Here is a 56,465-nt window from a genome sequence, read left to right as displayed (position 1 = left end):
CCGCGCCGGCGAGCGAGCAGGCCTACTCCACCCGGGAGAACCTGGCGCTCGCGCCGCAGACCCAGGTGCACCAGCGGCCGGCCGAGGAGGAGCAGCGGTACCAGATCACGACGCTGCACCCCACCACCTATCGCGAGGCGCGCACCATCGGCGAGCACTTCCGCGACGGCGTACCGGTCATCATCAATCTCACCGAGATGGACGAGAGTGACGCTCGCCGCCTGGTCGACTTCGCGGCCGGACTCGCCTTCGGCCTGCGCGGTACGATCGAGCGGGTGACCAACCGGGTATTCCTGCTCTCACCGGCCAACGTCCAGGTCACCGCTGAGGACAAGGCCAAGATCGCCGAGGGCGGTTTCTTCACCCAGGGCTGAGTGGTCCTGGGTGCCCCGAACGAGCAGAGTTGACCCCTAACGAGGGACCCGCCTGAAGTGCTGTCGATCGTGTTGCAGATCATCTATCTCTTGGTCTACGTCTTCTTCCTGACGCTGCTGGCCCGGTTCGTGCTGGGTGCGGTGCTGCAGTACGGGCGCCGCTGGCAGCCGGGACGCGGAGCCTCGGCGGCACTGGAGTCGGTGTGGAGCGTCACTGATCCACCCCTCAAGGCGTTGAGGCGTGTGATCCCACCGCTTCGAATTGGTACCGTGAGTTTGGACCTGGCGTCCCTGGTCCTGCTGGTTATCCTGTTCGTGCTTTTGAACTTCGTGTTAGCGCAGCTGATCAGGTCGGTCTCCTGACCGAGGACGACCCGATCGGCTCCGCCCCACGCGGCCGCAACTGACCCGAGGAGTTTCGATGCCGCTGACCCCGGCCGACGTGCACAACGTCGCCTTCAAGAAACCCCCCATCGGCAAGCGGGGGTATGACGAGGAGGAGGTCGACGCTTTCCTGGACGAGGTGGAGCGCGAGCTCGCCCGTCTGATCGAGGAGAACAACGAGCTGCGTGCCCAGGTGGAGCGTGGCGGACGGGGTGGCGCACCAGCCGGCCCGAGCGCCGACCCCCGCATGGCTGCCGAGCTCAACGACATGAAGTCGCAGCTCGACCGTGTCCAGCGCGACAAGTCCGCCGCCGAGCAGGCAGCCCGCCAGATGCAGGCTGAGCTCGAGCAGGTCCGCGCGCAGGGCCCGGCCGCAAGCGCCCCTTCCTCCACGGGCGGTGACGGCGAGCAGCAGGCACTGCGCGTCCTCATGATGGCCCAGCGCACCGCGGACGACCACGTCTCCGACGCGCGCCGCGAGGCCGACAAGCTTCTCTCCGACGCCCGTTCCAAGGCGGAAGAGGTCACCCGGGAGGCGCGGGCCAAGGCCGACGCCCTCGAGCGGGACGCGCGCCAGCGTCATCAGGAAGCCATGGGCGGCCTGGACGCGAAGCGCTCTGCCCTGCAGAAGCACATCGAGGAGCTCAAGCAGTTCGAGCGCGAGTACCGCACGCGCCTGAAGGCTTACCTCGAGAGCCAGCTGCGTGACCTCGACGGCCGTGGCCAGGGACTGGAGACCGAACTCTCCCGTGCCGACGCCCAGCGCGCCGTCGGTGGTTCAGGTGGCCTCGCCGCCGCGGGCCTCGCCGGCTCGTACGGCGGCAGCCGCGCCAACTCGATCGAGACGGGCCGCTGAGGCCCGGTATCACCCCTCTCGGCTGCGTTCACCTGTTCCTCCACTGCGGCGGGGATGAGTCATGATCTATGCGAGCCTCCTACTCATCCTCGTCGCCGTAACCCTGCTCGTCCTCGGCCTCACCGCCGGTTCGAGCAGCCTGCTGATCAGCTCGATCGTGGCCAGTCTCCTGGCCGCGGTCGCCCTGGTCATCGGCGCCCGCCAGAACACCGCGCGCGGCCGCCCGGCACCCGGCGAGCCCCTCCTCGCCGACCGCCACCCCGAGCCCGCCTACGCCGGCGCCACGGCCTCCACCCGGACCGAAACCTTCCGTGGCGGCCCCCCGGACTCAGCTTTTCCCGACCGCAACGAACCGGACCAGGCCATCGCCTACGCCGCGGGTCAGCGCGACGCCGAGACGAACCTGACCGGCACCACCCGGCCCCAGGAGGACCTCACCCAGCGGGTACACCCCGACGAGGCCCTCCACGACGAGCCCGCCACCTCCGAGTCCGGCTCCCGTGAGTCCGGCTCCCAGGAGTCCCGCTCTCGCGAGTCCGGCACCCTCGGGGCCGGCACACAGGGGGTCGGCACACAGGGGGCCGGCACTCACGGGTCAGGACTGCACGAGCCGGACCCGGTCCGCGACGAACCGCCGGCCGAGCCCGGTGCGGACGAGGAAGCCGACGCGGATCGCACCCCGTACTCGGGCACGGACGCGACCCGCGCCGGGCGCAGGGCCACGGACTCCCCGGACTACGACCAGGCGGCCTCGGTCATCGGCGGCGCCCGCACCCAGGACGACGACTCCTGGCGGCGCGACGATCCCGCAGACTCCCCACCGGCGGGCACGGCCTCATCCAGCACCTCCTCATCCAGCACCTCGAAACCGGCTCACGGGTCCGCGCTGGACGAGGAGGGCTCGGCTTTCACTTCGAGCTCGACCTCGGGTTCTTCGACCTCGGGCTCGGCTTCTGCTGCAACCTCGGGCTTGGGTTCTTCGACCTCGACCGCGGGCTTGGGTTCCTCGGGCTCGGGCTCGGGGGATGCGGCTGCGGCCGGCTCGGCTGCTGGCGGCTCGGTTGCGGGTGGCTCGGTTGCGGGTGGGGAGGCTGCTCCAGCGGAGGGCTCGACCACGTCCGCGGCGGCTGAGGCCGGCGAGGCGGGTGCGTCTCCGGCGGGAGCTGAGGGCGTGCGGGAGCCGGGTGCGGTGGCGTCGGGTGAGTTCGGCGACCCGGATCCGGAGGACCCGGACGACGAGCCGCTGCCCCAGGCCGTACGCCCCGCAGACGCGGTGCGGGTGGCCCGGCTCGATGCGGAGGTGCTGGTCGTCGACGGGCGCCCCCGCTACCACCTGGCCGACTGCCCGTTCGTGACCGGCAAGGCCACTGAGGCACTGCCGGTCGGCGAAGCGGTCGAACTCGGCTTCAGCCCGTGCGGCATCTGCCGTCCGGTGGACCACCTGGTCGCTGCCGCCGCCCGCCCCTGATGCACCCGGTGTCACCAGCTGTCCGGTGACGGTTACTGAGTGTCGGGGCATCTTCCTGACGCTGTGTTCGCGGGGCCGATAACCCACCGTTGTGGGTCGGCCCCGCTGCGCCGTGAAATCGAAGATCGGGACAATGGGTCATGGCCAAGAGGCGCCCCTCCCGCCCCGAGACCCCCGACTCCCCTCCCTCCACCGGCGATTCCCTCGGTAGTTCCACCCGCAATCCCGCCGGCAGTCCATCCCGCACTGAACCAGCCCGCCAGGCTCGATCCGCCGGTCGGTCCCGGTCCGCTGAGCAGGCACCGCGTCACCCGGCCCTCGATCGTGCTGGTCGGGGAGACGAAACGCGGCTGAGCCGGTCCGGGGTTTCGGTCGCTGTGCGGGTGCGGCCGGGCTCGGGGCGTACTCATGTGGGTGGGCTTTATGAAGGGCCGCACGGGCCCGCCCTGATCGTGGCGGTCGGGGCTCCCGCGGTCGATGGGAAGGCCACCGAAGCCGTGCGGCGGGCATTGGCCGACGCGCTGGGGGTGAAGGCCGCCGCGGTGACGCTGAAGATCGGTGCGACCAGCCGGGACAAGGTTTTCACGGTGACCGGGGACGTCGACCGGGTGGTTGCCGGGCTGCGAGACGGCTCCTCGTGAGCGGTGGGCTCGACCTCGCCCTGCTGCTCGGCGCGGGCGTGCTGCTGGTCGCCGTCGGTGCGGTGCGGCTGTCCACCCGGCTCGGGTTGCCCAGTCTGCTCGTCTACCTGCTGATCGGCATGGTGATCGGGGAGTCCGGGCTCGGTATCCGGTTCGACGATGCCGAGCTCACGCGTACCCTCGGCTTCTGCGCCCTGATCATGATCATCGCCGAGGGTGGGCTGACCGCCCGCTGGACCACCCTGCGGCCGGTGCTGGGACTTTCCGCGACCCTGTCGACGCTCGGGGTGGCGGTCAGCGTCGCTGTTGTCGGCGCCGTCGTGCATTTCCTGCTCGGGCTCGACTGGCGGCTCGCCCTGCTCTACGGCGCGGTGCTCTCCTCGACCGACGCCGCTGCCGTCTTCGCGACGCTGCGCCGCCTGCGGCTGCCACCCAGGCTGGTCGCGACGCTCGAGGCCGAGTCCGGCATGAACGACGCCCCGGTGGTCCTGCTGGTCGTCCTGCTGTCGGCCACCACCACGACCGGTCACCCTTGGTGGTACGAGCTGCTCATCGTCTCGTACGAGCTGAGCGCCGGCGCCGCGATAGGCCTCGCCGTCGGTGCAGCAGGACGCTGGCTGCTGAAGCACGCGGCGTTACCGTCCGCGGGGCTGTACCCGATCGCCGCCGTCGGGCTGACAGTCCTCGCCTACGCCGTGGGCGCTGTCCTGCACGCCTCCGGATTCCTCGCCGTCTACGCGGCGGGCGTGGTCCTGGGCAACGGCCGCCTCCCGCACCGCCGGGCGATCCTCGGCTTCGCGGACGGCCTCGCCTGGGTCGCGCAGATCGGCCTGTTCGTGCTGCTCGGCCTGCTGGTGTCCCCGGGCGAACTGGCGTCCGCGGTCGGCCCCGCCCTGATCGTCGGCGTCGTCCTGGTGCTGCTGGCCCGCCCCCTCTCGGTCTGGATCTCCGCCCTCGCCGTACGCGCCGACCGCGGCCTCGGCTGGCGCGGGCAGGCGTTCCTGTCATGGGCCGGGCTGCGGGGTGCCGTACCGATCGTGCTGGCCACCATCCCCCTCTCCAGCGCCACCCCCGGGGCCAGCGGCCTGTTCAACGCCGTCTTCGTTCTCGTGATCATCTTCACCCTGGTCCAGGCGGGCACGCTGGCCCCGGTCGCCCGCCGGCTGGGCATCACCGCCCCCGCCGAGGCCGCCGAGGTGCACGTCGAGGCCGCCCCGCTCGAACGCATGCACGCCGACCTGCTGCAGATCGACGTCGCACCGGGGTCACGGCTGGCCGGCGTCCACATCGACGAGTTGCGTCTGCCGGTCGGCGCCTCGGTCACCCTGGTCGTGCGGGACGGCGCGGGCTTCGTGCCAGGTCCGGACACGCGGCTTCGTACGGGCGACAGCATCCTGATCGTCGCCACCAACGACGTCCGGGACATCGCCGAACGCAGGCTGCGCGCCGTCAGCCGGCGCGGCCGCCTCGCCCGCTGGTTCGGCGAGGACGGCGCCGACCACAGCTGACCGTACTCAGGCCACCTTGATGATGACCTTGCCCGGAGCGTGACCGTTCTCGACGGTGGCGAGGGCGGCCGGAGCGTCGGAGAGCGGATGGACCGCGGTGATCACGGGGGTGAGGACTCCGTCGAGGGCCAGCCAGGCGGCCCGTTCCAGGTTCTCGCGGTCCAGCCGGCGCTCGACGAACCGCCCACCGATCTCGGGCACGGACATGTCACCCACGGCGATGACGTTGCGGGGATCCTTGGCCAGCGGGGCGACCGCCCGCAGGGAGGTGCCGCCGACCAGATCGACGATCCCGTCGAAGCCGTCCGGAACCAGCTCGCGTGCCGCGGCGACGACGTCCCCGGCGGTGTAGTCGATGAACCGCACCCCGACGGTCTCGGCGGGCTCGCGCTTGGCGGCACTCCCGGTGCCGATCACCCGCAGCTCACGCTCCGCGGCCAGCCGGGCGACCAGGAGGCCGACCCCGCCCCCGACCCCGTTGACCAGGACCGTGGCCCCGGCCGGCAGGCCGAGCTGGTCGAGCGCGTCCACCGCGGTGGTCCCGGCCACCGGCAGCGTTGCCGCCACGGTCGCGGACAGGCCCACCGGGATGCGAGCGGTGTGCGCCGCGGACAGCACCGTCGTCCCGGCATAGGTGCCACCACCGGTGAGCGCGAAGCCGAAGACCGCGTCACCCACCTCGAGCCCGTCGACGCCCTCGCCCAGGGCGATAACGGTCCCCGCCGCCTCCATGCCCAGCACCAGGGGAAACGGCCGCCCGCCGTCGAGCCCTGGAACCAGACCCGAGCGCACCATGTAGTCGAGGGGATTCACGCCGGCCACGTCGACGCGGATCAGCACCTCCCCACGACCGGGGATCGGATCGGGGCGATCGAAGAACTCCTGCACCTCAGGCCCGCCGTACCTGCCGAAACCCCATGCCTGCGCCATCTCTTGCCGCCTTCCGGGTGACCGGCCCGGTCGTTCCGGGCACTGCGGCCATCCTCATTGCTGACACCGATGTAAAGGGCAACCGGCTGAGGCGCGGCTCACAGCATCAGGCCGACGGCACCGGGGCCTTCGCCAGCTCCGCCCAGTGCCGGCGATTGATCCCGATCAGCACGTTGAGCGCCTCCCGGGTCTCGACCAGGTGGGCTATGTCGGCGTCGATCCGGTCGCGCTCACGCGTCATCGTCACGAACGCCGACTCGGTCACGCCGGGGTCGCTCGGGGTCTCCACACACGGGAGCACCGACGCGATCACCCGGCTGGACATGCCGGCGTCGAACAGCTGCCGGATCAGGGTCACGCGCTCGATCTCGGCTTCGGAGTAGTGCCGCTGGCCGGCTTCGGAGCGTGAACTGCCCAGCAGGCCCTGCTCCTCGTAGTACCGCAACGAGCGGGGACTCACGCCCGTGCGTCTGGACAGCTCGCCGATCCGCATCCCGAAAAGCCTACGCCCGCGTGCTCAGGGGGTTCAGGTCGCGGTTTTCCTGGACGTCCTACTCAGCCGCGGCGTTGAGACCGCGCCTGCGCCGGCTGAGCGGCGCTTTAGGTTGTGTGCAATTAAGTTGTGCACAACTTAATTGCACACAACCTAAGTGCAGGCGGCCTGGGTGGCGAGGGTGAGTGGCCGGGCAGGGCGATGGCCGGGTGGGATGGGTGGCGGGGTGCGGCCGGGTTGATTAGCGGCTGGTCGGGCCGGAGTGGGTGCCGGTCGGAGTGGCTGGTCGGGGTGAGTGGCTGGTCGGGGTGAGTGGCTGGTCGGGGTGAGTGGCTGGTCGGGGTGGGCGACCGGTCGGGGTGGGCGACCGGCCGGGGCCGAGTGATCGGTCAGGGCGAGTCGTTGGGTGGGGCGGGTCGGGAATTTGACGGTGGGGTGGGGGGATTTGTTGGGGTTGGGTGCGGCGGTGGGCGGTGTGCCGTGTTGTCGGTGGTCTTCACGTTCCGTATCCTTGCCAGCCTCTGGAGTGCGCGGCGGACGATCGCTGCGCCGTTTGTGCACGTGGGGTGTGCGCGGATCGCGTGGGGGCGCGGCCGGACAGCTTGCGGGGGCGGTGGGGACCGCGACCACGTAGCCGCAGGAGACAGACCTCAAGACCGCCGAGTTTGCCGCGCCCCGGCGCGGCCCAGGGGAGTGACCAATGGCCAAGGCACCCGGGAAGGCTGCACCCGAACGGTCCCGCAGCGCGGAGGAGACCGAGCAGATCCGGCAGGCGCTGACCGAGCGCCGGGACGAGTTGCAGGCGGAGTACGACCAGTCGCTGACCGAGCTCACCGTGATGCAGCGGGAGCGGCTCGAGGACTCCGCGGGTGACGATCAGGCGGATACCGGTACCAAGACGCTCGAGCGTGAGCAGGAGATCACTCTGGCGAACAATCTGCTGGAGCGGGTCACACAGGTGGAACGCGCCATCGAGCGGCTCGGTGAGGGCAACTACGGTTGGTGCGAGCGGTGCGGTAACGCCATCCCTGTTGAGCGGCTGGCGGCTTTCCCCGTCGCGACCCGCTGTGTGTCCTGTAAGCAGTTGGAGGAACGACGCTGAACGCCGACGAGGCTCCCGTGCGCGAAGAAGCCGCGGGGGAGGAGAAGACCCGGCCCCTGTTCTCGGGCCGGGCCGTTGCTGTTCTCGGCATCACCGCGCTGGTCGCCGTCCTGGTCGACCAGCTCGTCAAGCACCTGTCCACGGAGGGGCTGACCGAGGGCGAGCCGGTCCGGATCCTCGGCGGCCTCGTGTATCTGTCGCTGCTGCGTAACAGTGGTGCGGCGTTCAGCCTGGGCAGTGGGTACACCTGGGTGTTCCCGCTGGTTACGTTGCTCGTCATCGGCTGGATCGGCTGGATGGGCACCCGGCTGCGCTCGGTGCCGTGGGCGCTCGCGCTCGGGCTCGTGCTCGGCGGCGCGCTCGGTAACCTCGGCGACCGGTTGTTCCGGGCTCCCGGGGTGTTCCAGGGTCACGTGGTCGACATGATCAGCCTCTTCGGGCCGTACGCGAAATATTTTGCCGTTTTCAACATCGCCGACGCGTGTCTGAGTGTCGGGGTTGTGCTCGCCGTGTTGCTGGAGCTCACCGGGCGCCAGCGTGACGGGTCCCGGCCCGCCCCCAAGAACAAGAAGCAGGAATCAGAATCATGAGTGCGCGTTCGCTGCCCGTACCGGACGGTTTGGACGGCATGCGTCTCGACCAGGCCGTGTCGCGGCTGTTCGGCCTGTCCCGCACCGCGGCCGCGTCCCTGGTCGAGGCCGGCGACGCGCTGGTCGACGGCTACCCGCGGCCCAAGTCCGACAAGGTCTCGGCGGGAGCGTGGCTCGAGGTCACGCTCCCGGCGCCGGTCACCGCGGTGGTGGTGAAGCCCGAGCCCGTGCACGGTATGAAGATCATTTACAGCGACGACGACATCGTGGTGGTCGACAAGCCCGTCGGCGTCGCCGCGCACCCCAGCCCGGGGTGGACCGGGCCGACCGTGATCGGTGGCCTGGCAGCGATGGGGCAGAACGTCGCCACCAGCGGCGCGGACGACCGGCAGGGCGTCGTGCACCGTCTCGACGTCGGCACCACCGGGCTGATGGTTGTTGCCAAGAGCGAAATGGCATACAGCGCCCTGAAGCGGGCATTCAAGGAGCGTGAGGTCGACAAGCGCTACCACGCGATCGTTCAGGGGCATCTCGACCCGCTGCGCGGGACGATCGACGCGCCTATCGACCGGCACCCGACCGCCGACTACAAGTTCGCGGTCATGTCGGACGGAAAGCCCAGCGTGACGCACTACGACACGCTCGAGGCGTTCCGGTCGGCGAGCCTGATCGACGTGAAGCTGGAGACCGGGCGTACCCATCAGATCCGGGTTCATTTTTCCGCCATGCGGCACCCGTGCGTGGGCGATCTCACGTATGGTGCGGACCCGACGCTCGCCGCCCGGCTGCACCTCGGCCGGCAGTGGCTGCACGCCAAGGAGCTGGCGTTCCTGCACCCGCGGACGCAGGACGAGGTGCGGTTCGTCAGCGACTACCCTGACGACCTGAAGTACGCGCTCGACGTGCTCAGCGACGCGAGCTGACGACGCAGCCGGCGTCCAGCCGCCGCTGACGCGGCTCGCTGAATCCGGCGAGGAAGCTGAGGGGGAAGCTCCATGTGGCCCGGGGACCGCATGATGCCACCACCGCTGGCACGCGGCCGTGCCGGTGCCGGGCCGCTGCGGCTGCGCCTGATGACCGGGCTTGCCCTCGCCGCGTCGGCCGCGCTCCTGGTCACCGTCGTCATGATCACCGACCGCGGGCCCGAGATGGAGAGCCCCGTCGGTGACGTGGTCCGGGTCGGGGTCGTCGACGGTCAGTCCGTCTCCGGCTACCTGCGGTCGAGCCGCGGCGAGCTCGGTGCGATGTTCCCGTCGGCCGGCCCGCCGTCCGCCGGGGACACCTGGGCGCTGGTGAGCCTCACCGGCTATCTGGGGCCCGACAAGCTGCTCGGTGTGCTCGGCGACTCCGCGGTGGCGCAGGTGTACGCGCGGGCGCCGCTGCCCGGGGTGCGTACCCAGGTCGTGAAGATCCCCGTCTACCGGATGCCGCAGGACGTGGTCGCCGGGATGCTCAACGCCGCGCTCGCCCGTGACCAGGAGCAGGCCGACTATCGCAAGCTCAGCGGCGAGCTCGAGGGCGACGGTGCGAACGAGCTACGGGTGCGGCAGGCGTACGACAATGCCGCTCAGATCGCCGCCGCCGAGGCCGCGGCGTTCCGCGCGCACTGTGCCTGTGTCTTCGCCGCCGTGGTGCGTGCCGGGCCCGCGGTGCTGGACCGCATCGCCGGCCGGGCCGAGGTCCGGGTCGTCGACCCGGCGCCCGAGGTCAGGCAGCTCGACCGGACGGAATTCCGGCCGGTCCTGCCCGAACAGACAACGACGGTGCCCGATGACGACGAGCCATCCGGACCGGTAGCTTCACGCTCAACGGCTGTTGCCCCGCGAAGCCCGGCGCCACTACCCTCATCGACCGGGGCACGTGTGACATCGCCCTCACCGGACGGTCCCGGCACGGGGGCCGACCCTTCTGCCGCGGCACCGGAGGAGAGCGCTGCCGTTACCTCCGCGTCGCCCGCCGGCCCCGCCCCTGACCAGCAGTCCGCGAGTTCAGGAGCATCCCGGGGAGCCTCCGGGCGTTAGGACTTCCGTCGGCACACCGCTGTGCCGGCGACCGAGCCTTTGCGACGGGCTGATGCACGTGCGGGCGCGTTGTGCCGACAGGTGATCAACAGCGCGCGTAATTGCCGTCCGTAGGTGTGGCCCGAATAGGGTTGACGTCCGTAGCCTGTTGCAGGGCGACGGGGACCCGCTGAACGAGACAAGATCGACAAGCGTCGAACTGGGGTTGGGGAGGTCGAGCCGTGGACGGGACCGAGACCGGCTGGGGCCGGCCTGCGGAACCAGCCCCGCGTTGGCGGGCGCTGCTCGACCGGGCTCGCCATGGCGCGCGAACCGACCAGGAAACCCGCGAGGAAGAGCAGGAGCAGGAGGCCGAGGCACGCCGTCAGGCCGCCCAGCCCCTGCCCAACCGCCCCGGACGGCCGTTCAACCCGCTGGACCCCCGGGTCCGCGAGCAGCCTCAGCAGTACAGCCCGCCGCCGCTTCCGCCGGTCAATCCACTGGATCGCCGGCCCGGCCGCGCGAGTCTCGGGGAGCGGCTGGGGGCTTCCGAGTCGCTGGGTCAGAGCCCGGGTCAGCCGATGGGCCAGGGGCTTTCTCCGGAACGTCGCGGCGACAGGCAGCCGCTGCCTCCCCTGATGCCGGACCGTGGCGGTCTGGCCGACCACGGCGCGCTGCCCGAGCGTGGTGGCTTGCCCGAGCGGGGTGGGCTGCCCGAGCGGGGTGGCTTGCCCGAGCGCGGCGCTTTGTCGGATCGTGGCGTTTTGTCTGAGCGGACCGCTATGCCTGAGCGGGGCACTATGCCCGACAGGGGCGGTTTGCCTGAGCGCGGGCAGGAGTGGGGCGAGGCGCGTCCGTCGGCCAATCCGCTCGACGCGCGCAGGCAGTCGCGGATCGGTGAGGGGTTCCAGGCGCGGCCGGAGATCGAGCCGCACAGCTTTTTCAACCCGGCGACCCGCTCGGTGCCACCGCCGCCGATGGGCCGTCCCGATGAGGTGACCCCGCCGCGGGGTGCCGCTTCGGTCGGCTCGGCCTCGGTCATGCAGCCCCCGTCGTTGCAGCCCCCGTCATCGCAGGCCCCGTCGTTGCAGGGCCCATCGTCTTCGCAGGCATCGTCGTCGTTGCAGGGCCAGGGGCCGCAAGGGTTTGCGGCGTTGCCGCCGCTGCAGGCGCAGCCGTTACTGGCTCCGCCTCCGCAGCCGTTGCTGAGCCCGCCCGGCCAGCCGTTGCAGAGCCCGTCCGGTCAGCCGTTGCTGAGCCCGCCGGGCCAGTCGCCGGTGGCCCCGGCGCAGCGGCCTCAGCCCCCGATGCCGGCCCCGCAGATGCCCCAGCAGGCACCGGCCGCGCCGAACCCGACCTCGCCGGCTCCGGCGCGCATCGAGTGGCGGCAGACCCGGTCGGACCCGCAGGACCGGGCGGTGTCCGTGCTGCGGCGCAAGCTCGGCAAGCCGCGCGTGCTGGCGTTCGCGAATCCCAAGGGCGGCGTGCACAAGACCACCGCGACCGTGCTCGCCGCGGCGACCATCGGCAGTGTCCGGGGGCGGGGTGTGCTCGCCTGGGACGACAACGAGCTGCGGGGGACCCTCGGGTTGCGCGCCGGCAGTGCGCGGCATGCGCGGACGATCCGGCATCTGGTCGGTGACCTGATCGAGATCGAGAACATGCACGGCAACGACCTGATGCAGTTCTTCGACGGCTATCTGCGGCACGCCTCGGACGGGTCCTACGACGTGCTGGCGGGCGAGGAGAATCCCCGGTTCGCGCAGCGCCTGGATCAGAGCACGGTGCGGCGGGTGATGGACCTGCTGCGGCGTACACATGACGTGATCTGTGTCGACACCGGTAACAACGTCGAGAGCGTCAACTGGCAGACCGTGATGCAGAGCGCCGACCAGCTCGTGGTGACGACGGTGCCCCGCGAGGATGCCGCGTTCACCGCCGACTGGATGCTCGACGTGCTGAACGAGACCGGGATGGAGGAGCTCGTCGCCAACGCGGTGACGCTGATCTCCTGCCCGTCTCCCGGGAAGCTGCCGTTGCTGGACGATCTGGCGAAGCACTTCGCTACACGTACGCGTGCCGTGGCGGTCGTGCCCTATGACCCGGCGCTCGAAGTCGGGTCATCGATCGAATACGGAGTGCTCCAGCCGGAGACAAAACAGGCATGGCTGCGCGCCGCATCTGTGATGATCGAGCCATTCGCCGAATAGGCGGGTGTCAGCGGTGCCACCCGTGGCCCTCCCGGACTAGGCTGCCGAAGTTGGTTTAGCCGCGGGAGTAAGGGGGGCCCTGGGTGTCTGACTCGTTCGTGCACCTGCACGTGCACACCGAGTATTCGATGCTCGACGGAGCCGCCAGGATCAAGGAGGTGCTGGCCGAAGCGAAACGACTCGGCATGCCCGCCGCGGCGATCACCGACCACGGCAACATGCACGGTGCGTTCGACTTCTACCAGCAGGCCAAGGACGCCGGGGTGACCCCGGTGATCGGGGTCGAGGCCTATCTGGCGCCCGAGTCGCGGCTGCACAAGAAGCGCGTCAAGTGGGGCCGGCCGGAGCAGAAGAGCGACGACGTCTCCGGTAGCGGTGCCTACACCCACATGACCATGTGGGCGCGCAACGCGGTGGGTCTCAAGAACCTGTTCCGGCTCAACTCGCGGGCGTCGATCGAGGGCCAGCTCGGCAAGTACCCGCGGATGGACTTCGACATCATCGCGGAGCACGCCGAGGGCATCATGGGCACGACCGGCTGTCCGTCCGGCGCCGTGCAGACCCGGCTGCGGCTGGGCCAGTTCGACGAGGCGCTCGCGTCGGCCGCGAAATACCAGGAAGCTCTCGGCAAGGAGAACTACTTCCTCGAGATCATGGACCACGGCCTGTCGATCGAGAAGCGGGTCCGCGACGACCTGCTCAAGATCGGCAAGATGCTCGACATCCCGCCGCTGGTGACCAACGACTCGCACTACACCCACGAGGCCCAGGCCGCGGCGCACGACGTGCTGCTCTGTGTGCAGACCGGCAGCAACGTCGCCGACCCCAACCGGTTCCGCTTCGACGGCGCCGGTTACTTCGTGAAGTCCGCCGACCAGATGCGCTCGGTCGACTCGTCGGACGCGTGGCTCGAGGGTTGCCGCAACACGCTGCTGGTGGCGGAGCGGGTCGACATCGAGGGCATGTTCACGTTCAAGAACCTGATGCCCCGGTTCCCCATCCCGGACGGTTACTCCGAAGAGGAGTATTTCCGCCACGTGGCCTACGAGGGGCTGCACCGGCGCTACCCGGACGGCATCCCGGAGCTGCACATCAAGCAGGCCGAGTACGAGCTCGGGATCATCGTCTCGATGGGGTTCCCGTCGTACTTCCTCGTGGTCGCCGACTTCATCCAGTGGTCGAAGCGCAACGGCATCGCGGTGGGACCGGGTCGCGGTTCGGCGGCGGGTTCGCTCATCGCGTACGCCATGGGCATCACCGACCTTGATCCTCTGCCGCACGGCCTGATCTTCGAGCGGTTCCTCAACCCCGAGCGCATCTCGATGCCCGACGTCGACATCGACTTCGACGAGCGCCGGCGCGGCGAGGTCATCCGCTACGTCACCGACCGGTGGGGTGAGGACAAGGTCGCGCAGATCGCGACGTTCGGCACGATCAAGGCGAAGGCCGCGATCAAGGACTCGGCCCGGGTCCTCGGCTTCCCCTACGCCGTGGGCGACCAGATCACCAAGGCCATGCCCCCGGACGTCATGGGCAAGGGCATCACGCTCGGCGGCATCTTCAACAAGGACGACAAGCGCTACGGCGAGGCCGGCGAGGTCCGGACCCTCTACGAGCAGAACCCCGACGTCAAGAAGGTCATCGACACCGCGCGCGGCATCGAGGGCCTGATCCGCCAGACGGGTGTGCACGCGGCCGGCGTCATCATGAGCGCCGAGCCGATCATCGATCACATCCCGCTCTCGCGCCGCGACGCCGACGGGGCGATCATCACGCAGTTCGACTACCCGACCTGCGAGGGCCTGGGCCTGCTCAAGATGGACTTCCTGGGCCTGCGAAACCTGACGATCATCGATGACGCGGTCAAGAACATCAAGCTCAACCACGGCCTCGACCTGGATCTGCTCGGGCTGCCGCTGAGCGATCAGAAGGCGTACGACCTGTTGGCCCGTGGCGACACCCTGGGCGTGTTCCAGCTCGACGGTGGCCCGATGCGCTCGCTGCTGCGCCTGATGAAGCCTGACAACTTCGAGGACATCTCTGCGGTCCTGGCGCTGTACCGGCCGGGTCCGATGGGCGTCGACTCGCACACCAACTACGCGCTGCGCAAGAACGGTCTCCAGGAGATCAGCCCGATCCACCCGGAGCTCGAGAAACCCCTCGAGGAGATCCTCGCCCCGACGTACGGCCTGATCGTCTATCAGGAGCAGGTGCAGCGTGCCGCGCAGATCCTCGCGGGCTACTCGCTGGGCCAGGCCGACCTGCTGCGCCGGGCCATGGGTAAGAAGAAGAAGGAGATCCTCGACAAGGAGTTCATCCCGTTCCGGGACGGCTGCCGCGCCAACGGCTACTCCGACGAGGCGACCCAGGCGGTGTGGGACGTCCTGGTCCCGTTCGCCGGCTACGCGTTCAACAAGGCACACTCCGCCGCGTACGGCCTGGTGTCGTACTGGACCGCGTACCTCAAGGCGCACTACCCCGCCGAGTACATGGGTGGGCTGCTGACGTCCGTCGGCGACGACAAGGACAAGATGGCGATGTATCTGGCCGAGTGCCGGCGCATGGGCATCCAGGTTCTGCCGCCCGACGTCAACCAGTCCTCGGGCCCGTTCACCCCGGTCGGCACCGACATCCGCTTCGGTCTCGGCGCGGTGCGCAACGTCGGCGCGAACGTCGTGGAGTCCATCGCCCGCTGCCGGGTGGAGAAAACCGAGTACAGGGACTTCTACGACTTCCTCTCCAAGGTCGACGCCGTGGTCTGCAACAAGCGGACCATCGAATCGCTGATCAAGGCCGGGGCGTTCGACTCGCTGGGTCACACCCGTAAGGCCCTGCTCGCGGTGCACGCCGAGGCCATCGACGCGTTCGCGGACGTGAAGCGCAAGGAGGCCGCGGGTCAGTTCGACCTGTTCGGCTCGCTGGGCGACGACACCACCAGCGCGGCGACCGTGGCGATGCCGACCATCGGCGACAGCGAGTGGGACAAGCGCGACAAGCTCGCCTTCGAGCGCGAGATGCTCGGCCTCTACGTCTCCGACCACCCTCTCGCCGGGCTGGAGCAGATGCTCCACCAGGCCGCGGACACCACGATCGCGGCGCTCAACGAGGAGGGCTCGGTCCCGGACGGGCAGGTCGTCACGCTCGCGGGCATCCTCACCGGGGTGCAGCGGCGGATCACCAAGCAGGGCCGGGCATGGGCGTCCGCGACCCTGGAGGACCTCGCCGGTGGGGTGGAGGCGCTGTTCTTCCCGAACACCTACGAGGTCATCGGGCAGTACATCGCCGAGGACGCGATCGTCGTGGTGAAGGGTCGTATCGACCGCCGCGACGACACCCCGCGGATCATGGCGATGGACATGTCGATGCCGGACGTCACCCACAACCCGGACACCAAGCCGGTCACGCTGACCATGCCGATCACCCGGTGCACGCCGCCGCTGGTCTCCGAGCTCAAGGAGATCCTGGTGAGCCATCCCGGCGACGCCGAGGTGCACGTCCACCTGCTCAACGGCAGCCGCAAGACGGTCATGCGGCTCGGTGGTTTCAAGGTCGCGCCGACGCCCGCGCTCCGTGCCGACCTGAAGATGATCCTCGGCCCGTCGGCGGTGCTCTGATGGCCGGCGCACCCGTGGAACAGGTCCGCAGCGAAGGCACAGGACGACCTGGCAGGATCGGGGCGTGAATCCGAACCACCAGGAGCCGGAACCCGTCTATCTCTACGGGCCGCCGCCGATCGTGGAAGAGCCCGTCGCGGAGACGCTGCCGGAGGAGCCTGCCCGGGTGAAGCGGCCGTGGCGGCGTACGGTGCTGGTCACGGTGTTGATCGTCGTGGCCATGGCAGCGCTCGGCGCGCTGCTCGGCCTGCTCTGGTCCTGGCTGGCGCCCACGGTGCCGGTGGTCAACGCGGGTAGCAACGGCATCGTGGTCAACGACCCGTCGCCGGAGGAGTACATTGCCGCCGACGGCTGGTTCACGATCATCAGCTTCGTCTTCGGCCTGGTCGCGTCGATCGCGGCCTGGCTGGTGCTGCGCCGCGACCGTGGGCCGGCGATCCTGATCGGCGTGGTCCTCGGCGGGCTCGTGTCGTCGCTGACGATGTGGCAGGTCGGCCGGCTGATCGGGCGCGGCGCCTGGAACGACTGGCAGCAGGCGTCAGCCGCGGGCGACCACTACGGCGAGCCGCCGGACCTGCACGCGCACGGGGCGTTGCTGGTCACGGCGTTCGCGGCGGTGATCGTGACGACGCTGCTGGCCGGCTGGTCCAACGACCCCGACCTCGACCTGCCCGGCGCGAAGCCCGGTTACGGCCACGACCTGGATCACCAGGCCGCGGCCGCGCAGCAGGAAGAGCAGTTCCGGGCAGCCGAAGGGGCTAGTTCGGGCTCACCGGACGGGCAAGATCCGACAACGGCACCGGAACCGCACGCACCCTCGCCAGCAGACCCGCCTCGCGGTTGAGCAGCCGCAGCTCGGCGCGCAGCCGGGTGGCGGTGTCGGGCGCGGCCAGCAGATCCTGCCGCTCGTCGGTGGTGAGCTGGGCCGTCGCCGCGATCAGGTGCGACAGCACGGTCGGGTCCTCCGGGACCTGGTCGAGCACCTCCGAGTCGGGGCGCAGCAGGTCCAGGTAGGTACGGAAGGCGGCCAGCACCCGCGGCGCGAGCAGCCCCGCGATCTGGTCGCCGGGCTCCTCGTCGGGCAGCCACTCCACCTCGGCCGTGAGATAGGGCTGGGTGTCCGCCGCGATGCTCAGCAACCGGAACCGCCGCCGCCCCACGGTGACGATGTCGAAGCGCCCGTCCGGCAGCTCGGTCACCTGGCGCAGCTCCGCCGTGCAACCGACGTCGTAGAGCTGGGCGGCGTCGACCGGGGGCCCGTCGGGTGGCTCGTCGTCGCCGTCACCGCTGTCGGACTCGAAGCCGATCGGCACCTCGAGGCCCTGGCGCATGGTGACCACGCCGAACTCGTGCGGATCGTCGTCGGTCGTGGCGACCAGGTCGCGCACGAGCGTGCGATACCGCTCCTCGAAGATGTGCAAGGGCAGCACCAGGCCGGGGAAGAGCACCGTGCCCAGCGGGAAAACCGGGAGAATCGCGCCCACGGGTCGAGCGTATCGGCATGATTGTCCTCCGCGCGCGCTCCGGGGCGGTGATCTTTTACCCGGCCTGCCTTTTGGCCGGGATAGTGGCGGTTCCCACTGCCTGGACCGGGGCCGGAAGCTGTCGGACCCGCAGCCTAGACTTGGCGGCGTGTTGAACCGGATCGACCTGCGCGGTTCCCGCCGGGACCCGCGCGGTCTGCTGCCCCGCGCCCAGCTCGACGTCGCTCAGGCGGTCGAGAAGATCAGGCCCGTCGTGGAGGCGGTGCGTGATCATGGTTACGCGGCGATCCGGGAGGCCACGGAGAAATTCGACGGGGTACGCCTCGAGCGCCTGCGCGTTCCCGTCGAGGCCATCACGGCGGCGGAGAAGTCCCTCGACCCCAATGTCCGGGCAGCGCTGCTGGTCGCCATCGAGCGGGCCCGCAAGGTGCACGCCGACCAGCGCCGCACCGACGTCACCACCCAGGTCGTGCCCGGTGGCACGGTCACCGAGCGGTGGGTGCCGGTGTCGCGGGTCGGGCTCTACGTCCCCGGTGGCCTGGCCGTGCTCGCCTCCACGGTGGTCATGAATGTCGTGCCCGCCCAGGAGGCCGGCGTCCCGTCGCTGGTCGTGGCGAGCCCGCCGCAGGCGTCCAACGGCGGCCTGCCCGACCCGACGATCCTCGGCGCCTGCGCCCTGCTCGGCGTCACCGAGGTCTACGGCGTCGGCGGCGCCCAGGCCATCGCGATGCTCGGCTACGGCAGCGCCGGCCGTTCGGGTGCTGATCTTGCTGACGACTTCGAGCACTGCGCGCCGGTCGACGTGATCACCGGGCCGGGCAACATCTGGGTGACGGCGGCGAAACGGCTGCTGCAGGGCACGGTCGGCATCGACGCCGAGGCCGGCCCGACCGAGATCGCGATCCTGGCCGACGACAGCGCCTCCCCGGTGCACGTCGCCGCCGACCTGATCAGCCAGGCCGAGCACGACCCGCTCGCCGCGAGCGTGCTGGTCACCGACTCCCCGGCGCTGGCCGACGCGGTCGACCTCCAGCTCGCGGTGCAGGTCAGCGCGACCAAGCACGAGTCCCGGGTGCGCGAGTCGCTCTCCGGCAAGCAGTCCGGCATCGTCCTGGTCGACGATCTCGAGCAGGGCCTCGCCATCGTCGACGACTACGCGGCCGAGCACCTCGAGATCCAGACCCGCGGTGCCCGTGAGCTCGCCATGCGGGTCCGCAACGCCGGCGCCATCTTCGTCGGCGCCTATTCCCCGGTCTCGCTGGGCGACTATGCCGCCGGGTCCAACCACGTGCTGCCCACCGCGGGCTGCGCCCGGCACTCGTCCGGCCTGTCGGTGCAGTCCTTCCTGCGCGGCATCCACGTCATCGAGTACGACGAGGCTGCCCTGCGCGCGTCGGCGCCGCACGTGGTCGCGCTGGCCAACGCCGAGGACCTGCCCGCGCACGGCCAGGCCGTGACGGCGCGCTTCACGGAGCTGCCGTCTTCCGGGGGTGCGGCGTGACCATCGCCCTCCGTGACCTGCCGTTTCTTGCCGGGGGTGCGGCGTGACCATCGCCCTCCGTGACCTGCCGTTTCTTGCCGGGGGTGTGGCGTGACGACGCTCGACGATCTGCCGCTGCGGGACGATCTGCGCGGGAAGTCGGCCTACGGTGCGCCGCAGCTCGACGTCGCCGTGCGGCTCAACACCAACGAGAATTCGTATCCGGTGCCCGACGCCGTGGTGGACGCCATCGCCAAGGCGGTGCAGGCCGAGCTGCGTGACCTCAACCGCTACCCCGACCGGGACGCCGTGGCGCTGCGCACCGACCTCGCCGGCTACCTCGGGCACGGGCTCACCGCCGAAGGCGTGTGGGCGGCCAACGGCTCCAACGAGGTCCAGCAGCAGCTGCTCCAGGCGTTTGCGGGCCCCGGCCGCACGGCGCTCGGTTTCGGTCCGTCGTATTCGATGCACCCGCTGCTCGCCGCCGGTGTCGGCTCGCGCTGGATCGGTGCGCTGCGCGGCCCCGACTTCGGGCTCACCCCGGCCGACGCCGTCGCCGAGATCGAGCAGCACCGCCCCGACGTGGTGTTCCTCTGCTCGCCCAACAACCCGACCGGCACGGCGCTGGACCCCGAGGTCGTCACCGCCGTGCTCGACACCGCGCCCGGCATGGTGATCGTCGACGAGGCCTACGCCGAGTTCGCCCGCCCCGGCACGCCGACGGCGCTGGCGCTGCTCCCCGGCCACCCCCGCCTGGTGGTCACCCGCACGATGAGCAAGGCGTTCGGCTTCGCGGGCGGGCGGCTCGGCTACTTCGCCGCCGACCCCGCGGTGGTCGAGGCGGTTCAGCTGGTACGCCTGCCGTATCACCTGTCGTCGCTCACGCAGGCCGCCGCGCGGGCCGCCCTGGCCCAGCGTGACGCTCTGCTCGCGACCGTCGACGCGATCAAGGAACAGCGTGATCGCATTGTCACCACGCTCCGCGAGCGCGGCACCGCCGTGGCCGACAGTGACGCCAACTTCGTGCTCTTCGCCACCGGGCCCGACCAGAAGGCCGCCTGGCAGGCGTTCCTCGACCGCGGGGTGCTGATCCGCGACGTGGGGCTGCCCGGCTGGCTGCGCGTCACCGCCGGCGACCCCGCCGAGACCACCGCATTTCTGTCAGCAGCCGAGGGGATTCTGTCGTGAGCCGCACCGCGCGTATCGAGCGCGTCACCAACGAGACCAAGGTGCTCGTCGAGATCGACCTCGACGGGACGGGCAAGGGTGACCTCGCCACCGGCGTCGGCTTCTACGACCACATGCTCAACCAGCTCGCCAAGCACGGCGGGTTCGACCTCACCGTGCGCACCGAGGGCGACCTGGAGATCGACGCGCACCACACGATGGAGGACACGGCGCTGGCGCTGGGCGAGGCGTTCGCGCGGGCGCTCGGTGACAAGGCCGGGATCCGGCGGTACGGCTCCGCGACCATCCCGATGGACGAGGTTCTCGTGCGGGCCGCCGTCGACCTGTCCGGACGGCCCTATGTGGTGCACGACGAGCCGGAGCTCACGCCGTACATCGGACCGGTCTACGCGACCAGCATGACCCGGCACATCTTCGAGTCGTTCGGGCACGCCGCCAAGGTGACACTGCACGTCGACGTGCTGCGCGCGGCCCGCCCCGGCGGCCGCCCCGACGCCCACCACGTGGTCGAGGCACAGTTCAAGGCGTTCTCCCGCGCGCTGCGTGAGGCCGTCGAGATCGACCCGCGCAACGCCGGGGCGCTCCCGTCGACGAAGGGCGTGCTGTGAGCATCGTCCCGGTCCTGCTCCTCGGGCTCGCCGGCATGCTGGTCGGCGGCGTCGTCACCCTGGTCCGCCAGGACGCCACCAAGTTCTCCGTCGGGCTCGTCGCCGTCCTCGCCCTGATCTCGCTGGCCGGTGGCGTGTTGTGGTTGATCCCGGGTGACTCATGACCGGCGTGGTGATTCTCGACTACGGGTCGGGCAACCTGCGGTCGGCCGAGCGCGCTGTCGCGCGTACAGGAGTGAATGTCACCGTGACCGACGACCTGGCCGCGGCTGAGGCGGCGGACGGCCTGGTCGTGCCCGGGGTCGGTGCCTATGCGGCGTGCATGGCCGGCATCGACAAGCTCGGCGCGGCGCCGGTCATCGCCGCCCGGGTCGCGGCCGGCAAACCGGTGCTCGGCATCTGCGTCGGCATGCAGATCCTCTTCGAGTCGGGCGTCGAGCACGGCGTCGAGACGCGGGGGATCGGCCTGCTGCCCGGGGCGGTCACCAAGCTGACCGCGCGGCGCATCCCGCACATGGGGTGGAACACCGTCACGCCCGCGGACGGCTCGGTGCTGCTCGACGGGGCCGCGGCGGATACGCGGTTCTACTTTGTCCACTCGTACGCCGCGTCGGATCTGGCTCTGCTCTCGGAAGCCGGCGCCAAGGTGACCACCGCGACCCACGACCTGCCTTTCGCGGCCGTTGTCGAGCACGGGTCGTTGTCCGCAGCCCAGTTCCACCCGGAGAAATCCGCCGACGCCGGGTACGCGCTGCTGCGTAACTGGGTCGCCAAACTGTGAGAGCGGGACTGTGAGCAAGGAACGGGCCCGGCGCCGGGCTGAGCGGGTCGCCGTTCTCGAACGGGAGAAAGCAGCCCGGGCCCGCCGGGTGTCCCGCCGCCAGAGCCGCCGCGCGCTGGTCCGCAAACTCACCCCGCAGCGTCGCGGCTCGGGCCGGCTCTACCGCCGCAGCCGGGCGCAACGGGCCGGGATCATCGTCATCCCGCTGGTCGCGGCCGGGCTCATCTGGTTCCTGGTCCCGGAGATCGCCCTGCGGATCGTTCTCATCGCCCTGATCGTTCTTGTCCTACCGGTCGTGGTCGTCGTCGTCCTCGGCCGCCGGTAAACCGTTGCTGATCGGAGTCTCCTCGTGACCCTCTCCCTGCTGCCCGCCGTCGACGTCGCGGACGGCCAGGCGGTACGCCTCGTCCAGGGCGCCGCCGGTTCCGAGACCAGCTACGGCGACCCGCTCGAAGCCGCCCTGGCCTGGCAGAACGACGGCGCGGAGTGGGTGCACCTCGTCGACCTCGACGCCGCGTTCGGCCGAGGCTCCAACGCGGCCCTGCTCGCCGAGGTGGTCACCCGCCTCGATGTGAAGGTCGAGCTCTCCGGCGGCATCCGCGACGACGAATCCCTGCGCGCGGCCCTGGCCACCGGCGCCGCCCGGGTCAACATCGGCACCGCCGCGCTCGAGGACCCGGAGTGGTGCGACCGCATCTGCGGTGAGTTCGGCGACCGCGTCGCGATCGGCCTCGACGTTCGCGGCCGGGTCCTGTCGGCCCGCGGCTGGACCCGCGACGGCGGCGACCTCTACGAGGTTCTCGAACGCCTCGACAAGGCCGGGGCGGCCCGCTACGTCGTCACGGACATCACCAAGGACGGCACCATGAAGGGCCCCAACCTCGACCTGCTCCGCGAGGTCTGCGCCCACACCCCGGCCCCGGTCATCGCCAGCGGCGGCGTCTCGACCCTCGATGACCTGCGCGCCCTGACCACCCTCGAATCGGCCGGCGTCGAGGGCGTCATCGCGGGCAAGGCGCTCTACGCGGGGGCCTTCACGGTCGCCGAGGCCCTGGCCGTGCTGCGGGAGCGGTCATGACGGTCGCCGTCCGGGTGATCCCCTGCCTCGACGTCCACGCCGGCCGGGTCGTCAAGGGCGTCAACTTCCTCAACCTGCGCGACGCGGGCGACCCGGTCGAGCTGGGGGCCGCTTATGACGCGGCCGGCGCCGACGAACTCACCTTCCTCGACGTCACCGCGTCATCCGATGACCGCGGCACGATGCTCGACGTCGTCCGGCGTACGGCCGAATCGGTCTTCATTCCCTTGACCGTGGGTGGTGGTGTCCGCTCGGTGGAGAACGTCGACACGCTCCTGCGCGCGGGCGCCGACAAGGTGGGCGTGAACACCGCGGCCATCAGCCGGCCTGCCCTGATCTCGGAGATCGCCGACCGCTTCGGCAACCAGGTCCTCGTGCTGTCGCTCGACGTACGCCGCTCGCCCGGCCACGCCAGCGGCTGGGAAGTCACCACGCACGGCGGCCGCAAGAGTGCCGGGCTGGACGCCGTCGAGTGGGCCCGGCAGGTGGCCGAGCTGGGCGCGGGGGAGATCCTGCTCAACTCCATGGACGCCGACGGCACCAAAGCCGGCTTCGACCTGGAGCTGATCACCGCCGTGCGCGCGGTGGTCGACATCCCGGTCATCGCCAGCGGCGGCGCGGGGAAGGTGGAGCACTTCGCGCCCGCGGTCTCGGCGGGGGCGGACGCTGTGCTCGCGGCGAGCGTCTTCCACTTTGGCGAGCTCACGATCGGCGAGGTCAAGGACAGCCTCCGCGAGGCCGGCAACCCGGTCCGCTGATAAGGAGTAACCTCCCCTTGGGGTAGGTTTTGGCAGCAGTAGAGTCACGGCCGAGATGACCGCATATTTTATCTATACCGATGACTCAGGCAATAGAGAATTCAGTCTTCATACCGGTATTTGATTCCCGTCGAGGAATGGCGCGGTTGCCTGCAGCAGTGGAAGAAGTACCGCAGGGCGCTGTATCGCAAGCATCGAGGGTTATTCAGGACCTACCTTGAGCTGCAGATCGCCGCAGATCGCCGCAGATGGACGACCTGACCTCCCCCGTCCTGAATAATCGTCCTTGTCGCCGATCCGCAGGCTGGGGTCCGTGGTGACCAGTACTTCGGAATGTTTTAACGCGGACGTGTCGTGGCGTGCTCCGTTGATCGTGTCGGAGATCCAGGCCGGGGTGCCGTCGAGCCGGCAGGCGACGCGAACACTGAGGCCTGTGGTTTTGTGTTTGCCGGAGTACAGCTCGCGATGTCCCGCCCATGAACAGCAGGGCAGTAGGGTGCCGTCAACGATGTATTGGGTTGCCCGGTCGAGGTCGTCGGCGGTCGGGACGAACTCGGACAGTACCGCGTGAAGAAGCGGAGTGGTCCCGGAAGCGGCACGAGAGATCTTCGACTGCGAAACGCTATATGCTTGGGCGAGTTCTGCTTGGAAGCGATTGCGTCGTAAATATGCCAGGGTGATCACCGCAGCCCGGTAGAGGCCATGGATCGGCGGCCATGGTGAATTCTTCGAGTCCGCGGTGCGGGAGTTGGTGCTGACGCACGGCGGTTCGCTTTTCGTAAGATGTTGTGTGGTAACTCCATCCTACCGAAGAGTAAGCCGTCTTCTGCTTCCGGGCTCTACTGTGGATTGCCAGGCCCTTGCTGAATGAGCCTCAAGATCACCCCCTCGCGTCGGCATGTCCGTGCGCCGGCGGCTCGCCTCGACGTGAGGTTGCTGGGCGCGCGGACCGGGGCAAACGAGGGCCTCCTGGATGTCCTCCATCGACGCAGCCGATGCACCGGGTCAGCCGATAACCGTCGGCGAGGATTCAGCCGCTGCCGGGACGGCGTCGATGCGGGCTTTGCCGCGGCGTCATCGGGGCGGGTCGCCGGCGTCGCTTCGCCTGAGGGGCCCGGTCCTCGAGCAGGGTCTTGGGTGAATGCGCGGCGTCGTCGGCGTGTTGCCTGGAGAAGGTCCGGTGCGGGTGGGTCAGCAGACGGCGGCGTGCTTCACCTGCCAGCGGCTGGTAAAACGGGTCCAGTCGAACAGCTCACCCGCAGCGCGCCTGCGGTCACGCTCATCTGCGGCGCCGGCGCACGCCTGCGTGGTGTTCGCCGCACTAAACAATGCACGTGCCGCCTCGATCCACATGACCTTGCCGTCCGGTGTCCGCGCCTCAGGAGAGTCACGTCGCAGCCGGGCGGTATGGCCCAGTGCCTTCCCGAAAGCGCGCCGGACGCGGTGTTCGCGCCGGAACACTTCGGTTGCCGCGGAGTAATTTCGGCGCTTGGTGGGGTCGCGTAGCCAGGCCAATTCGACTGCCGTGAAAATTTCCAGCTGCGTGTATCGCACTTCTTGATACTTCTCGGGGAACGGCATGATCGGAAGGGGTGAGTGTGCCATTGCCGGGTTGAGATAGATCACAGGGATGCGAATAGCAGATGGCGAGTAATTGGGTAGCTGGGATTCAGTGGTGGGTGGGTTCCGGGGCGGCGATGATTGCTGGGCGGGTGCGTTATGACACAGGGAGGATTATTCAGGACGGGGGAGATCAGGTCGTCCATCTGCGGCGATCTGCAGCTCAAGGTAGGTCCTATGAAATCCATGCCGAGGCCTGGATCGTAGGCATCAACAACGTCGTGGGGTATCGCCGCGAGTGGGCTCGTAAGGCCCTGCAAACGATCGGAGGCATGCCTGGAAGCCAGGTGTGCACCGTGATTGCGGAGACAGCGAACAAGCGGGATGCCTACCGGTACTACCTCGAAATCCTGGACAGCTCCCTGGCGGCAGAGGGGGACGTCGGCATCGTGGTGACGGACGGCTCTCCGAGGAATCTGGATCCGGCGGCCAGCGAGGAGCGTCGGCGTCTGCCGTTGCTCACCCGAGCGATCGTGGAGGACGGCTGAGTGCAGGATTCTTCAGTTATTCAGGTCATCCAGGTTGCTGATCTCGCGGCGCATTGTGCCTTCCAGAATCAGGCGCGGCGGCCGGACCGGAGCTTTATGTAGGGATGGTATCCGGACCACCTGCATGACCGGGAGCGGGTATCGGAAGGTGTGATAAAACGAAAACGGCCTGTGATGCGCGAGCATCACAGGCCGTTTTAGTAGTTCAGCAGGACCATCGGAATTCTCCTGATGAGAGATGGTCGAGCAAAACCGAAGCTAGCTCTGCTGGTGCTGGATCGCAAGCCGCTAGTGCGAGATGCTGCCAGGGCGACTGCTCAGGTGAGGTGGGCGGCGTCGAGGGCGGCTTGGAGTGACTCCAGGTAGCCGTTGGTGGTGACGGTGGCGCCGCTGACGGTGTCGATGCCGGAGCCTTGGGCGGCCAGGGTTTCCTGGGTGAGGACGGGGAGGGCGCGGGCGTTGATCTCCTCGTCGCGGTGGTTGCCGTTGGGGTAGACGGGGACCTGGACGTCGGTGATCTTGCCGTTGGCGACGGTGATGGCGACCTGGACCGGGCCCCATTGGGTCTGCGCGACCGAACCGGTGTAGGTCTTGGAAGCACCGTTGGGGGCTTCCGTGGTGGGAACTGCGGGGGCCGCGGCGGCGACCGGGGTGGCCGGGGCGGCGTCACCCGTGCTGGTGCGGTAGCTGAACAGCAGCACCAGGGCGGCCACCGTCGAGAACAACCACAGGCTTATCCGTCGCATCGGGCGTTCCTTTCTTACCAGGCGAAGAGTTCGGTGTGCAGGTGCTCGGCGGGCACCCCGGCGCTGCGGGCGGCGGCGCGGGCCGCGTGGGTCCATTCGTCGGGGCCGCAGACGTAGACGTGGGCGGTGGTGAGCCCCGGGACGATCGTGGCGAGGGCCTTACCGTCCTCGTGGTCGGCGAGGGCGGCGGGGAGCCAGGAGACCCGGTCGGCGCGCGGACCGAGCAGCGGCACGACCCGGACTCCCCGGTTCGCGGCGAACCAGTCCAGTTCGCTACGGAACGCGAGGTCGGCCTCGGTGCGGGCGCGGTAGAGCAGAGTGGCCTGACCCGGCGCGTACGGGAGGTCGCCCAGCAGTGCCAGCAGCGGGGTGATGCCGATGCCGCAGGCCAGCAGAACGACCTGACCGCCGTGGTACGTCTCGCCGGTGAGCGTGCCGTAAGGGCCTTCGACCAGCGCCCGGGTGCCGGGGCGCAGGGCCGCGACGCGTGCGCTTCCGTCGCCGAGGTCCTTCACGGTGATCCTGAGCAGGTCACCGTGCGGGGTGGCCGACAGCGAGTACGGGTGCGAGCGGCTCCAGCCGGGGCCGTCGAGGAAGCGCCACTGAAAGAACTGACCCGCGCGGGCGGGGAGTTTCGGCAGGTCACGGCCGTGCAGGTAGACCGAGGTGAGACCGGGACCTTCCGCCGCCACCCGGACCACGACCAGCCGGTGCCGCCAGTTGCGCCACGCCGGCAGGCCCAGCCGGCAGACGACGACCGCGCCGGCCGACACCGCGTACAGCGTCCACCAGTACGCCGTCGCGACGGGCGAGCTGAGGAAGTCGGCGCCGGTCCAGAGCTGGTGCGGCAGGGCCAGGCCGACGCCGAGGTACGCGTACAGATGCAGAAGGTGCCATGACTCGTAGCGCAACCGTCGCCGGGCCGCGCGCAGCGACGTGACCACCACCATGATCAGCAGTGCCGTGCCCGCGAGGGCCAGCAGCATGCCGGGATAGGTGACGATCAGGTCCCACAGCTCGCCCAGGATCCCGGTGTGCTCGGAGCCCGCATAGCCGAGCGTGATCAGCACGATGTGGGCGAGCATCAGATGGAACGACGTGAAGCCCGTCCAGCGGTGCCAGCGGGCGAGCTTGTCCTGCCCGAAGGCCCGTTCGACGAGCGGGACGCGGGCCATCAGCAGCACCTGCAGGAGCAGCAGGTCGGCGGCGAGCAGACCGGTGAGCCGGCCGAGCGCGGTGAGGGAGTCCGGCCCGCCCGCGACGGTCTGCTGGACGCCGTGGTTGCCCACCCACAGCGCCACCACGATCAGCAGGCTGGTGAGCGCGGAGAGTCCGCCCGCGTCCGCCCGCCAGGGCTTGGTTGTGGCCATGCCTCAACTATCGGCCGCGATTCTTCAACGACCGGCAGAGCTTGTCTAAGCATTCGATAAGAAGATCGTTCAGCGGCCGTCGGCGAGGCGGTGGGAGTATTCGCGTACGGCGGCGTTGTAGGTGGTCTCGTTCAGGTTCCACTCTGATTCGCCCGGCGTGGCGGCCCTGTTGAGCTGGGTCTGGAGCGTGACCACCGCCGACGACAGGCCGCTGAACGGCCTGGTCCGCCACAGTTGCTCGCCGGCCGGGGCGACCTCGACGATGTCGTCGTCGATGGTGAGCAGGCCCGCGCCGGCGAGGCGGCGCAGTGCTTCCTCGAGCTCGGTGCGGCTCGGGATGCTGTGGTGCAGGAAGTCGGCCGCGGCCAGGACGTCCGCCAGGCTCGCGCCGGTGACCGGCAGGGCGGCGTGCAGCGCCCGATCCCGTTCCAGGCGTTCGGCGATGACGGTGGACACGAAGATCCATGCGTCGTTCCAGTGCCAGCCGCCAGCCCCCATGTCGTCATGATGCCGCCTGGGCGGCGTACCCGAAAGCGATTGTGTCGGGATGATCACCGAGCTGTGTCCGGCGGGGTGGACATTTCGCCCGAGGTGGGACGGGGGGATTGTGCGAGGACCGTCCGATCAGGACACTGGTACGGACTCCGCGCACCGTTCCTTGATCGCGAAGAGCGGCATGAAGAGCTGCACCAGTGGGCCGATCGCCAGGGCGTAGACGATGGTTCCGAACCCCGCCGTGCCCCCGAGCAGGAAGCCGATGGCGAGCACCAGCACCTCGATGCTGGTCCGCACGAGGCGGATCGACAGGCGCGGGAAACGGTTCACAATTCCGGTCATCAGGCCGTCGCGGGGGCCGGGCCCGAACCGGGCACCGATGTACATCGCGGTCGCCGCGCCGTTGAGCAGGATGCCGCCCACGAGGTAGGTGATCCGCATCGCCAGGCCTTCGCCGGGGTTCAGGACGGCCAGCGTGCCGTCCGCCACGAAGCCGATCACGACCAGGTTGGCGATCGTGCCGAAGCCGGGGCGCTGGCGCAGCGGGATCCAGAGCAGCAGCACGGGGATGCCGGTGAGCAGGACCACCCAGCCGAAGCTGAGCCCGGTGGTCTTCGACAGCCCCTGATGGAAGACGTCCCACGGGTTGAGGCCCAGGCCGGATTCCACCATGAAGGCCATGCTCATCCCGTAGAGAGCCAGGCCCGTGAAGAGCTGCGTGACCCGCCGGACGTGGTTGCCAAGATCCCTCATAGGTGCCACTCTGAGGGCCAATCCAGGGTCTCGGATAGAGCCAATTTGCCGGAGGTGGCTGTGACGACCTCGGTCCGGGGAGGCCAATTGGCCCGGCTGCTCGGTCAGTGGCACTCGCTGCCCGGCCGGCACCGCAGCCCCGACTACGCCGCGCTGGCGGGCGCCGTCCGGGGTCTGCTGAGCGACGGGCGCTTACCATTGGGCGTACGCCTGCCTGCGGAAAGAGAGCTTGCCGAGTCGCTGAGCGTGAGCCGCACCACCGTCACCGCCGCCTACCGGAGCCTGCGGGAGAGCGGTCATCTGACCAGCCGGCGCGGCGCCGGAAGCTGGACCACCCTGCCCAACGGCCACCGGGTGGCCACTTCCGGGCTCTGGACCCCCGTCGACGACCTCGGCATCGACATGATCGACCTGGGTGTGGCAGCGCTGGCGGCACCGGTCGAGCTGGTGCCCGCCGCCCGTGCCGCCGCCGCCGAGGATCTGCCGCGCTTCCTGGGCAGCGCCGGCTACCACCCGGCCGGGCTGGGGGAGCTGCGCGAAGCCGTCGCCGAGGGCTACACCGCGCGCGGCGTGCCGACGAGCCCCGAGCAAGTTCTGATCACGAGTGGTACGCAACAGGCGCTCGACCTCGTCCTGCGCCTCTCGGTCCCGGCGGGCGCACCCGTGCTGGTCGAGTCGCCGACCTACCCCAACGCGCTGGCGGCCCTCGCCGCCCGGCGCGCCCGGATCAGCACCCACGGGCTCGACCCGCGCACCGGATGGGACGCCGACCTGCTGCTGGGGGCGCTCCGCCAGACCCGGCCCCGGCTTGCGTACCTGATCCCGGAATTCCAGAATCCCACCGGCCACCTGATGCCGGCCGACCTGCGCGAGCGGCTGGTCGCGGCGGCCCACACGACGGGCACCGAACTGGTCGTCGACGAGTCCTTCGTGGACCTTCCCCTGGACGGCACCGAGATGCCCCCACCCGTCGCCGTCTTCGACCGGCACTCCCGCGTCGTCTCGATCGGCGGCATGAGCAAGGCCTACTGGGGCGGCATCCGGATCGGCTGGGTGCGAGCCTCGGCCCCGCTCGTGCAACGCCTCGCCGCCCTGCGCGTCGGCGTCGACATGGGCAGCCCGGTCCTGGAACAACTCGTCGCCGTCCGCCTCCTGCGCGACGCCCCCGCCATCGTCGCAGCCCGCCGCGCCCAGCTCGCCATCCGCCGCGACGCCCTGATCGAGGCCGTCCGCGAGCACCTCCCGGAGTGGCAGTTCTTCCGCCCCTCGGGCGGCGTCATGCTGTGGGCCGAACTCGACGGCCCGATCTCCAGCGCCCTCGCCCGCGCCGCCGAAGAGGTCGGCGTCCGGCTCGCCCCCGGACCCCGCTTCGGCCTGGACGGCACACTCGAACGCTTCGTCCGCCTCCCCTACGCAATCGCCCCCGACGACCTCACCGAAGCGATCCGCCGCATCGCCTCGGTCCGCTACGACCTCGACCGCACACCACGCCGCGATTGGCGCACACCCGCCGTCACGGTCTGATGCGACTGACCACGCTCGGCGCGTGCGGTGCCTGGCCCACCGCCGGCAAGGCATGCAGCGGGTTCCTGGTCGAGCACGACGGTTTCCGTCTGCTGCTCGACCTCGGCTACGCGACGCTGCCCCGGCTGCTCGCACTTCTCCCCGCCGAGGACGTCGACGCGGTCTTCATCAGCCACGGCCACCCCGATCACTGCGCCGACCTCAACCCGCTGCTCCGGGCCCGCTCCCTCGGCACCCGCGGCGCGCGCCCGCTGCCGGTGTATTCGCTACCGGGCGCACTCGACGCGGTGCTCGCTCTGGACCGGCCCGGAATGCTCGACGACGCGTACTCGCTTCGCGACGTCGCGGCAGACTTCGAGATCGGACCGTTCCGGGCCGAAACCCGGCTGCTGCCCCACTGGGTGCCGAACGCGGGCATCCGGCTCACCGCGGGCGGCACGACGCTCGCCTACACCGGGGACAGCGGCCCGACTCCCGACGTCGTACGGCTTGCCCGCGAGGCGGACATTCTGATCGCCGAGGCCACTTACGCCGACGAGGTCCCGCCGGATTCGCAGGCGTACCTCACCAGCGCCGTCCAAGCTGGACACCAGGCTGCCGAGGCCGGCGTGGGCCAGCTCCTGCTCACCCACCTCTGGCCCGGCACCGACCCCGCAACCGCCGTCGCCGCCGCTGTTGCCGCGGCCGGAAGTCGTTTCCCCGGTGAGATTCGAGCGGCATAGGAGAACCGCCGGATCATCCGTGCGCTTTCCCAGCGCAAGCTGACGGCTCCGGTCGCCGACGCCTGGGCGGCACCCGCGACGTCGTGATGATCGACGCGGTGCTGCAGGCGACGCACGCGGTGACGGCCGCGGCGCGGATCCCAGACGGTCCGGCGGAGGTGGCGTCGGCCGGGCTGATCAGGCCGGGCACGCCTCCGGCTTCATCAGCGTGGTTTCCGCCAGAGCCTGCATGACCAGGGCCGGCACCACCGGGCTCGTGGGTAGCTCGCTGTGCGAGACCACCACGCTGGGACAAAGGCTCTGGTCCCCGGTCCTGGACAACACCCACACCACCAGACCCACAAGCATTATGAGTACGCCGAGAGCGGCCCCGATCCCGATGAGGCGCCCGCGAGTCACACGTTCATCATCGCGCCGTGCCGCCTGCCTGGCAGGGAAAGACGAACGGCCGGCCACCATGGGCCGGCCGTTCGGGGAGCGGGCGTTTACAGCTGGGCGAGCGAGCCCGCGTACATCTTCTCGATGTGCTCGGCGAAGTTGGCCTCGACGCTGCGGCGCTTGACCTTCATCGACGGGGTGACCTCGCCCTGTTCGATGCTGAGGTCGCGGGGGAGGATGGCGAACTTCTTCACCGTCTCCCAGCGGTTGAGCTTGGTGTTCAGCTCTTCGATGTAGGCCGCGACCATCTTCTCGGTCTCGGGGGCGGTGACGATCTCCTCGTAGGGCTTGCCGGCGAGGGGGCCGCCGGCGGCCCAGGAGGCGATGGCTTCCTCGTCGAGGCTGATCAGCATGGTGACGAAGTTGCGGGCCTGGCCGACCACGACCGCCTGCGAGGTGTACGGGCAGACCGCCTTGAACATGCCCTCGATCGCCGACGGCGCGATGTATTTGCCGCCGGACGTCTTGACCAGGTCCTTCTTGCGGTCGGTGACGCGCAGGTAGCCGTCAGAGTCGAGTTCGCCGATGTCGCCGGTGCGCAGGAAGCCGTCCTCGGTGAAGGCCTCGGCGGTTTCCTTGGGCAGGTTGTGGTAGCCGCGCATGACCGGTTTGCCGCGGAGCAGGATCTCGCCGTCGGTGTCGATCTTGCACTCGAGGTCGCCGAGGCCGGGGCCGACCGAGCCGATCTTGATTTTGCCGTGCCGGTTGCAGAAGTCGGCGGCGCTGGCCTCGGTGAGTCCGTAGCCCTCCATGATGGCGAGGTTGGCCGCGGCGAAGAACTCGGCGATGTCGCGGCTCAGCGGGGCGGAGCCGGAGACCAGGGCGCGCATCCGGCCGCCGAGGCGCTGCTGGAGTTTGGAGAAGACGAGCTTCTCGGCGACGGCGTACTGCGCCTTGAGGCCGGCCGGGACCGGCTTGCCCTCCTGCTCCAGGGTGACCTTGCGCTTGCCGGTCGCGACCGCCCAGTGGAAGATCTTGGCCTTGACGCCGCCGTCGCCGGTCGCCGTGGTGACCGTCTTGTTGTAGACCTTCTCGAAGATGCGCGGGGCGCCGCACATCAGGGTCGGCTTGACCACCGCGAGCATGTCGACGAGCTTGTCGACCCGGCCGTCGATGTAGGTCGGGACGCCGACGTGGATGATGCCGCAGGTCAGCGACTTGCCGAACGAGTGGGACAGCGGCAGCCAGAGGAACTGCAGATCCGTGGGCTCGAACAGCCCCACCCCCGCCTGCGCGACGCCCTGCCAGCACCAGCCACCGTGCGTCAGCTCCACACCCTTGGGCCGCCCGGTGGTGCCCGACGTGTAGATCAGCGTGGCGATGTTGTCGGGGCCGATGCCCTCGGCGATCGCCTCGATCAGCCCGGGATTGCCGGCCAGCGCCGCGCGGCCGCGCTCCTCAAGCTCGGCGAGGGTGAGCTGGGGCGGCTGCGCCGAGGCGTCGGCGAGCCCGTCGATGACCACGATGTGGGTCAGCGAGGTCTCGACGCCGGCGAGCTTGAGCGCCTGCTTCGGGTTCTCGGCGATGAGCACCTTGGAACCGGAGTCGGCAACGATGTAGGCCGCATCCTCGGGCTCCGTGGTCGGGTAGACCGTGGTCGTCGCCCCACCGGCGAGGTTCACGCCCAGGTCGGCGAGAACCCACTCGATGCGGGTGCCGGAAAGAATGGAAACGCGGTCCTCAAGGCCGACCCCGAGCCCGGCGAGCCCCGCGGCGATGGCCTTGGCCCGGTCCCCGATCTGCGCCCACGTCAGCCACGTGATGCCGGTGTCGTCCGCGGTCGGAACGGCGAACGCCCTGGCATCCGGCGTCGCCCCGACCCGTCGGAGCAGCATGTCCGGGATTGAGCGGTAGGGAACCTCGAGAGCCATCGGCGCCGCCTCTTTGCGTCTTGTGGGGGGAAGTAACAGCCGTGTTACCGCAGAGTATTGCCCTGTGGTCCAGACCACCAGACCACCCCGCCTCCCTGAATTCTACCGAACCTGTTCCCGCCAACCGGAAAGTTGTTTAACAGTCCTCGATATGGGCCAATCGATATGGATAAACGTCGATCCGTTGCCCTACGCTCGTCCACACCTCAAGCTTTCTCCCCCAAGAAAGAGGACGATGCCCGGGCTGGTCGGCCCGGGCATCGTCTTTTCCTGTGTACACCCAATTTCCCTCAGTACGCCCAGAGCGCACCCGCCATCCGTCACCTGATCAGCCGTCAGCCCGCTCCCCGCCGGCCGTCAGCCCGCTTGCCGTGAGCCGACTTTGTTACCCGGCCGTCAGCCGTCAGCCGTCAGCCGGTTTGCCGTCAGCCGGTTTGCCGTCAGCCGGTTTGCCGCCAGTTGTCAGTCGTCGGAGCCGTGCCCGTGGCCGCCCTTGTCGTCGCTGCCCTTGTCGTCCGACCCGTGCCCGCCTTTGTCGTCCGAGCCTTTGTCGTCCGAGCCGTGGCGGCCGTGGTCGTCGCCGGTCCGGTCGTCGGAGCTGTGGTGGCCACTGTCGTCGCTGCTGGAGCTGCTCTTGCCCGAGTTGCCACTGCCCGATCCGCTCTTGCCGGAGCCGGAGCCGGAGCCGGAGCCGGAGCCGGAGCCGGAGGTGCGGTGGCGTAGTACCGCGCCGGTGGTCCGGTCGACGTCGATGTCGTGTTCGACGTTGCCGACGATGACGTCGACGTCCCAGACTGCGCGGCCGTGTTCGGTTTCCCGTTCGACGCTCTCCACGTAGCCGCCGCCGGCGGCCTTGATCGCGATGGCCTTCGCCGTATTGATGCTGATCGCCCCAGCAGAACTGGCCGACGCCGACGCCGACGTTGAGTCCGACGGTGACGCGCTGGCGGAGTCATTCGTAACGGACGGTGAGGGCGAGGACGAATCGTCGGTCACGGAAGGCGACGGCGAGGGCGAGTCGTCAGTGACGGTGGGTGAGGGGGTGATGACGTCGCCGTTGGGGAGGAGGGGGACCGAGTTGCTGTCGTCGGCGCCGTCCGACGCGAGGGCGGCGCCTCCGATGGCGAGGGCGGCGACTGCGCCTACGGCGAGGGCGGAAGCGGTGCGGAGCTTGATCATGTGGTCCTCCGGGTGTCGTACTCGTTGCTGACACCGGAACGATCTCGCTGATCAGGCTATGGGCGCGCTGTGTGAACCCTAAGGCTCGGTTAAGGCTGCGGCGGCCAGGTCCATGCGTACGAGGGCTCCTCCGGTGGGTGCCGTGAGCGCCTGCAGAGAGCCGCCGCCGGTCTCCGCCGCGCGGCGGGCGATGTCCAGGCCGAGTCCCGTCGAGCCGCTGCCCGACGCACCGCGGAGCAGCGACTGCTGGGGGAAGCCGGGTCCCTCGTCGCTCACCGTGAGGGTCGCGCCGCCGCCAGGGTGTGGGCGCAGCGTTACCGCGAGGGCGGTGCCGTCGGGGGTGTGGGCGAACACGTTGCCGAGCAGGGCATCGAGCGCGGCGGCCAGTTCCTCCGCGGGGAGGGCGACGAGGAGGGGACTGTCCGGCAGCTCCTGGCGTACACGTCGATCGGTGTCCTCGGCCAGGACGGTCCAGAAAGCGACCCGGTCGGCGACCACACTCGTAGCGTCGCAGGATTTTCGTTCGCCGCCCCGGCGGCGGGCCTGCTGGATGACCAGCGTGACGGCACGTTCGATGCTGTCCGCCGCGGCCGCCACCCGCCCCGCCTCGCCGGGGTCGCGCAGCGATTCCACCTCGAGCCGCAGGGCGGTGAGGGGGGTACGCAGCCGGTGCGAGATGTCAGCGACCTGTTCCCGTTCCTCGCGCAGCAGGTCCTGGATCCGCCCGGCCAGGTGGTTCAGGGCACCGGCGACCTCCCGCACCTCGGGCGGGCCGGCAGGGGACGCCCGCGCGGAGAGTTCGGCGCGGGCCAGGCGGTGCGAAACCGCGGAGAGGTCGGCGATCGGGGCGACGAGGTTGCGGGCGAGCCGGTCCGCGACTGCGAGACCGAGCAGCACCAGCGTCAGTCCCAGGCCGGCCAGCACCAGCCATGACCGTGCCACGCCCCGGGTCAGGTCGGCGTCCGGCACGACGGTCCGGACCACGTAGACGCCCCGGCCGCTGATGGCCACGGGTGCGACGATCTCCCGCCCGGATCCGGTCGCGACCGTGAACGCGAGCAGATTCGATGCTGCGAGGCGCACCGCGGGGGTCTGCCCGGCCGGTTCGCCGAGGACCGCGCCGGACGGGGTGAAAACGCTGACGGGTACGGGCTGGCCCTGCAACGAGAGGGCCAGCTGATCGTCCGAGCTGGTGCCGACCAGCGGCACGATCGTCTGCAGCACGACGGTCGCCTGGCTCACCGCCCTGTCCGCGGCCGCCTGCCGCACCAGCACTGCCAGCGGCACCAGGAACGCGATCAGCACCAGCACCGTCGTCGCCGCGACCAGCAGGGTCAGCCGTCGTCTCACGCCGGCTCACTCAGTCGCACGCCCACACCCCGCACGGTGTGCAGATAGCGCGGCTCCTGCGCGGTCTCCCCGAGCTTGCGCCGCAGCCATGACAGGTGCACGTCGACGGTCTTGTCCGCGCCGCCGTACGGAACCTGCCACACCTCGCTCAGCAGCTCCCGCTTGCTCACCACCTGCCCCGCCCTGGTCGCCAGATGATGGAGAAGGTCGAACTCCCGCGGCGTCAGATCCAGCGACCGCCCGTCCAGGCTCGCCGTCCGCGCCCCCTGATCGATCCGCAACCCGCCCACGCTCAGCGCGACCGGCTCAGCACCCCCGGATGCCCCTCGCCGCAGCACCGCCCGCACCCGCGCATCCAGCTGAGCAGCGGTGAACGGCTTCACCAGATAATCGTCCGCCCCGGCATCCAGCACCCGCACGATCTCAGCCTCGTCATCCCGGGCGGTCGCCACGATCACGGGCACGGCGCTCACGGCCCGCAACATCCGCAGCATCTCCCGCCCGTCGAGATCGGGAAGCCCCAGATCGAGCACCACAAGATCAGGCCGTTCGGCCAGAGCGGCCTGCAACCCCTCCATAGCGGTAGCCGACGACGCCACCGCGTGCCCCCGCTCCCGAAGAGCCCGGAGCAGATGGGTACGGATAGCCGAGTCATCCTCGATCAACAACAGGTGAGCCACGCACGCACGCTATCCGAGCAGCCCCGGACCCCGGCCGCCCTTAACCCTCCTTTAGCGTCCCCGGGGGGCATCCTTAGCCAACCCCCGGGCATAGTCGACCAGGTGAACCGCAGAACGCTCCTCGCCGCAGCCGGCTGGCTCAGCGCCGCCATCCTGGCCGTCGCGATCGGCATCGCGGCCCTCAGCGTCATCGGCACGGGGCTCACCACGCCCGAGAACAAGCCGTTGAGCGCCGCCGACGTCGACAGGCTGCTCCGCGAGCAACCAGCTGCCAGCCGGTCGGCTTCTCAGGGTGTCGGCAGCAGCCCGAGCCCGTCCGGCTCGCCTCCTACTTCCCCCTCGGTCTCCCGTCCCCCGGGCGTGGCGAGCAAGGCCCTTGTCACCCGTGGGGGCACGGTCGTGGCCCGATGCGCCGCCGGGCAGGCGGAGATCGTCACGATGTCTCCGCGCCCCGGCTTCTCGCTGCACGAGCAGCAGGGGAACGAGGGCGAATTCCGCTCGACCTCGGACAACCACGACCGGGTCAAATTCACGGTCACCTGCTCCGGCGGCCAGCCCGCCCTGGCATCGCGCAACGGCGGCGGCTCGGACGACTGACCGGCAGTGCTGGGATGTCCGGAAACAACTTTGCCCCGGGTCGCTTGCAAGCAGAGGCGGGTCCCGGGGCGTACGCCCCAAGAATACCAGCGCTGCCGTCACAGCTTTGCTTAATAGGTTGCAGATCGGAAAAATCATTCGCAGGACAGGAACGTTGTACGCGCCATAGGCGGCTATCTCCGCTGCTACGCCCTTCAGATGCAAGCGCCCAGCGCTGACGTCGTGGGCGAAGTGGTGAAAGGCATCGACAATCGGCAGAAACCGGAGATCTTCGACGTCGTCCATGTCGAGGCGGTCCTTGCTGCCGGCGGCTTGTCCAAAGATCCTGATCACGCCGCGCCACGATCGATACCGTGCCTCAATCAACTCGCTCCGGTCGTTGAGTTTGAGCACAGCGATAGTTTCCGTGCCCCGCTCCGTCAGTTCGATGTACTCACCTGATGCCGCGAGAGTCATGTGGTGAGCTGAATCGTCGACGGTGGGGTCGAGCAACAGCGGGTGCCCAGCCGGGTCAAGCGGAAAGGCTTCCCTCTTGGCCTGCTGGTTGCAGTAGCCGCAGGCAAGAAGGTGGTTCCGCCACTCGAAGGTGAGCAAGGGATCCCTGGCCATAGGGACAAAGTGGTCAACGTCAGTGCCACGGCTCTCGTGGCAGTACATGCAGAACGCCGGTCGCGCACACATGCCTGTGAGTTCCGCCTTCAGTGCTCGGCGGGTCTGCCCTGAGCCGGTCCAGCTGGCGCGAGCCTTCTCACGTTTGTTCGTGCTTGCCGCGATCTCCCTTGTTCTTGCGCTCAGAGAGGCAAGCAGATCCGCAGGCAGTGGGCGGCGAGCGACGGGGATCAACTGCCGTCTCCCAGCACGTCCCGCACCCGGCTGCTGGGCGAGGGCGATAGCTCCTCGGCCAGTTCTGCGAGGCGCCGCAGGTCTTCGGGGCTTGCCTGCTCGCGGATGGCGAGGCGCTCCAAGTTGGTCAAAGCCTTCCGCAAGGAATCGACTCGTTCTGAATATGGTGAGTCCAGCCCGAAAAGCTCCGTGAGTACCGCGTCGTCGCCGCTTCCGTTCACTACTCGGCGGAAGAGGTCCTCGCCGGCGACGCGGGGTGGGAATTCATCGTTCGGGCCGGGAAGCTGTATGAGGCCACCGGGCGAAGCGCTCTGGCAGATGTAAGGGCTGTGACTCGTGACGATGAACTGGACGTTGGGAAAGTGCGCGAGCAGCCACGGAGCGATCCGTTTCTGCCAGGACACGTGCAGATGGACATCGATCTCGTCGATGAGAACGATCCCTGCGGCCTCGATCACTGGGCTGCCGTCCGCGGCCCAGTCGATGTGCCCTTCAAAGCAGTCGTTGATCTGCCGGACAATATCGGTGACCAGGGCCGTCACTGTTCGGTAGCCGTCACTCAGCTCTTCGATCCTGATAGCCGGGCTGGTCCCAGGACTCCGCCGGATCCAGAGGCCGTCCGGATCGACCCGGTCTATCTGGAAACCGTCCGGCAGGAGACCGTCGTTCAGCATACCGACGACGTGCTCTTCCAGCTCAGCATAGTTTTGGCGGCCCGAGGCGGCACGATAGTTGACCTGCTGTAGCCACTGCACAGTCTCCGCCAGCGACGCCTCCTCGCGGAACAGCGTGGCGAAGCGCGCCACGGTCCAGTCGCCTGCCATCAAGCGTGCGACTTCGCCGCTCGTGCCGGCCAAACGCCGGAACGGGCCGTAACCCGCAGCGAAGAATCCGGTCGGCTTGGGCGACCACAGGGACGTCGAGGCATCTTGCTGAATCGGGGGCTGGGGCTGAGGGCGAGATCGAGCTCCTTCGGTCCGCTCCCAGGACAGCTGGGCGGGAAAGACGCTAGCTTGTGGGCGAGCAGCCCCGAAGCTCGAAGCGCTGATGGTTAGCGCGATGGTGGCCTCGACGGCGGCCGCTGAAGTCCCGTGGCTTATCCACTCGCGCTCGGTTTCAGTAAGAGTGTTCGCTACTTCGGGGCCAGCCAGCACGGCAGCAATGGCGCGGAGCAGCGTTGTCTTCCCTGACCCATTGCGTCCAGCAATAACTACCATGCCCCGATACCTGTCGACGACCTCGCCGGCGGGTCTGAGTTCCAAATCGAGGTCCACCTCGCGCCGACCGTGGAAGCCGCGCACTCCGCTTACGCGCAAGCGGTGGAGATACATGGACTGATGCCTCCGTGTGATGCTGGCAGCTGGTTGCTGGAGCAACCTTACGTTCGGTCACATTAGTCGTCGCTAGGCTTCGGCGGCGTCATCTACGCGGTGACGTGGTTGGCGGGATGCCGGGGCGTGACTACGAGTTGGCGATAGTCTAACGTCCACTAGTCTCAAGTCAACCTGGATGTAGCCTGCGTCGCAGCATGCGGAAGGCCAGCCGGGGCCTGAAAATGCTTTACCCCGGGCCGCATGTGAGCAGAGGCGGGTCCCGGGGCGTTCACCGAAGAGACTACCGCATTGGATACCGGGTCGGAAGGAGATGGTGTCCTCGGTCGTAGGTTGCCGCGAGGGGGTGTGGTGTGGGCCACTGGATGATCACTTTCTTCTAGGTACCTACTGTCTTTTGGTTAGTAGCGTCGGGGGCATGAGTGAAGTTGTTTCTGTGAAGCCTGTTGTTCTTGCGGCGCCGGGGCGGGGTGGGGATCTGCGGGTGCGGATTTCGGTGCCGGTGGGTGGGGGCGCGTTGCCGTTGATTGTTTTTTCGCACGGGTATGGGTCCTCGTTGGAGGGTTATGGGCCGTTGGCGGATTATTGGGCGGCGCAGGGGTTTGTTGTTGTTCAGCCCACGCATCTTGACTCGCGGACCGTGGGGCTTGCGCCGGATGATCCGCGTGCGCCGGAGATCTGGCGATTCCGGGTTCGGGATCTGAAGCTTATTCTGGATCGGCTCGATGAGCTGGAGGAGAGGGTTCCGGGGCGGGTTGATCGTGAGCGGATCGCGGTGGCGGGGCATTCGTTCGGCGGGCAGACGGCGGGGAATCTGCTGGGGCTGCGGGTGCGGGGTGGCGAGGACAATCGTGATGAGCGGGTCAAGGCCGGTGTGTTGCTTGCTACCGCGGGGAATGGTGGGGCGGATCTGACGCCGTTTGCCGCTGAGCATTTCCCGTTCATGAATCCGGATTTTGCGGGCATGGAGACGCCGGCGCTGGTGGTGGTGGGTGACAAGGATGATTCGCCGTTGTCTCACCGGGGTCCGGAATGGATGGCCGATCCTTACCGGCTCAGTCCGGGGCGCAAGAGCTTGCTGACCGTCTTCGGGGCGGAGCATTCGCTCGGCGGGATCGTCGGTTATGAGGCCGCGGAGACGACCGACGAGAGCCCGGAGCGGGTTGCGCTGATCCAGCGGGTCACGACGGCGTATCTGCGTAATGCGTTCTACTCGGAGGATCTCGCCGAGGTGGATGCGGGGCTGGGGCGCGTCGAGTCCAAGTAGCGGCAGGAAGGCCGATCAGTGGCTGAGGTCGGCGGTGCGGATGCTTTCGTCGCCGGTGATGTCGATGCGGGCGTGGGGCTGGCGGCCGGAGAGGAAGAGGACCAGCTCGGCGGGCGGGCCGATGAGGGTGGCGGCCGGGGTGCCGTCGCCGACCTGGAAGACGCCGAAGCCGGGGGACTCGACGCGGATCGGCTTGTGTTTGCGCAGGACCATGCGGGAGGTGAGCTTGGCGGCCTTCCACAGCGAGCCCTGGTGCTCGGGGGTGAGGTCGCGGGGCTCCCAGCCGGGCTGGGCGCGGCGGACGTCCTCGTGGTGGATGAAGAACTCGATGCCGTTGGCCAGTTCGTCGGTGACCGGGTTGCTCACCATGCTCCACCAGGGCGGGGTGCGCAGCTCCGCGATGATCTCGTCGTACGGCCGGGTCGCGGTCTGTTTGCGGATGTGCTCGCCGTGCCCGGCCAGCGGGGTGATGAAGTTGCCGGCGATGGCGTCGGGGCGGCGCTCGCGGACCACCAGGTGGGCGGCGAGGTCGCGGGTGTCCCAGCCGGTGCAGCACGTCGGGGCGTCCGGGCCGATCTCGGTGAGGAGGTCGGCGAGCAGTCGGCGTTCGGCGCGCGCGTGGTCGGTCATGTTCATGATCCTAGATCCATGTGACCCAACTCGCGCGGGCCACGTGGCGCGGGGCAGCGCAACGGTGTAATCGTGGACACAATGTAAATCCCGTGGCTTAACACGGGCGGTTGGGCAGGATAGACCGGTAAGGCCGGTTCGGCCGGCAGGGACTTACCCAGGGCGGGAAATCTGTGACCACGAGGGCCAGCCAGGACGTGCTGGGCCGGGGCCTTCGTGTCCTGCGCCAGGCGATCCGCACGGAGCCCCGGCTCTTCACCATCGGCGTTGCCGGCAGCAGCATGTTCGGCCTGCTGGTGATCGCCAACTCCTACGTCGTCGGCGCGGTCATCGGCCGGGTGGTGGTGCCGGCGTTCAGCGAGCACCGGGCGGGCGCGCGGGAGCTGGCGCTGATCGCGGTGACGTTCATCGGGATCTCGCTGCTGCGGGTCGCGAGCATCTACGGGCGCCGGCTGGGTGCAGGGTTCATGCAGTTCCGGCTGCAGGCCCGCTATCGCAGTGCGGTCACGCGGCGTTACCTGGCGCTCCCGCCCGCGTGGCATCAGCGGCACGCCACCGGCACCCTGCTGTCGAATGCCAACTCCGACGTCGAGGCCGCGTTCGCGCCGATCGCGCCGTTGCCGTTCGCGGTCGGCACGGTCGTGATGATCCTGGCCGCGGTGGTCTCGCTCTTCGTCGTCGACTGGGTGCTCGCGCTGATCGGCGTGCTGCTCTTCCCCGCCCTCTTCCTGCTCAATCTGGCCTATTCGCGCAGCATGTCGCCCCGGCAGATCCGGGCGCAGCAGCTGCGCGGCAAGGTCAGCGCGGTCGCGCACGAGAGCTTCGACGGCGCCCTGGTGGTCAAGACCATGGGTCGCGAGGCCGACGAGTCGCGGCGGTTCCGGGTGCACGTCAGCGAGCTGCGGGACGCGCTGATCTCCGTGGGCAGGCTGCGGGGCCTGTTCGACCCGCTGCTCGACGCGCTACCCAGCATCGGCACCCTCGCGGTGCTGCTGATCGGCGCGTGGCGGCTGCAGCAGGGCGCGATCACCGTGTCCGAGCTGGTCAGCGTCGCGTTTCTGTTCACCGTGCTGGCCTTCCCGGTGCGGGCGATCGGCTGGCTGATCGGCGAGCTGCCGCGCAGCGTCGCCGGGTGGGAACGGGTCCAGGCCGTTCTCGGCGCGAGCGGCGACCTCGCCTACGGCGACGCCGGAAACCCCGGGACCGGCCCGGCCACCCTGCACTTCGACCAGGTCTCCTTTGCGTACGCGGGGAGCGCCGACGTTCTCCACGACATCACTTTCACCGTGCCCGCGGGGCAGACAGTCGCACTGGTGGGCGCCACCGGCTCCGGCAAGTCCACGATCGCGTCCCTGGCCGTGCGCCTGGTCGACCCGGCGAGCGGTCACGTGTCGGTGGACGGCGTGCCACTGCCCGAGCTCAGCGGCGCCGCCCTCGCGCGCACGTCCGCGCTGGTCCCGCAGGTGCCGTTCGTGTTCGACGACACCGTCCGCGGCAACGTGACCCTCGACCGCGAGGACATCGACGACGACGCGGCGCACCGTGCGCTTCGGCTCGCCGAGGCCGAGGGCTTTGTCAGCAAACTGCCCGACGGGCTCGACACCGCGGTCGGCGAGCGGGGCACCTCGCTCTCCGGCGGCCAGCGTCAGCGGATCACCCTGGCCCGCGCGCTGGCCGGGCGGCCCCGGCTGCTCGTGCTCGACGACGCGACCAGCGCAGTCGACCCGCGCGTCGAGGCAGCCATCCTCGCGTCGCTGCGGGGACACGACGCCGGCGCGTCGATCCTGGTCGTCGCCTACCGGCGGGCCACGATCGCGCTCGCCGACTCGGTGGTCTACCTGGAGGACGGCAAGGTCGTCGCCACGGGGACACACGCCGAGCTCATGGCCTCGGAGCCAGGCTATCTGGGGCTCGTCACCGCGTACGAGAAAAAAGAGCTGGTAGAGGAAGTCCCGTCATGACCGACTGCACCGCAGCGAAGCAAGGGCCAGGAGGGCATGACAAGGTGAGCGCAGCGTGACCACGGCCGTCGTTGAAGAGGGCATGCTCGCGACCGTGCGGCGCGGGGTGGCGCTGTCGCCCGAGTTGCGGCCCGGGCTGGCCGGCACGCTGGTGCTCGCGTTCGTCTCGATGGCCGGGCGGGTCGCCGTGCCGATCGCCATCCAGCAGGGCATCGACCGGGGCATCCGCGCGCCCGGCGGCCCGCACCTGGGCACCATCACGGTGATCGTGCTGCTCACGCTGGCGCTGCTCGCGGTCTCCACGCTCGCCGGTTACTGGATGACGCGCCGGCTGTTCACGGTGAGCGAGACCGCGCTGGCCGCGCTGCGTACCCGTACGTTCCGGCACATCCACGATCTCTCGATGCTGCACCAGCAGTCGGAGCGGCGCGGGTCGCTGACCTCGCGGGTCACCGGCGACGTCGACCAGATCACCCAGTTCCTGCAGACCGGCGGCGTGATGCTGCTGATGACCAGCGGCCAGCTCGTGGTCACCACGATCGTCATGCTGGTCTACTCGTGGCAGCTCACCCTCGTGGTCTTCGCCGCGTTCGTGCCCGCCGTGATCGTGATCCGGCTCTTCCAGAAGCGGCTCGCAGGCGTCTACCGGATCGTCCGCGAGCGCACCGGCGTCATGCTGGGTGCGGTCGCCGAGAGCGTGGTCGGTGCCACGGTGATCCGGGCCTACGGCGTGGCCGGGCGCACCGAGAAGCGGCTCGACACCGCGATCGTCGACCTGCGGTCGGCGCAGCAGCGCGCACTGCGTACCAGTGTCACCAGCTTCTCCACCGGGGAGATCGCCGCCGGGCTCGCGTTGTCGGCCGTGGTTGTCGTCGGGGTGCTGCTGGGCGTGGACGGCGGGCTGACCGTCGGCAAGCTGACGGCGTTCCTGTTCCTGGTCACGCTGTTCATCCAGCCGGTGCAGATCGCCACCGAGGTGCTCAACGAGGCGCAGAACGCGGTCGCCGGCTGGCGGCGCGTGCTCGACGTGCTCGACATCGACCCGGACGTCGCCGACCCCGACCAGAACGGCGTCGGGCTGCCGCCGGGCCCGCTGTCGGTGCGCTTCGCCGACGTCTCCTACCGCTACCCGGGCGGCCCGGTCGTGCTCTCCGGCGTGGACCTGGAGATTCCCGCGCGCACCAAGGTCGCGGTGGTCGGCGAGACCGGCAGCGGCAAGACCACGTTCGCCAAGCTGCTCACCCGGCTCATGGACCCGGCCGGCGGCGAGGTGCTGCTCGGCGGCACGCCACTGACGACCGTACGGTTCGACTCGCTGCGGTCGCGGGTCGTCATGGTCCCGCAGGACGGCTTCCTGTTCGACGCGACCGTCGCCGAGAACATCCGCTTCGCGCGTCCGGAGCTCAGCGACGACGAGCTCGAGCTGGCGTTTGTCGAGCTGGGGCTCGGGGACTGGCTCGCCGGGTTGCCGCAGCGGCTCGACACGCCGGTGGGGGAGCGCGGGGAGGCGTTGAGCGTGGGCGAAAGGCAGCTGGTCGCGCTCGTCCGGGCGTACGTTGCGGATCCTGATCTTCTTGTTCTTGACGAGGCCACGAGTGCCGTCGACCCTGCCACCGAGGTGCGGCTGCAACACGCCCTCGACGCGGTGACGCGGGGGCGCACGACCGTGGCCATCGCGCACCGGCTCTCCACCGCGGAGTCAGCCGATGAGGTGATCGTGGTGGACGCCGGGCGTGTCGTGCAGCGGGGGCCCCACTCTCTTTTGGTCGCGCAGGAGGGCTCTATCTACGCCAGCTTGTACGCCAGCTGGTTGGAGCAGACGCGCTGAAGGCCCCTTTCAACGCGTTGAGGACTCGGCACGCCGTTGTGCCGAGCCTTCAACCATTAAAGAGGGGCCCTCAACAGATTGCGATCAGCGCGCGTAGAACTCGACGACGAGCTGCTCGTCACAGATGACCGGGACCTCGGAGCGCAGCGGCTTGCGGATCACGGTCGTGCGCAGGTCCTCGACCACGGTGGAGAGGTACGGCGCGGTCGGGCCGTCCAGGTGCGCGCCGGTGGCAGCGATCTGGAACGGCGGCTTCTGCCGGCTGCTCTCGCGGACCTCGACGACCTGACCGGGCTTGAGCCGGTACGACGGGCGGTCGACCTTCTTGCCGTCCACGGTGAAGTGACCGTGCGCGACGAGCTGGCGGGCCTGGTAGATCGTGCGGGCCAGACCGGCGCGCTGGACGGTCGCGTCGAGACGGCTCTCCAGATACGCGACCAGGTTCTCGCCGGTCTTGCCCTCCTTGCGCTGCGCCTCGTCGTACGCCGCCCGCATCTGGGTCTCGCTGATGTTGTACTGGTGCCGCAGGCGCTGCTTCTCGAGCAGTCGCACCTGGTAGTCCGACGCCTTACGCCGGCCACGTCCGTGCACGCCGGGCGGGAACGGGCGCCGCTCGAAGTACTTGACGCACTTACGGGTGAGTGGAATGCCGAGAGCCCGCGACAGCCGGGCCTTGGGTCGGGAGTTGTTCACGGGCGATCTTCATTCCTCCGGGACGGGTGTTACGGTTAGCCTTGCCTTACTAAGGTAAGGCTAACCGATGCCCGGAGGATCCTGACATGCAGCCCACCCATGCCGAGGTCGCGCGAACCCTTGCGGCCGGCCATCTGCCCGCCACCGCGCACATCGCCTGCCGCCCGGGACCGCACCCCGTGCGGCACGTGACCGACGCCCAGGGCCGGGTGCTGCTGCTCTCGCCCAGCGATGGTGCGCTGACCGCGGCACTGCGCCCCGGACCCGATGTGGATGACACCGCGCTGGTCCTCGATATTTCCGATGTGCCAGCGGTCACCGGGGCACCGCCGCTCGGCCGCATCTGGGTCGCCGGCTGGGCCACCCGCCTCGAGGGTGCCGAGGCCCGCCAGGCGGCACTCGACTACGCCGAGACCGACCCGGCCACGGACCTGCTCGACGTCGGGGACACCCAGGTCATCCATCGCATGGACGTGGCCGAGGTGCGCTACGAACGCAACAACGTGCTCGTGGACGTCGACCCCGACGAGTACGCCGAAGCCCTGCCGGACCCGCTGCGCGCGATCGAGTTCGACCTGATCGCCGACCTCTCCGACCACCACGTCGCGGAGATGTCCGACTACGTGCGGCGTCAGCTCGGCCCGGCCGCCCGGCCCGGCGACGACCCCCGCGTGGTCCGCCTCGACCGGTACGGGTTCATGGTCCGGCTCGGCGACCGGCTCGCCCGGCTCGCGTTCCCGCGCCCCGTCACCGACCGTCACGACCTTGCCCACCTGCTGCACCCGGTGCTCTGCCACCGCTGCGGTCACCAGGAGGAAGAGGCCGCCTGACCGGTTCTACAGGTCGCCCGTCAGGTAGCGCTGCACGTTCGGGCCGACAGTGGCTACCAGCTGCTCGGCCGGGGCTGACGCGACCGGCTCCACCTTGAGCACGTAGCGGACCACCGCCAGCCCCGCGATCTGCGTGGCGACCAGCGCGGACCGCAGCGGCGCCTCACGCTCGTCGATCCCGAGCTGCGCGACCGCGCGGCGCAGGATCTGCGTGACCACGAACTCGCGCAGGAGCCGGGCCGCCCACTCGTTGCTCATCGCCGACCGCAGCATGGCCAGCGCCGCCACCCCCGCCGGCGAGTCCCAGACGGACAGGACCAGCCGCACCAGGCGTACGCCGGCCTCGTCCCGGGGCCCGTCAAGCGCCTCGGTGACCAGCGAGCCGGGGTCGACGGGCGCGTCCATGGTCGCCAGGAAGAGCTTCTCCTTGGTGCCGAAATAGTGGTGCACCAGCGCGGGATCCACCTCGGCCTGCGTGGCGATCGCCCGGATCGAACCCTTGTCGAAGCCCTGCTCGGCGAAGACCGTGCGGGCCGACTCCAGGATGGACTGCCGGGTGTCCTGATTGCCGGGGCGCCGGCCACTACGGCGTACCAATCAACCGGTCCTTCTCCTCAGGGTTGCCGCCGCCAGGATGAGGGCGAGGACCGCCGCTCCGGCCACGACCGCGAGGTCGCGCCACACCGTTGCGGCGGCGAGCGCCTTCACGGCATACGTCAGGGGTAGCACGTCCGAAACCGCCTGCAGCCAGCCGGCCATCTCGTCGCGCGGCACGAACAGCCCGCAGAGGAACAACTGCGGGGCGACCACCACCGGGATGAACTGTACGGCCTGGAACTCGGTGCGGGCGAAGGCACTGCACAGCAGCCCGAGCGCCATGCCGAGCACCGCGTCGACAACCGCGACCAGCACGCTGCCCGCCGGCGTCTCGAGACCGAACAGCCAGTGCGCCGCCGCGACCGCGACCAGCGCCTGCACGGCACCGGCCAGCCCGAACGCGAGCCCGTAGCCGAACAGCAGATCCAGCTTGCGAAGCGGCGTGGTGAGCAGCCGTTCGAGGGTGCCGCTGGTGCGCTCCCGCAGCATGGCGATGCTGGTCACGAGGAACATGATCACGAACGGGAACACGCCGAGCATCACCAGGGCCACCCGATCGAACGCCGGCGCCCCGTCGTACATGAAATAGAGCAGGGCCAGCAGGGCCGCGGGGACCACGATCAACAGTCCGACCGTACGCCGATCGTGGCGCAACTGGCGCAGGATCCGTGCTGCCGTGGCGAGGGTGATCATGCGCTTGCCTCCTTGATCAGCGTGAGGAACGCCTGCTCGAGGTCGTCCGTGCCGGCTGCCGCGCGGATCGCCGCGGGCGGGTCATCGGCGACCAGCCTGCCCTCGCGGATGAGGAGCAGGCGGTCGCAGCGGCCGGCTTCGTCCATGACGTGGCTGGAAACGATCAGTGTGGTGCCGGCTGCGGCGAGCGCGTGGAACTGCGCCCACAGATCGGCCCGCAGGATCGGGTCCTGGCCGACGGTCGGCTCGTCCAGCACCAGCAGCTTCGGGTCGCCGATCAGTGCGCAGGCCAGGGAGGCCCGGCTGCGCTGACCGCCGGACAGGTTTCCTGCAAGCTGATTCTTCGCTGTTCCGAGGCCGACGTCCGTGATGGCCCGCTCTGCGTCGGCTGCGGTTCTGTGGTGCAGGGCGGCGAAGTAGCGGGCGTTCTCCAGGACGGACAGGTCGCTGTAGACACTCGGGGCCTGGGTGACGTAGCCGACCGTACGCCTCAGCGCGCTTTCTCCGGCGGGGCTGCCGAGGACGGTGACTGTGCCACTTTTGATCACCTGGACGCCGACTATCGAGCGGATCAGGGTGGTTTTACCGCTGCCGCTGGGCCCGAGCAGGCCCGTGACGCTGCCCGTGGGGATGTCGCAGGTGATGTCGTGCAGGACTGTGCGCTTGCCTCGATCGACGACGAGGTTCCGTACCTCGACAGCGTGGTCCATCGCTCCTCCTGGAATTCATTTGCCGTTGAATTCAACGCTGGATGAATTGTGCGGCACGGTGTCGGTTCTGTCCAAGACTTTCGCCGGGCGGCGTTCTAGCGTGGACTCGCCGAACCGATCCTGAGGGGACTCACCTATGCGCAAGCTGGTCTACACCGGGTTCATGTCGCTCGACGGCGTCGTGGACTCGCCCGGCGGCCCCGGGGAGGGCCATCGCAGCGGCGGGTGGGTGGTCAAGGACCTCGAGTTCGTCCCGGAGGCCGGGTCACTGAAGGGCGAGGAACTCGCCGGCACGACCGCGCTGATGTTCGGCCGGCGCAGCTACGAGGCGTTCGCGGCGGTGTGGCCCGGCTCGGCGGACCACGCCGACTACCAGGAGCTGCTGATCTACGACGTCGGGCGCTGACCGAGGTCGAGGGCGATCGCGCCGCCTGCGCCCTCCCTCAGCTGTCTGACGGTGCGGCCGACGTAGGTGCGCAACGCCCGTGCCAGGTGCGGCTCGTCGAAGTAGCCGAGCTCGGCAACGACGTCAGCGGTCTTGCCGCCGTCGACCAGGGCCGGCGTCGGCACGGCCCGCAGCGAGGTGCCCAGGGCGAACTCGATGCCGGTGAAGGTCGCGCCTTCCGGCACCGGCGCCGTACCCGTCCGGGTCTCGGGGCCGGTGCCGGAGGCGTACGCCCTGCCGTCCCGCTCCCAGAACACCAGGCCCCAGCGCGCCCCGGCGACAGACGTCATCGCCGTGACCTGCTCACTCGTACACGTCCACACGGAGTCGACCCACGGTGAGTCCGACCCGCGCGTCGTGAACACCAACCCCTCAGAGGGCAAGGATCCGCTCGAGGAACTCGGTGTAGCCGCGCATGGCGATCCGCATGCTCTCGGTGTCCGGCGCCGACGTCTCCCGGAGCGGATCAAGCTCATCCCGCTCGGCCAGCATCGACTCGGTCAGCTCATGAACCGCCTCGGTCAGCAGATCCCGGGCCCGCCCCAGCGCCGCCACCGGATCATCCACGAACTGAGCCTTCACCTCGTGCCACTCACCCCGGAACTGCTGCCCGGCCGCGGGATCCCAGAACGAGATCGCACTCTCCCCGACGTCCCCCGGCCTCAACTGCGAGGCAGGCTCCCCGGTGCCCCCGCCGTCAATGGGCTCCGCGATCACCTCGATGACCTCAACGGTCTCGCCGTCGCCGGTGGGGGCTTCAGCCGTGTCGGCCACGCCGGTGATCGTGTCGTCGGTCTCCGGTACTTCGCCGTGCTCGGCTGTTTCCGCTTCCTCGACCGTGCCGGCGGCGTCTGCCAGCTCGCTCACGCCGGTCGGGTCGTCGTTCTCGTCCTTGTCCCCGTCTGCGGGAACAGCTCCCGAAGCCGAGCCGACCGTGGCCTTACCGATCGCGGCTTCATCGGCTTTGTCCGGGGCGGCTTCGGCTGGGGCGGCCTTGTCTGGGGCGGCCTTGTCTGGGAACGCTTTGTCTTCGGCGGCTGTCTCCTGAGCGGCTGCGGGCGGGTCGGCTACGGGGTGGCCGGTTGTGGCTTGTTCGGCTTCGTCGCTCTCCCAGGCGGCCCGCCGGCGCGCCGGCGCGTCATCCGCAGCCCGCCACATGGCCAGGAAATCCGCGGCCGGCTCATCATTGTCACGTCGACGACGCCGCCCACCCGAAGAACTCTCCTGAGGAACAGTCGGCAGATCAGCAAGCGACTCCCGCGCACTTGCCGCACCATCCTCGGCCAGCAAGTTCGCGGGCGTTGCGCTGCTCGCGCCCAGCTGGTCTGCGGGCGTTGCGCTGCTCGCGCTGGGCAGGTCCGCGAAGGTCGGGTCAGGCGCGGCCGAAACCGGCTTGGCGGTGGGGGTCAGCCCTGGGATCGGCCTCGCCGAACCGGTGATTCCAGCCGTGGGGTCGGCGTCCACGGACGGGCGGGGCGCCTCCCAGACCGAAGCCGGTTCCGGTTCGCCGGCCGGCCGGACGGGACCGGGCAACTGATCCGCAGGCGGAGTCAACCCCGGAATGGACCGGGGTGCAGCAGGCGGACCCGACACCGAGCGACTCGCCGAATAGGGCTCCTGAGCTGCGATGCCACCCAAATCACTCGGGTCGGGATGCGTAGCCGTCGAGCCCGTGTAGGTCTGCCCCGTGTAGGTCTGGCCCACGTGCGTCTGGTCCGTGGAGACTTCACCCGTCGGCGTCTGCACGACCGCGGCATCGCCCGGGGGCGTTTCACCCTGCGGCGCCTGGACCTGCGGCGCCTGGACCTGCGGCGTCTGGATCTGCGGCGTCTGGATCTGCGGCGTGTGGGCTGGTGGGGCGGTGATCGGGCGGGCTGGGGTGTCCGGGGTGAAGGGGTTGTGGCCGTAGTAGATGGGGCGGGGCTCCACCGGGCGGTCTTCGGGGTGCGAGATCGGGGCGGCGGGCGGTGGGGGTTCGTCGGGTGTGGCGGCGAGGTTTTCGCGCGCGGCGTAGGTGCCGGTCTGCTGCGGGGTGGCCTCGGGCCGGGAGGTGGCCGGGCTGGTCTCGCCGGCTTGGGTGGTCCCGCCCATCTGACCGGTCTGGCCGGCTGGGATGGACTGGCCAGATGGGGTGGACTGGCCAGATGGGGTGGACTGGCCAGATGGGGTGGTTGGGGAGTTCGGCCAGGTGGGGACGTCGGTGAGGTCGTCGGGGGTGCGCTGGCGGCGGCGCCCGACTGTCTCGGTGGGGTCCGGGTCGGGTTGGTAGGCGCGGTTGCGGCCGGTGAGGCGTTCGCCGTAGAGGTCGTCGCTGCTGGGGGTGAGGGTGTCGGGGCCCAAGAAGTCGCCGGTCAGGGGGTCGCCGGTGGGCAGGGGGGAGTCCGGGGACAACGGGTCGTCGCTGGTGAACGGGGTGCTACGGCCGGTCAGGCTTTCGCCGTAGAGGTCGTTGTCCGGGTCTCTGCCGAAGGTGGCTTCCCCGTAGGAGAGAGCGGCGTCCGGGGTGTGGTCCTCGGGGCTGCTCGCTGCGGGTACGGCGTCCGGGTCCGTGGCCGGGGGCTCGGGGACCGGGGGGTTGCCGGGGATCGCGAAGGGTGAGGGGGCGTACAGCGGCGGGGTTTCCGGGGGTGGCGGGGTGAAGGGGGAGCGGGACATCGCCAGCGGGTTGGTGCGCGGCTGAGGCCGGGGGTCCGGCTCAGGGGCGCTGCCGTTGCGCGGCGAGGTGTCGCCGTGGCTGTGGCCGTTCACGCGGTGTCCGTTGGTCTCCAAGGGTGGGAAGCCTCCCTGGTCGTTCCATCCGTTGACAGCCCCGCCGGGCAGACCGTCCACCGGCCTGCGCGAACCGAGCGCCACCATTTCCGTGTCGCCGTTGCCTGCTGCGTTCTCCTGCTGCTCCGATTCTTCCTCGGATGCGGTGTCACCCGGGATCAGTGGCCCACCCGCTGTGGGCGAGGCGGCTTTCCGCACGTCGTCCCGGTCCGCGTCGTCTGAAGTGGGTGATTTGTCCGAAGTGGGCGTGGCCGATGGCTCGGGTGCCGCGTTGGAGGATGTGGCGCCAGCCGCCCACGGCGTACCCGGTGACCAAGGGGTGTTGCGGGCCGACCACGGCGGAGGGCTGACCGCCCAGGGGGATGGGGTCTGCGCCGGTGGGTCACTGGGCGCCGAGGGAACCGATCGCCCTGCCGCGGGTTCGTCACCCGGCCAGCGGTCACCCGGAGTGTCATCAGCCGGCTGACGTGCTGCGCCGGGGTCGTCAGCGGCTGAGATGTCGCCGGCCTGGCCCTCCGAAGAGCCGGCCCAGCGATCGGAAGAGCCTTCCCAACGATCCGAAGTGCCTTCCCCGCGATCCGAAGTGTCAGCCCAGCCATTCGAAGTGTCAGCCCCGCGATCCGAAGTGTCAGCCCTGCGATCCGAAGTGCCGGCCCAGCCATCCGAAGGAGAGGTGGGCCAGGTGTTCGCGGGTGGTTCTTCGGTGGGGTGGTCTTCTGCGCGGGGTGGGGTGGTGGGTTCGGCTGCGTGGGGGGTGCGGGACGCGGGGCCGAACGTGGCGCGGAAGCGGTCCGAGGGGAACTGGTCGGAGAGGCGGCGCGGCCTGGGTGATTCCTGAGTGGGGGGTGTTTCGGGGGTGTGCAGGGCCGAGCGGAACGGGTCCCGGGGGAGTCGGGGCTGCCCGGGAGTGAACTCGTCCGGGTCTGCCTGGCCGGGAACGAACTGGTCCGGGTTGGCTCGGCCGGGGGTGAGTTGGTCCGGCGTGGCTTGGCCGGAGGTGCGCTGATCGGGGGTGGCCAGGCCGGGGTGCAGCTGGCCGGGGTTGGGCTGACCAGCGGCGGGCTGACCGGCGGCAGGCTGACCGGAAGCGGGCTGGCCAGGGGTGGGCTGACCGAAGGTGGACTGGGAGGGGATGGGCTGGGGTGGGTCCGCTGGGGGGTGGGGTTCGGGGGTGGGGCGGGATTTGGGGCGTTCGAAGGCGGGGAAGGAGCCTGACGGGCCGGGGAGGATGGGGGCCGGGCGGGCTGTTCCGGCGATGCGGGGGAATGCGGCAGGACCTGTTGGGTGGCTGTTGTAAACGCCGGGGCCGGAGACCGGGCCGAGGGCAGCAGGGCCGGTTTCGGGGGCTGCGGGAGGGCCGGCGGCAGGGTCGGCAGCGGCAGCATCAGCCACGGCGGGGCCGGGGTTGGCGGGGGCGGAGACGGGGCGGTCGAAGGCCCATTTGCCGAAACCTGAGGAGCCTGCGGCTGTGGGTAGGGAGCCGGTGTCGCTGCCTGCGTACCAGGGAGAGGTTTCCTCCGGTGCGGGCCTGGCGGCCGGGACTGGAGCTGAGCCCGGCGCGGGCCTGGTGGGCGGGAGCGGAGCTGAGCCCGGTGCGGGCCTGGTGGGCGGGAGCGGAGCTGAGCCCGGGGCGGGCCTGGCGGCCGGGGCGGGTGGGGCGAGGAAGTCCGGGGCCGGCCAGGAGCGGTCGTCGGCGGGCTGGGCGTGCCCGTCGTCGTTGGTGGCCGTCGGGTCCATCTGCTCGTGACTCCCGTCGCGGGGGCGGCGCGGCCGTCGGGGGCGCCGGCGGACACGGGCGCGGGCGCCGGGGGCCGGCGCGGCGCACGACGACGGTACCGTTCCCAGCGCCGGGGTCACACCCCCTGTCCGGGTCCGTGACCGGATCGTGGGTTACGCGACACAGGGTGTGGACGGTCGCCACCTATGCGGGACAATCTGGGACTGTGCCAGTCAGTGACCTCGAGAACCAGCCCGTGCGTCCGTCTTCCCTCGATCCGGCGATTGCCGCCCGTCTCAGTCGGAGCAGCGACGGCCTTGTTGCCGCCATCGTCCGGGAGCATGACAGCGGTGATGTGCTGATGCTCGCGTGGATGGATGACGAAGCTTTGCACCGGACGCTCACGACCGGGCACGCGACGTACTGGTCGCGGAGCCGGCAGGAATATTGGGTGAAGGGTGCTACTTCGGGGCATCACCAGTTCGTGCGGTCGGTGGCGCTCGACTGTGACGGGGATGCGCTGCTGGTGACCGTTGATCAGGTGGGGGCGGCCTGTCACACGGGGACGCACACCTGCTTCTCCAACGAACTCACAGTAACCAAGGAGAACGCGTGACCAGCGGCGCTGTCGTCCCGGACGAGGCGGGTTTTGTCGAGCAGGCCGGGCGGCGCCGGGTGGTTCCGGTGGTGCGGCGGTTGCTGGCTGACGGGGAGACGCCGATCGGGGTCTACCGCAAGCTGGCCGGGGGGCCGGGCACGTTCCTGCTCGAGTCCGCCGAACAGGGGGCCGGGGGTGCGACCTGGTCACGGTATTCGTTCATCGGCGTGCGGAGTGTGGCCACGCTGGTCGAGCGGGACGGGCAGGCGGCGTGGCTGGGGACGCCACCGGTGGGCGTACCAGTCGATGGTGATCCTGTGGTCGCCCTGCGGGAGACTGTTGCGGCCCTGACCACCCCCGATGATCCGGGTACGGGCACCGAGCTGCCGCCGTTGACCGGGGGCATGGTCGGCTATCTGAGCTACGACCTGATCCGCCGGTTCGAGCGGTTGCCCGTCACCGCGACCGATGACGTGCCGCTGCCTGAGCTGGGCATGATGCTCGCGACGGACCTCGTGGTGCTCGATCACTTCGACGGGTCGGCGTTCCTGGTCGCGAACGCGGTGCTGGCCGAGGGTGCGGACAGGGATGCGGCGCTGGCCGCGTACCACCAGGCTGTGGGTCGTCTTGATGCCATGACCAGCTCGCTTTCCAGGCCGACCCCACCGATGATCTCCACCGTGGAACGGGTGGCGGCGGGTGACGTGGTCAGCCGGACGGCGCCGGGTGACTATCAGAAGGCGGTCGAGACGGCGAAGGAGGCGATCCGGGCCGGGGAGTGCTTCCAGATCGTGGTCGCTCAGCGCTTCGAACGGGAGACCGACGCGGACTCGCTGGACGTCTACCGGGTGCTGCGGGCGACGAACCCCAGCCCGTACATGTATCTGTTGCGCTTTGATGATTTTGACATCGTGGGTTCGTCACCCGAGGCGCATCTCAAGGTCACTGCCGACGAGGATGGGGTACGCCGTGCGCTGCTGCACCCCATCGCCGGCACCCGCTGGCGCGGGGCGACCCCGGAGCTGGACAACGCGCTGGCCGCCGAGCTGCTGGCGGACCCGAAGGAGCGCGCCGAGCACGTGATGCTCGTCGACCTGGGGCGTAACGATCTCGGGCGGGTCTGCCGGGCGGGCACTGTCGAGGTGCCGGACTTCGCGCGGATCGAGCGGTACAGCCACGTCATGCACATCGTGTCGACCGTGGTGGGGGAGTTGCGGGACGATCAGACGGCGTTCGACGCGCTCGCCGCGACTTTTCCGGCGGGGACGTTGTCCGGGGCGCCCAAGGTCCGCGCGATGGAGATCATCGAGAGCCTGGAGCCGGTGCGGCGGGGGCTCTACGGGGGCACTGTCGGATATTTCGGATTTGGCGGCGACATGGACATGGCGATTGCGATCCGGACCGCGCTGATGCGGGCGGGTAAGGCCTACGTCGGGGCGGGTGCGGGGATCGTCGCCGACTCCGATCCGGCAGCCGAGGAGCAGGAGACCAGGAACAAGGCCGCCGCGGTACTCGCCGCGATCGCGGCCGCCGAGACCCTGCGCGCGGCCCGATGAGTGGGCGGGCTCGATGAACGCGCGGCCTGACGGAGCGGCGGGTCCGGTGGATGCGCGGCCTGATGGGGCGGCGGGGCCGGGGAAGGGGCGGCGGCTGGCTTTCACCGTGTTGCTCTGTGCGGCGGGGGCCGGGCTGGCGTTGTGGGGGATCACCCGCACCTGGACGATGGCCGTGTCGACGAGCGGCGGGCTGCTCGACCGGAAGCATGAGTTCGACGGGAGTGAGTCGGCGCCGCTGGTGCTGGGGCTGGCGTTGGTCGCGCTGGCCGGTGCCGGGGCGCTGCTCGCGACTCGCGGGGTCGCTCGGCGGGTGCTCGGGGGGTTGCTGGTGCTGGCCGGGGCCGGGATTGCGGTGGCCGCGGTGGCGGGGCGGGCCGGGCTCAGCGGGAGCACGGGATCGGCCACGGTGTGGGCGGTGCTCTGCGCGGTCGGAGGGCTTGTGGTGGTCGCCGGCGGGTGGGAGGCGCTGCGGCACGGTCATGAATGGCCGGGCATGGGTGCTCGCTACGAACGGTCGCCGAAGACCGCGCCCGCCGTGGACGAGAAGGGGACGGTCAACTCACGCGCGGCGTGGGATGCCCTCGACCGCGGGGACGACCCGACGTAGCGTCCGGTCC

General features: G+C 69.8%; 55 protein-coding genes and 1 pseudogene (1 of these 56 running past the window's edge). 34 read left to right on the top strand and 22 right to left on the bottom strand.

The window, feature by feature from the left end; translation table 11 throughout:
• The 6 genes from Ahu01nite_RS02400 to Ahu01nite_RS02375 all read left to right on the top strand — a co-directional run.
• On the top strand, positions 1–374 hold the 3' portion of the coding sequence (locus Ahu01nite_RS02400; protein ID WP_203834682.1) for a cell division protein SepF. The gene continues 328 nt to the left of window position 1, outside the view; the window shows 374 of its 702 coding nt (coding positions 329–702); its start codon lies off the left edge, out of view; the stop codon is at positions 372–374.
• A 57-nt stretch (positions 375–431) separates the two neighbouring features.
• Positions 432–737: a YggT family protein gene (locus tag Ahu01nite_RS02395; RefSeq protein ID WP_203834681.1), complete on the top strand. Its 306-nt coding sequence runs from the start codon at positions 432–434 to the stop codon at positions 735–737.
• A gap of 58 nt (positions 738–795) precedes the next feature.
• Entirely contained in the window at positions 796–1,614 is an 819-nt protein-coding gene (locus Ahu01nite_RS02390; protein ID WP_203834680.1) for a DivIVA domain-containing protein, read from the top strand.
• 61 nt (positions 1,615–1,675) lie between these two features.
• Positions 1,676–3,082, top strand: coding sequence for a hypothetical protein (locus tag Ahu01nite_RS51990; protein WP_203834706.1), 1,407 nt, complete (start codon positions 1,676–1,678; stop codon positions 3,080–3,082).
• Positions 3,083–3,432: 350 nt separating this feature from the next.
• A complete protein-coding gene (locus tag Ahu01nite_RS02380) occupies positions 3,433–3,723 on the top strand; it encodes a DUF167 domain-containing protein (protein WP_203834704.1) in 291 nt (96 codons plus the stop codon).
• Positions 3,720–5,231, top strand: coding sequence for a potassium/proton antiporter (locus Ahu01nite_RS02375; RefSeq protein ID WP_203834679.1), 1,512 nt, complete (start codon positions 3,720–3,722; stop codon positions 5,229–5,231). Before Ahu01nite_RS02380 ends, Ahu01nite_RS02375 begins: the two co-directional genes overlap by 4 nt.
• Positions 5,232–5,237: 6 nt before the next feature.
• Here the strand turns inward: Ahu01nite_RS02375 and Ahu01nite_RS02370 are convergent, their stop codons facing one another.
• Both Ahu01nite_RS02370 and Ahu01nite_RS02365 read right to left on the bottom strand, forming a co-directional pair.
• Positions 5,238–6,161, bottom strand: a complete 924-nt coding sequence (locus Ahu01nite_RS02370) for an NADP-dependent oxidoreductase (protein WP_203834678.1) — start codon at positions 6,159–6,161, stop codon at positions 5,238–5,240.
• 106 nt (positions 6,162–6,267) lie between these two features.
• Positions 6,268–6,654, bottom strand: coding sequence for a MerR family transcriptional regulator (locus Ahu01nite_RS02365; protein WP_203834677.1), 387 nt, complete (start codon positions 6,652–6,654; stop codon positions 6,268–6,270).
• 700 nt (positions 6,655–7,354) lie between these two features.
• Between Ahu01nite_RS02365 and Ahu01nite_RS02360 the strand changes: the two genes are divergently transcribed.
• From Ahu01nite_RS02360 to Ahu01nite_RS02330, 7 genes are all read left to right on the top strand, one after another.
• Positions 7,355–7,756: a TraR/DksA family transcriptional regulator gene (locus Ahu01nite_RS02360; RefSeq protein ID WP_203834676.1), complete on the top strand. Its 402-nt coding sequence runs from the start codon at positions 7,355–7,357 to the stop codon at positions 7,754–7,756.
• Positions 7,757–7,773: 17 nt separating this feature from the next.
• Positions 7,774–8,346, top strand: a complete 573-nt coding sequence (lspA, locus tag Ahu01nite_RS02355) for a signal peptidase II (RefSeq protein ID WP_239158566.1) — start codon at positions 7,774–7,776, stop codon at positions 8,344–8,346.
• Positions 8,343–9,269, top strand: a complete 927-nt coding sequence (locus Ahu01nite_RS02350; protein ID WP_203834675.1) for an RluA family pseudouridine synthase — start codon at positions 8,343–8,345, stop codon at positions 9,267–9,269. Before lspA ends, Ahu01nite_RS02350 begins: the two co-directional genes overlap by 4 nt.
• Before the next feature lie 93 nt (positions 9,270–9,362).
• The gene (locus tag Ahu01nite_RS02345) at positions 9,363–10,367 is read left to right on the top strand and encodes a hypothetical protein (protein WP_239158565.1); all 1,005 of its coding nucleotides are present in this window, start codon (positions 9,363–9,365) and stop codon (positions 10,365–10,367) included.
• A 761-nt stretch (positions 10,368–11,128) separates the two neighbouring features.
• The gene (locus Ahu01nite_RS50105) at positions 11,129–12,556 is read left to right on the top strand and encodes a MinD/ParA family ATP-binding protein (protein WP_438874751.1); all 1,428 of its coding nucleotides are present in this window, start codon (positions 11,129–11,131) and stop codon (positions 12,554–12,556) included.
• Positions 12,557–12,639: 83 nt separating this feature from the next.
• Positions 12,640–16,170, top strand: a complete 3,531-nt coding sequence (dnaE, locus tag Ahu01nite_RS02335; protein ID WP_203834674.1) for a DNA polymerase III subunit alpha — start codon at positions 12,640–12,642, stop codon at positions 16,168–16,170.
• 64 nt (positions 16,171–16,234) lie between these two features.
• Entirely contained in the window at positions 16,235–17,014 is a 780-nt protein-coding gene (locus Ahu01nite_RS02330; RefSeq protein ID WP_239158564.1) for a DUF2567 domain-containing protein, read from the top strand.
• Here Ahu01nite_RS02330 and Ahu01nite_RS02325 read toward each other — a convergent pair.
• Positions 16,929–17,654, bottom strand: coding sequence for an LON peptidase substrate-binding domain-containing protein (locus Ahu01nite_RS02325; RefSeq protein WP_203834673.1), 726 nt, complete (start codon positions 17,652–17,654; stop codon positions 16,929–16,931). The genes Ahu01nite_RS02330 and Ahu01nite_RS02325 overlap by 86 nt on opposite strands.
• Positions 17,655–17,802: 148 nt before the next feature.
• Here Ahu01nite_RS02325 and hisD point away from each other — a divergent pair, with 148 nt between their 5' ends.
• The 8 genes from hisD to hisF all read left to right on the top strand — a co-directional run bounded on the left by hisD (position 17,803) and on the right by hisF (position 23,547).
• Positions 17,803–19,155: a histidinol dehydrogenase gene (hisD, locus tag Ahu01nite_RS02320; protein ID WP_203834672.1), complete on the top strand. Its 1,353-nt coding sequence runs from the start codon at positions 17,803–17,805 to the stop codon at positions 19,153–19,155.
• A 90-nt stretch (positions 19,156–19,245) separates the two neighbouring features.
• Positions 19,246–20,322, top strand: a complete 1,077-nt coding sequence (locus Ahu01nite_RS02315) for a histidinol-phosphate transaminase (protein WP_203834671.1) — start codon at positions 19,246–19,248, stop codon at positions 20,320–20,322.
• A complete protein-coding gene (gene hisB, locus Ahu01nite_RS02310; protein WP_203834670.1) occupies positions 20,319–20,930 on the top strand; it encodes an imidazoleglycerol-phosphate dehydratase HisB in 612 nt (203 codons plus the stop codon). Before Ahu01nite_RS02315 ends, hisB begins: the two co-directional genes overlap by 4 nt.
• Positions 20,927–21,094, top strand: a complete 168-nt coding sequence (locus Ahu01nite_RS02305) for a CG2302 family histidine operon protein (protein WP_203834669.1) — start codon at positions 20,927–20,929, stop codon at positions 21,092–21,094. The genes hisB and Ahu01nite_RS02305 overlap by 4 nt, the downstream gene beginning before the upstream one ends.
• Positions 21,091–21,711, top strand: a complete 621-nt coding sequence (gene hisH / locus Ahu01nite_RS02300; protein ID WP_203834668.1) for an imidazole glycerol phosphate synthase subunit HisH — start codon at positions 21,091–21,093, stop codon at positions 21,709–21,711. Before Ahu01nite_RS02305 ends, hisH begins: the two co-directional genes overlap by 4 nt.
• A gap of 10 nt (positions 21,712–21,721) precedes the next feature.
• Positions 21,722–22,036, top strand: a complete 315-nt coding sequence (locus Ahu01nite_RS02295) for a hypothetical protein (protein ID WP_203834667.1) — start codon at positions 21,722–21,724, stop codon at positions 22,034–22,036.
• Between the two features lie 24 nt (positions 22,037–22,060).
• Positions 22,061–22,789 (top strand): bifunctional 1-(5-phosphoribosyl)-5-((5-phosphoribosylamino)methylideneamino)imidazole-4-carboxamide isomerase/phosphoribosylanthranilate isomerase PriA, encoded by a 729-nt coding sequence (gene priA / locus Ahu01nite_RS02290; protein WP_203834666.1) that lies wholly within the window; start codon positions 22,061–22,063, stop codon positions 22,787–22,789.
• Positions 22,786–23,547: an imidazole glycerol phosphate synthase subunit HisF gene (hisF, locus tag Ahu01nite_RS02285; RefSeq protein ID WP_203834665.1), complete on the top strand. Its 762-nt coding sequence runs from the start codon at positions 22,786–22,788 to the stop codon at positions 23,545–23,547. Before priA ends, hisF begins: the two co-directional genes overlap by 4 nt.
• Before the next feature lie 201 nt (positions 23,548–23,748).
• Here hisF and Ahu01nite_RS02280 read toward each other — a convergent pair whose 3' ends face one another.
• Positions 23,749–24,231, bottom strand: a complete 483-nt coding sequence (locus Ahu01nite_RS02280) for a transposase family protein (protein ID WP_203834664.1) — start codon at positions 24,229–24,231, stop codon at positions 23,749–23,751.
• 507 nt (positions 24,232–24,738) lie between these two features.
• On the bottom strand, positions 24,739–25,173 hold the full coding sequence (locus Ahu01nite_RS02275; protein ID WP_203834663.1) for a hypothetical protein: 435 nt from the start codon (positions 25,171–25,173) through the stop codon (positions 24,739–24,741).
• Between the two features lie 290 nt (positions 25,174–25,463).
• On the opposite strand from Ahu01nite_RS02275, the gene Ahu01nite_RS02270 reads away from it, so the two are divergent.
• Positions 25,464–25,655, top strand: a complete 192-nt coding sequence (locus Ahu01nite_RS02270; RefSeq protein ID WP_203834662.1) for a hypothetical protein — start codon at positions 25,464–25,466, stop codon at positions 25,653–25,655.
• A 317-nt stretch (positions 25,656–25,972) separates the two neighbouring features.
• Here the strand turns inward: Ahu01nite_RS02270 and Ahu01nite_RS02265 are convergent, their stop codons facing one another.
• The 4 genes from Ahu01nite_RS02265 to yczE all read right to left on the bottom strand — a co-directional run bounded on the left by Ahu01nite_RS02265 (position 25,973) and on the right by yczE (position 29,019).
• Entirely contained in the window at positions 25,973–26,401 is a 429-nt protein-coding gene (locus tag Ahu01nite_RS02265) for an FMN-binding protein (RefSeq protein WP_203834661.1), read from the bottom strand.
• A gap of 14 nt (positions 26,402–26,415) precedes the next feature.
• Positions 26,416–27,771, bottom strand: coding sequence for a ferredoxin reductase family protein (locus Ahu01nite_RS02260; protein ID WP_203834660.1), 1,356 nt, complete (start codon positions 27,769–27,771; stop codon positions 26,416–26,418).
• Between the two features lie 69 nt (positions 27,772–27,840).
• Positions 27,841–28,269 (bottom strand): hypothetical protein, encoded by a 429-nt coding sequence (locus tag Ahu01nite_RS02255; RefSeq protein WP_203834659.1) that lies wholly within the window; start codon positions 28,267–28,269, stop codon positions 27,841–27,843.
• A 126-nt stretch (positions 28,270–28,395) separates the two neighbouring features.
• Positions 28,396–29,019: a membrane protein YczE gene (yczE, locus tag Ahu01nite_RS02250; protein ID WP_203834658.1), complete on the bottom strand. Its 624-nt coding sequence runs from the start codon at positions 29,017–29,019 to the stop codon at positions 28,396–28,398.
• A 60-nt stretch (positions 29,020–29,079) separates the two neighbouring features.
• Here yczE and yczR point away from each other — a divergent pair, with 60 nt between their 5' ends.
• Positions 29,080–30,543, top strand: a complete 1,464-nt coding sequence (gene yczR, locus Ahu01nite_RS02245) for a MocR-like transcription factor YczR (RefSeq protein WP_203834700.1) — start codon at positions 29,080–29,082, stop codon at positions 30,541–30,543.
• A complete protein-coding gene (locus Ahu01nite_RS02240; protein ID WP_203834657.1) occupies positions 30,543–31,265 on the top strand; it encodes an MBL fold metallo-hydrolase in 723 nt (240 codons plus the stop codon). The genes yczR and Ahu01nite_RS02240 overlap by 1 nt, the downstream gene beginning before the upstream one ends.
• Positions 31,266–31,442: 177 nt before the next feature.
• Here the strand turns inward: Ahu01nite_RS02240 and Ahu01nite_RS02235 are convergent, their stop codons facing one another.
• The 5 genes from Ahu01nite_RS02235 to Ahu01nite_RS02215 all read right to left on the bottom strand — a co-directional run bounded on the left by Ahu01nite_RS02235 (position 31,443) and on the right by Ahu01nite_RS02215 (position 36,783).
• Positions 31,443–31,664, bottom strand: a complete 222-nt coding sequence (locus Ahu01nite_RS02235) for a hypothetical protein (protein ID WP_203834656.1) — start codon at positions 31,662–31,664, stop codon at positions 31,443–31,445.
• A gap of 86 nt (positions 31,665–31,750) precedes the next feature.
• Positions 31,751–33,574, bottom strand: coding sequence for an AMP-dependent synthetase/ligase (locus Ahu01nite_RS02230; RefSeq protein ID WP_203834655.1), 1,824 nt, complete (start codon positions 33,572–33,574; stop codon positions 31,751–31,753).
• A gap of 462 nt (positions 33,575–34,036) precedes the next feature.
• On the bottom strand, positions 34,037–34,753 hold the full coding sequence (locus Ahu01nite_RS02225; RefSeq protein ID WP_203834654.1) for a PepSY domain-containing protein: 717 nt from the start codon (positions 34,751–34,753) through the stop codon (positions 34,037–34,039).
• Between the two features lie 78 nt (positions 34,754–34,831).
• Positions 34,832–36,103, bottom strand: a complete 1,272-nt coding sequence (locus tag Ahu01nite_RS02220) for a sensor histidine kinase (RefSeq protein WP_203834653.1) — start codon at positions 36,101–36,103, stop codon at positions 34,832–34,834.
• Positions 36,100–36,783 (bottom strand): response regulator transcription factor, encoded by a 684-nt coding sequence (locus Ahu01nite_RS02215; RefSeq protein ID WP_203834652.1) that lies wholly within the window; start codon positions 36,781–36,783, stop codon positions 36,100–36,102. The genes Ahu01nite_RS02220 and Ahu01nite_RS02215 overlap by 4 nt, the downstream gene beginning before the upstream one ends.
• A 102-nt stretch (positions 36,784–36,885) precedes the next feature.
• Between Ahu01nite_RS02215 and Ahu01nite_RS02210 the strand changes: the two genes are divergently transcribed.
• On the top strand, positions 36,886–37,380 hold the full coding sequence (locus tag Ahu01nite_RS02210; RefSeq protein WP_203834651.1) for a hypothetical protein: 495 nt from the start codon (positions 36,886–36,888) through the stop codon (positions 37,378–37,380).
• 222 nt (positions 37,381–37,602) lie between these two features.
• Positions 37,603–37,821 carry a hypothetical protein gene (locus Ahu01nite_RS02205; RefSeq protein WP_203834650.1) on the top strand — a complete coding sequence of 73 codons (219 nt, stop codon included), beginning with the start codon at positions 37,603–37,605 and terminating at the stop codon, positions 37,819–37,821.
• Positions 37,822–38,219: 398 nt separating this feature from the next.
• Here the strand turns inward: Ahu01nite_RS02205 and Ahu01nite_RS02200 are convergent, their stop codons facing one another.
• Complete coding sequence (locus Ahu01nite_RS02200; RefSeq protein ID WP_203834649.1) at positions 38,220–39,554, bottom strand: AAA family ATPase; 1,335 nt, start codon at positions 39,552–39,554, stop codon at positions 38,220–38,222.
• Between the two features lie 418 nt (positions 39,555–39,972).
• On the opposite strand from Ahu01nite_RS02200, the gene Ahu01nite_RS02195 reads away from it, so the two are divergent.
• Positions 39,973–40,821 (top strand): alpha/beta hydrolase family protein, encoded by an 849-nt coding sequence (locus Ahu01nite_RS02195; RefSeq protein ID WP_203834648.1) that lies wholly within the window; start codon positions 39,973–39,975, stop codon positions 40,819–40,821.
• A gap of 15 nt (positions 40,822–40,836) precedes the next feature.
• On the opposite strand, the gene Ahu01nite_RS02190 is transcribed toward Ahu01nite_RS02195, so the two are convergent.
• On the bottom strand, positions 40,837–41,451 hold the full coding sequence (locus tag Ahu01nite_RS02190; RefSeq protein WP_203834647.1) for a TIGR03085 family metal-binding protein: 615 nt from the start codon (positions 41,449–41,451) through the stop codon (positions 40,837–40,839).
• Positions 41,452–41,624: 173 nt separating this feature from the next.
• Between Ahu01nite_RS02190 and Ahu01nite_RS02185 the strand changes: the two genes are divergently transcribed.
• Both Ahu01nite_RS02185 and Ahu01nite_RS02180 read left to right on the top strand, forming a co-directional pair.
• Complete coding sequence (locus Ahu01nite_RS02185) at positions 41,625–43,412, top strand: ABC transporter ATP-binding protein (protein WP_203834646.1); 1,788 nt, start codon at positions 41,625–41,627, stop codon at positions 43,410–43,412.
• Positions 43,413–43,494: 82 nt separating this feature from the next.
• Positions 43,495–45,240 carry an ABC transporter ATP-binding protein gene (locus Ahu01nite_RS02180; protein ID WP_203834699.1) on the top strand — a complete coding sequence of 582 codons (1,746 nt, stop codon included), beginning with the start codon at positions 43,495–43,497 and terminating at the stop codon, positions 45,238–45,240.
• An 84-nt stretch (positions 45,241–45,324) separates the two neighbouring features.
• On the opposite strand, the gene rpsD is transcribed toward Ahu01nite_RS02180, so the two are convergent.
• Positions 45,325–45,933, bottom strand: coding sequence for a 30S ribosomal protein S4 (gene rpsD, locus Ahu01nite_RS02175; protein ID WP_203834645.1), 609 nt, complete (start codon positions 45,931–45,933; stop codon positions 45,325–45,327).
• Positions 45,934–46,019: 86 nt separating this feature from the next.
• On the opposite strand from rpsD, the gene Ahu01nite_RS02170 reads away from it, so the two are divergent.
• A complete protein-coding gene (locus Ahu01nite_RS02170; protein WP_203834644.1) occupies positions 46,020–46,763 on the top strand; it encodes a DUF2470 domain-containing protein in 744 nt (247 codons plus the stop codon).
• 6 nt (positions 46,764–46,769) lie between these two features.
• On the opposite strand, the gene Ahu01nite_RS02165 is transcribed toward Ahu01nite_RS02170, so the two are convergent.
• The 3 genes from Ahu01nite_RS02165 to Ahu01nite_RS02155 are packed head-to-tail and all read right to left on the bottom strand — an operon-like array spanning position 46,770 to position 48,763.
• Entirely contained in the window at positions 46,770–47,360 is a 591-nt protein-coding gene (locus Ahu01nite_RS02165) for a TetR/AcrR family transcriptional regulator (protein ID WP_203834643.1), read from the bottom strand.
• The gene (locus Ahu01nite_RS02160; RefSeq protein ID WP_203834642.1) at positions 47,361–48,053 is read right to left on the bottom strand and encodes an ABC transporter permease; all 693 of its coding nucleotides are present in this window, start codon (positions 48,051–48,053) and stop codon (positions 47,361–47,363) included.
• On the bottom strand, positions 48,050–48,763 hold the full coding sequence (locus Ahu01nite_RS02155) for an ABC transporter ATP-binding protein (RefSeq protein WP_203834641.1): 714 nt from the start codon (positions 48,761–48,763) through the stop codon (positions 48,050–48,052). The genes Ahu01nite_RS02160 and Ahu01nite_RS02155 overlap by 4 nt, the downstream gene beginning before the upstream one ends.
• A gap of 136 nt (positions 48,764–48,899) precedes the next feature.
• Between Ahu01nite_RS02155 and Ahu01nite_RS02150 the strand changes: the two are divergent.
• Positions 48,900–49,160 (top strand): annotated as a pseudogene (locus Ahu01nite_RS02150) (dihydrofolate reductase family protein); the annotation flags it as partial.
• Here Ahu01nite_RS02150 and Ahu01nite_RS02145 read toward each other — a convergent pair.
• Positions 49,151–49,591: a hypothetical protein gene (locus Ahu01nite_RS02145; RefSeq protein ID WP_203834640.1), complete on the bottom strand. Its 441-nt coding sequence runs from the start codon at positions 49,589–49,591 to the stop codon at positions 49,151–49,153. The pseudogene Ahu01nite_RS02150 and the gene Ahu01nite_RS02145 sit on opposite strands and share 10 nt — an antisense overlap.
• On the bottom strand, positions 49,581–52,175 hold the full coding sequence (locus tag Ahu01nite_RS02140) for a hypothetical protein (protein ID WP_203834639.1): 2,595 nt from the start codon (positions 52,173–52,175) through the stop codon (positions 49,581–49,583). The genes Ahu01nite_RS02145 and Ahu01nite_RS02140 overlap by 11 nt, the downstream gene beginning before the upstream one ends.
• Before the next feature lie 1,745 nt (positions 52,176–53,920).
• Here Ahu01nite_RS02140 and hisI point away from each other — a divergent pair.
• Genes hisI through Ahu01nite_RS02125 form a run of 3 tightly spaced genes read left to right on the top strand, consistent with a single transcriptional unit; the run spans position 53,921 to position 56,455 of the window.
• Positions 53,921–54,310 (top strand): phosphoribosyl-AMP cyclohydrolase, encoded by a 390-nt coding sequence (gene hisI / locus Ahu01nite_RS02135; RefSeq protein ID WP_239158568.1) that lies wholly within the window; start codon positions 53,921–53,923, stop codon positions 54,308–54,310.
• Entirely contained in the window at positions 54,307–55,848 is a 1,542-nt protein-coding gene (locus tag Ahu01nite_RS02130; RefSeq protein WP_203834637.1) for an anthranilate synthase component I, read from the top strand. Before hisI ends, Ahu01nite_RS02130 begins: the two co-directional genes overlap by 4 nt.
• A 46-nt stretch (positions 55,849–55,894) precedes the next feature.
• Positions 55,895–56,455, top strand: coding sequence for a Trp biosynthesis-associated membrane protein (locus Ahu01nite_RS02125; protein WP_239158562.1), 561 nt, complete (start codon positions 55,895–55,897; stop codon positions 56,453–56,455).
• The last annotated feature ends 10 nt before the right edge of the window (positions 56,456–56,465 follow it).

The organism is Winogradskya humida (assembly GCF_016862215.1).
GTDB lineage: Bacteria > Actinomycetota > Actinomycetes > Mycobacteriales > Micromonosporaceae > Actinoplanes > Actinoplanes humidus.
The sequence above is the reverse complement of the archived record's forward strand: the minus strand, read 5'-3'. Positions and strand labels throughout refer to the sequence as shown.

Excerpts from the sequence above, each read along its gene's own strand:
- Ahu01nite_RS02365 (WP_203834677.1), bottom strand. The coding sequence starts at position 6,654 with ATGCGGATCGGCGAGCTGTCCAGACGCACGGGCGTGAGTCCCCGCTCG.
- yczE (WP_203834658.1), bottom strand. The coding sequence starts at position 29,019 with ATGAGGGATCTTGGCAACCACGTCCGGCGGGTCACGCAGCTCTTCACG.
- Ahu01nite_RS02255 (WP_203834659.1), bottom strand. The coding sequence starts at position 28,269 with ATGGGGGCTGGCGGCTGGCACTGGAACGACGCATGGATCTTCGTGTCC.
- Ahu01nite_RS02350 (WP_203834675.1), top strand. The coding sequence starts at position 8,343 with ATGAGTGCGCGTTCGCTGCCCGTACCGGACGGTTTGGACGGCATGCGT.
- Ahu01nite_RS02200 (WP_203834649.1), bottom strand. The coding sequence starts at position 39,554 with ATGTATCTCCACCGCTTGCGCGTAAGCGGAGTGCGCGGCTTCCACGGT.
- Ahu01nite_RS02195 (WP_203834648.1), top strand. The coding sequence starts at position 39,973 with ATGAGTGAAGTTGTTTCTGTGAAGCCTGTTGTTCTTGCGGCGCCGGGG.
- Ahu01nite_RS02225 (WP_203834654.1), bottom strand. The coding sequence starts at position 34,753 with ATGATCAAGCTCCGCACCGCTTCCGCCCTCGCCGTAGGCGCAGTCGCC.
- Ahu01nite_RS02260 (WP_203834660.1), bottom strand. The coding sequence starts at position 27,771 with ATGGCCACAACCAAGCCCTGGCGGGCGGACGCGGGCGGACTCTCCGCG.
- Ahu01nite_RS02390 (WP_203834680.1), top strand. The coding sequence starts at position 796 with ATGCCGCTGACCCCGGCCGACGTGCACAACGTCGCCTTCAAGAAACCC.
- Ahu01nite_RS02370 (WP_203834678.1), bottom strand. The coding sequence starts at position 6,161 with ATGGCGCAGGCATGGGGTTTCGGCAGGTACGGCGGGCCTGAGGTGCAG.
- Ahu01nite_RS02360 (WP_203834676.1), top strand. The coding sequence starts at position 7,355 with ATGGCCAAGGCACCCGGGAAGGCTGCACCCGAACGGTCCCGCAGCGCG.
- hisH (WP_203834668.1), top strand. The coding sequence starts at position 21,091 with ATGACCGGCGTGGTGATTCTCGACTACGGGTCGGGCAACCTGCGGTCG.
- Ahu01nite_RS02345 (WP_239158565.1), top strand. The coding sequence starts at position 9,363 with ATGCCACCACCGCTGGCACGCGGCCGTGCCGGTGCCGGGCCGCTGCGG.
- Ahu01nite_RS50105 (WP_438874751.1), top strand. The coding sequence starts at position 11,129 with ATGCCTGAGCGGGGCACTATGCCCGACAGGGGCGGTTTGCCTGAGCGC.
- Ahu01nite_RS02240 (WP_203834657.1), top strand. The coding sequence starts at position 30,543 with ATGCGACTGACCACGCTCGGCGCGTGCGGTGCCTGGCCCACCGCCGGC.
- Ahu01nite_RS02155 (WP_203834641.1), bottom strand. The coding sequence starts at position 48,763 with ATGGACCACGCTGTCGAGGTACGGAACCTCGTCGTCGATCGAGGCAAG.
- Ahu01nite_RS02170 (WP_203834644.1), top strand. The coding sequence starts at position 46,020 with ATGCAGCCCACCCATGCCGAGGTCGCGCGAACCCTTGCGGCCGGCCAT.
- Ahu01nite_RS02160 (WP_203834642.1), bottom strand. The coding sequence starts at position 48,053 with ATGATCACCCTCGCCACGGCAGCACGGATCCTGCGCCAGTTGCGCCAC.
- Ahu01nite_RS02265 (WP_203834661.1), bottom strand. The coding sequence starts at position 26,401 with ATGCGACGGATAAGCCTGTGGTTGTTCTCGACGGTGGCCGCCCTGGTG.
- Ahu01nite_RS51990 (WP_203834706.1), top strand. The coding sequence starts at position 1,676 with ATGATCTATGCGAGCCTCCTACTCATCCTCGTCGCCGTAACCCTGCTC.
- Ahu01nite_RS02230 (WP_203834655.1), bottom strand. The coding sequence starts at position 33,574 with ATGGCTCTCGAGGTTCCCTACCGCTCAATCCCGGACATGCTGCTCCGA.
- Ahu01nite_RS02190 (WP_203834647.1), bottom strand. The coding sequence starts at position 41,451 with ATGACCGACCACGCGCGCGCCGAACGCCGACTGCTCGCCGACCTCCTC.
- hisF (WP_203834665.1), top strand. The coding sequence starts at position 22,786 with ATGACGGTCGCCGTCCGGGTGATCCCCTGCCTCGACGTCCACGCCGGC.
- Ahu01nite_RS02180 (WP_203834699.1), top strand. The coding sequence starts at position 43,495 with ATGCTCGCGACCGTGCGGCGCGGGGTGGCGCTGTCGCCCGAGTTGCGG.